The 57671-nt window shown below is 45.9% G+C and carries 54 protein-coding genes, 1 tRNA gene, 1 other RNA gene and 1 riboswitch (2 of these 57 only partly in view); of the genes, 18 read left to right on the forward strand and 38 right to left on the reverse strand.

What is annotated here, in order from left to right:
• From MHI14_RS20535 to MHI14_RS20565, 7 genes are all read right to left on the reverse strand, one after another.
• A protein-coding gene (locus tag MHI14_RS20535) for a helix-turn-helix domain-containing protein (protein WP_341131119.1) crosses the window boundary here: on the reverse strand, nt 1-928 show its 5' portion. It extends 659 nt beyond the left edge of the window; only the first 928 of its 1587 coding nucleotides appear in the window; it begins with the start codon at nt 926-928; its stop codon lies off the left edge, out of view.
• Nucleotides 925-2706, reverse strand: a complete 1782-nt coding sequence (locus MHI14_RS20540; protein ID WP_341131120.1) for a cache domain-containing sensor histidine kinase — start codon at nt 2704-2706, stop codon at nt 925-927. The genes MHI14_RS20535 and MHI14_RS20540 overlap by 4 nt, the downstream gene beginning before the upstream one ends.
• A gap of 30 nt (nt 2707-2736) precedes the next feature.
• Nucleotides 2737-3591 (reverse strand): carbohydrate ABC transporter permease, encoded by an 855-nt coding sequence (locus tag MHI14_RS20545; protein WP_341131733.1) that lies wholly within the window; start codon nt 3589-3591, stop codon nt 2737-2739.
• Between the two features lie 36 nt (nt 3592-3627).
• A complete protein-coding gene (locus tag MHI14_RS20550; protein ID WP_341131121.1) occupies nt 3628-4509 on the reverse strand; it encodes a carbohydrate ABC transporter permease in 882 nt (293 codons plus the stop codon).
• Nucleotides 4510-4610: 101 nt separating this feature from the next.
• Complete coding sequence (locus MHI14_RS20555) at nt 4611-5924, reverse strand: extracellular solute-binding protein (protein ID WP_341131122.1); 1314 nt, start codon at nt 5922-5924, stop codon at nt 4611-4613.
• 256 nt (nt 5925-6180) lie between these two features.
• The gene (locus MHI14_RS20560) at nt 6181-8274 is read right to left on the reverse strand and encodes an acyltransferase family protein (protein ID WP_341131123.1); all 2094 of its coding nucleotides are present in this window, start codon (nt 8272-8274) and stop codon (nt 6181-6183) included.
• A gap of 574 nt (nt 8275-8848) precedes the next feature.
• Nucleotides 8849-9409 carry a flavin reductase family protein gene (locus tag MHI14_RS20565; protein WP_341131124.1) on the reverse strand — a complete coding sequence of 187 codons (561 nt, stop codon included), beginning with the start codon at nt 9407-9409 and terminating at the stop codon, nt 8849-8851.
• Nucleotides 9410-9639: 230 nt separating this feature from the next.
• On the opposite strand from MHI14_RS20565, the gene catA reads away from it, so the two are divergent.
• Nucleotides 9640-10287, forward strand: coding sequence for a type A chloramphenicol O-acetyltransferase (gene catA, locus MHI14_RS20570; RefSeq protein ID WP_341131125.1), 648 nt, complete (start codon nt 9640-9642; stop codon nt 10285-10287).
• Nucleotides 10288-10369: 82 nt separating this feature from the next.
• Here catA and MHI14_RS20575 read toward each other — a convergent pair whose 3' ends face one another.
• Entirely contained in the window at nt 10370-13009 is a 2640-nt protein-coding gene (locus MHI14_RS20575; protein WP_341131126.1) for an adenosylcobalamin-dependent ribonucleoside-diphosphate reductase, read from the reverse strand.
• Between the two features lie 497 nt (nt 13010-13506).
• Between MHI14_RS20575 and MHI14_RS20580 the strand changes: the two genes are divergently transcribed.
• From MHI14_RS20580 to MHI14_RS20590, 3 genes are all read left to right on the forward strand, one after another.
• Entirely contained in the window at nt 13507-15270 is a 1764-nt protein-coding gene (locus MHI14_RS20580; RefSeq protein ID WP_105598137.1) for a DEAD/DEAH box helicase, read from the forward strand.
• 3 nt (nt 15271-15273) lie between these two features.
• Nucleotides 15274-16467, forward strand: a complete 1194-nt coding sequence (locus tag MHI14_RS20585; RefSeq protein WP_091032154.1) for a YqhG family protein — start codon at nt 15274-15276, stop codon at nt 16465-16467.
• Nucleotides 16468-16677: 210 nt separating this feature from the next.
• Nucleotides 16678-17628, forward strand: coding sequence for a hypothetical protein (locus MHI14_RS20590; RefSeq protein ID WP_341131127.1), 951 nt, complete (start codon nt 16678-16680; stop codon nt 17626-17628).
• A gap of 125 nt (nt 17629-17753) precedes the next feature.
• On the opposite strand, the gene MHI14_RS20595 is transcribed toward MHI14_RS20590, so the two are convergent.
• Nucleotides 17754-17972, reverse strand: coding sequence for a YqzE family protein (locus MHI14_RS20595; protein WP_091032160.1), 219 nt, complete (start codon nt 17970-17972; stop codon nt 17754-17756).
• Between the two features lie 194 nt (nt 17973-18166).
• On the opposite strand from MHI14_RS20595, the gene MHI14_RS20600 reads away from it, so the two are divergent.
• The gene (locus tag MHI14_RS20600) at nt 18167-18910 is read left to right on the forward strand and encodes an N-acetylmuramoyl-L-alanine amidase family protein (protein WP_341131128.1); all 744 of its coding nucleotides are present in this window, start codon (nt 18167-18169) and stop codon (nt 18908-18910) included.
• Here MHI14_RS20600 and MHI14_RS20605 read toward each other — a convergent pair.
• A complete protein-coding gene (locus MHI14_RS20605) occupies nt 18885-19679 on the reverse strand; it encodes a divergent polysaccharide deacetylase family protein (protein ID WP_133385927.1) in 795 nt (264 codons plus the stop codon). The two genes, MHI14_RS20600 and MHI14_RS20605, sit on opposite strands and share 26 nt — an antisense overlap.
• Nucleotides 19680-20134: 455 nt before the next feature.
• Here MHI14_RS20605 and MHI14_RS20610 point away from each other — a divergent pair, with 455 nt between their 5' ends.
• Entirely contained in the window at nt 20135-21829 is a 1695-nt protein-coding gene (locus MHI14_RS20610) for a carbohydrate-binding protein (RefSeq protein ID WP_283945613.1), read from the forward strand.
• A 146-nt stretch (nt 21830-21975) separates the two neighbouring features.
• On the opposite strand, the gene MHI14_RS20615 is transcribed toward MHI14_RS20610, so the two are convergent.
• Nucleotides 21976-22060 (reverse strand) — tRNA-Leu (locus tag MHI14_RS20615).
• A 138-nt stretch (nt 22061-22198) separates the two neighbouring features.
• Complete coding sequence (gene pelA, locus MHI14_RS20620) at nt 22199-23152, reverse strand: pectate lyase (protein ID WP_200868499.1); 954 nt, start codon at nt 23150-23152, stop codon at nt 22199-22201.
• A 428-nt stretch (nt 23153-23580) separates the two neighbouring features.
• Nucleotides 23581-23712, forward strand: a riboswitch (cyclic di-AMP (ydaO/yuaA leader).
• Between the two features lie 5 nt (nt 23713-23717).
• Between pelA and MHI14_RS20625 the strand changes: the two genes are divergently transcribed.
• Nucleotides 23718-24182 carry a C40 family peptidase gene (locus MHI14_RS20625; RefSeq protein WP_091032168.1) on the forward strand — a complete coding sequence of 155 codons (465 nt, stop codon included), beginning with the start codon at nt 23718-23720 and terminating at the stop codon, nt 24180-24182.
• A 72-nt stretch (nt 24183-24254) separates the two neighbouring features.
• Here MHI14_RS20625 and MHI14_RS20630 read toward each other — a convergent pair whose 3' ends face one another.
• The 4 genes from MHI14_RS20630 to MHI14_RS20645 all read right to left on the reverse strand — a co-directional run bounded on the left by MHI14_RS20630 (nt 24255) and on the right by MHI14_RS20645 (nt 26072).
• Nucleotides 24255-24584, reverse strand: a complete 330-nt coding sequence (locus MHI14_RS20630; RefSeq protein WP_017689352.1) for a carboxymuconolactone decarboxylase family protein — start codon at nt 24582-24584, stop codon at nt 24255-24257.
• Between the two features lie 141 nt (nt 24585-24725).
• Nucleotides 24726-24944, reverse strand: coding sequence for a hypothetical protein (locus MHI14_RS20635; RefSeq protein WP_091017488.1), 219 nt, complete (start codon nt 24942-24944; stop codon nt 24726-24728).
• Between the two features lie 119 nt (nt 24945-25063).
• Complete coding sequence (locus tag MHI14_RS20640) at nt 25064-25393, reverse strand: hypothetical protein (RefSeq protein WP_036609615.1); 330 nt, start codon at nt 25391-25393, stop codon at nt 25064-25066.
• A gap of 97 nt (nt 25394-25490) precedes the next feature.
• The gene (locus MHI14_RS20645; protein WP_036609617.1) at nt 25491-26072 is read right to left on the reverse strand and encodes a xanthine phosphoribosyltransferase; all 582 of its coding nucleotides are present in this window, start codon (nt 26070-26072) and stop codon (nt 25491-25493) included.
• 204 nt (nt 26073-26276) lie between these two features.
• Here MHI14_RS20645 and MHI14_RS20650 point away from each other — a divergent pair, with 204 nt between their 5' ends.
• Entirely contained in the window at nt 26277-27332 is a 1056-nt protein-coding gene (locus MHI14_RS20650; protein WP_091032171.1) for a YkvI family membrane protein, read from the forward strand.
• Nucleotides 27333-27467: 135 nt separating this feature from the next.
• On the opposite strand, the gene MHI14_RS20655 is transcribed toward MHI14_RS20650, so the two are convergent.
• The 6 genes from MHI14_RS20655 to MHI14_RS20680 all read right to left on the reverse strand — a co-directional run bounded on the left by MHI14_RS20655 (nt 27468) and on the right by MHI14_RS20680 (nt 34173).
• Nucleotides 27468-28598, reverse strand: coding sequence for a glycosyltransferase family 4 protein (locus tag MHI14_RS20655; RefSeq protein ID WP_074094467.1), 1131 nt, complete (start codon nt 28596-28598; stop codon nt 27468-27470).
• A 261-nt stretch (nt 28599-28859) separates the two neighbouring features.
• The gene (locus MHI14_RS20660) at nt 28860-29408 is read right to left on the reverse strand and encodes a GNAT family N-acetyltransferase (protein ID WP_133384247.1); all 549 of its coding nucleotides are present in this window, start codon (nt 29406-29408) and stop codon (nt 28860-28862) included.
• 106 nt (nt 29409-29514) lie between these two features.
• A complete protein-coding gene (locus tag MHI14_RS20665) occupies nt 29515-30555 on the reverse strand; it encodes a hypothetical protein (protein WP_341131129.1) in 1041 nt (346 codons plus the stop codon).
• Between the two features lie 97 nt (nt 30556-30652).
• Nucleotides 30653-31456 (reverse strand): Cof-type HAD-IIB family hydrolase, encoded by an 804-nt coding sequence (locus tag MHI14_RS20670; protein WP_341131734.1) that lies wholly within the window; start codon nt 31454-31456, stop codon nt 30653-30655.
• Between the two features lie 267 nt (nt 31457-31723).
• Nucleotides 31724-32470, reverse strand: a complete 747-nt coding sequence (locus MHI14_RS20675) for a pseudouridine synthase (protein ID WP_341131735.1) — start codon at nt 32468-32470, stop codon at nt 31724-31726.
• A gap of 5 nt (nt 32471-32475) precedes the next feature.
• A complete protein-coding gene (locus tag MHI14_RS20680; RefSeq protein WP_341131130.1) occupies nt 32476-34173 on the reverse strand; it encodes an RsmB/NOP family class I SAM-dependent RNA methyltransferase in 1698 nt (565 codons plus the stop codon).
• A 221-nt stretch (nt 34174-34394) separates the two neighbouring features.
• On the opposite strand from MHI14_RS20680, the gene MHI14_RS20685 reads away from it, so the two are divergent.
• Nucleotides 34395-34943, forward strand: coding sequence for a thioredoxin family protein (locus tag MHI14_RS20685; RefSeq protein ID WP_036609632.1), 549 nt, complete (start codon nt 34395-34397; stop codon nt 34941-34943).
• A 218-nt stretch (nt 34944-35161) separates the two neighbouring features.
• Here the strand turns inward: MHI14_RS20685 and MHI14_RS20690 are convergent, their stop codons facing one another.
• From MHI14_RS20690 to MHI14_RS20700, 3 genes are all read right to left on the reverse strand, one after another.
• Entirely contained in the window at nt 35162-35644 is a 483-nt protein-coding gene (locus MHI14_RS20690; RefSeq protein WP_341131131.1) for a DUF309 domain-containing protein, read from the reverse strand.
• Nucleotides 35631-36446 carry a GTP pyrophosphokinase gene (locus MHI14_RS20695; protein ID WP_091032183.1) on the reverse strand — a complete coding sequence of 272 codons (816 nt, stop codon included), beginning with the start codon at nt 36444-36446 and terminating at the stop codon, nt 35631-35633. The genes MHI14_RS20690 and MHI14_RS20695 overlap by 14 nt, the downstream gene beginning before the upstream one ends.
• Before the next feature lie 134 nt (nt 36447-36580).
• Complete coding sequence (locus MHI14_RS20700) at nt 36581-37678, reverse strand: quinone-dependent dihydroorotate dehydrogenase (protein WP_133384241.1); 1098 nt, start codon at nt 37676-37678, stop codon at nt 36581-36583.
• A gap of 254 nt (nt 37679-37932) precedes the next feature.
• Here MHI14_RS20700 and MHI14_RS20705 point away from each other — a divergent pair, with 254 nt between their 5' ends.
• Nucleotides 37933-38070, forward strand: a complete 138-nt coding sequence (locus tag MHI14_RS20705; protein WP_017689367.1) for a hypothetical protein — start codon at nt 37933-37935, stop codon at nt 38068-38070.
• A gap of 42 nt (nt 38071-38112) precedes the next feature.
• Here MHI14_RS20705 and MHI14_RS20710 read toward each other — a convergent pair whose 3' ends face one another.
• The 3 genes from MHI14_RS20710 to MHI14_RS20720 all read right to left on the reverse strand — a co-directional run bounded on the left by MHI14_RS20710 (nt 38113) and on the right by MHI14_RS20720 (nt 41434).
• Nucleotides 38113-39555, reverse strand: coding sequence for a L,D-transpeptidase family protein (locus tag MHI14_RS20710; RefSeq protein ID WP_341131132.1), 1443 nt, complete (start codon nt 39553-39555; stop codon nt 38113-38115).
• 217 nt (nt 39556-39772) lie between these two features.
• Nucleotides 39773-40015, reverse strand: coding sequence for a ferredoxin (locus MHI14_RS20715; RefSeq protein ID WP_091032191.1), 243 nt, complete (start codon nt 40013-40015; stop codon nt 39773-39775).
• A 117-nt stretch (nt 40016-40132) separates the two neighbouring features.
• Nucleotides 40133-41434, reverse strand: a complete 1302-nt coding sequence (locus tag MHI14_RS20720; protein WP_091032194.1) for a DNA polymerase IV — start codon at nt 41432-41434, stop codon at nt 40133-40135.
• 530 nt (nt 41435-41964) lie between these two features.
• On the opposite strand from MHI14_RS20720, the gene cimA reads away from it, so the two are divergent.
• The gene (cimA, locus tag MHI14_RS20725; RefSeq protein ID WP_100529309.1) at nt 41965-43584 is read left to right on the forward strand and encodes a citramalate synthase; all 1620 of its coding nucleotides are present in this window, start codon (nt 41965-41967) and stop codon (nt 43582-43584) included.
• A gap of 120 nt (nt 43585-43704) precedes the next feature.
• On the opposite strand, the gene MHI14_RS20730 is transcribed toward cimA, so the two are convergent.
• Nucleotides 43705-44256 (reverse strand): TlpA family protein disulfide reductase, encoded by a 552-nt coding sequence (locus MHI14_RS20730; protein WP_091032198.1) that lies wholly within the window; start codon nt 44254-44256, stop codon nt 43705-43707.
• Nucleotides 44257-44483: 227 nt separating this feature from the next.
• Here MHI14_RS20730 and MHI14_RS20735 point away from each other — a divergent pair, with 227 nt between their 5' ends.
• Nucleotides 44484-44975: a M67 family metallopeptidase gene (locus tag MHI14_RS20735; RefSeq protein WP_091032201.1), complete on the forward strand. Its 492-nt coding sequence runs from the start codon at nt 44484-44486 to the stop codon at nt 44973-44975.
• Here MHI14_RS20735 and MHI14_RS20740 read toward each other — a convergent pair.
• The 3 genes from MHI14_RS20740 to MHI14_RS20750 are packed head-to-tail and all read right to left on the reverse strand — an operon-like array spanning nt 44961 to nt 48222.
• Nucleotides 44961-45698 (reverse strand): exonuclease domain-containing protein, encoded by a 738-nt coding sequence (locus tag MHI14_RS20740; RefSeq protein WP_091032202.1) that lies wholly within the window; start codon nt 45696-45698, stop codon nt 44961-44963. The genes MHI14_RS20735 and MHI14_RS20740 overlap by 15 nt on opposite strands.
• Nucleotides 45695-46780 (reverse strand): DUF294 nucleotidyltransferase-like domain-containing protein, encoded by a 1086-nt coding sequence (locus MHI14_RS20745; protein WP_445670375.1) that lies wholly within the window; start codon nt 46778-46780, stop codon nt 45695-45697. The genes MHI14_RS20740 and MHI14_RS20745 overlap by 4 nt, the downstream gene beginning before the upstream one ends.
• Nucleotides 46781-46821: 41 nt before the next feature.
• Nucleotides 46822-48222, reverse strand: a complete 1401-nt coding sequence (locus MHI14_RS20750; RefSeq protein ID WP_036609643.1) for an ammonium transporter — start codon at nt 48220-48222, stop codon at nt 46822-46824.
• 352 nt (nt 48223-48574) lie between these two features.
• On the opposite strand from MHI14_RS20750, the gene MHI14_RS20755 reads away from it, so the two are divergent.
• Together MHI14_RS20755 and MHI14_RS20760 are read left to right on the forward strand one after the other, a co-directional pair.
• Nucleotides 48575-49003, forward strand: coding sequence for a MerR family transcriptional regulator (locus MHI14_RS20755; RefSeq protein WP_017689377.1), 429 nt, complete (start codon nt 48575-48577; stop codon nt 49001-49003).
• Nucleotides 49004-49031: 28 nt separating this feature from the next.
• A complete protein-coding gene (locus tag MHI14_RS20760) occupies nt 49032-49712 on the forward strand; it encodes a zinc metallopeptidase (protein WP_036609646.1) in 681 nt (226 codons plus the stop codon).
• A 44-nt stretch (nt 49713-49756) separates the two neighbouring features.
• Here the strand turns inward: MHI14_RS20760 and MHI14_RS20765 are convergent, their stop codons facing one another.
• Together MHI14_RS20765 and MHI14_RS20770 are read right to left on the reverse strand one after the other, a co-directional pair.
• Complete coding sequence (locus MHI14_RS20765; protein ID WP_062833647.1) at nt 49757-50668, reverse strand: LysR family transcriptional regulator; 912 nt, start codon at nt 50666-50668, stop codon at nt 49757-49759.
• 69 nt (nt 50669-50737) lie between these two features.
• Nucleotides 50738-51364, reverse strand: coding sequence for a rhomboid family intramembrane serine protease (locus tag MHI14_RS20770; protein WP_036609651.1), 627 nt, complete (start codon nt 51362-51364; stop codon nt 50738-50740).
• A 148-nt stretch (nt 51365-51512) separates the two neighbouring features.
• On the opposite strand from MHI14_RS20770, the gene tpx reads away from it, so the two are divergent.
• The gene (tpx, locus tag MHI14_RS20775; RefSeq protein WP_036609653.1) at nt 51513-52031 is read left to right on the forward strand and encodes a thiol peroxidase; all 519 of its coding nucleotides are present in this window, start codon (nt 51513-51515) and stop codon (nt 52029-52031) included.
• A 72-nt stretch (nt 52032-52103) separates the two neighbouring features.
• Here the strand turns inward: tpx and MHI14_RS20780 are convergent, their stop codons facing one another.
• From MHI14_RS20780 to MHI14_RS20795, 4 genes are all read right to left on the reverse strand, one after another.
• Nucleotides 52104-52496 (reverse strand): DUF1499 domain-containing protein, encoded by a 393-nt coding sequence (locus MHI14_RS20780; protein ID WP_017689382.1) that lies wholly within the window; start codon nt 52494-52496, stop codon nt 52104-52106.
• Between the two features lie 181 nt (nt 52497-52677).
• Nucleotides 52678-52869, reverse strand: a non-coding RNA gene (gene ssrS, locus MHI14_RS20785) — 6S RNA.
• Nucleotides 52870-52920: 51 nt separating this feature from the next.
• The gene (locus MHI14_RS20790) at nt 52921-53733 is read right to left on the reverse strand and encodes a YesL family protein (RefSeq protein ID WP_017689383.1); all 813 of its coding nucleotides are present in this window, start codon (nt 53731-53733) and stop codon (nt 52921-52923) included.
• A gap of 217 nt (nt 53734-53950) precedes the next feature.
• Entirely contained in the window at nt 53951-55546 is a 1596-nt protein-coding gene (locus tag MHI14_RS20795) for a DEAD/DEAH box helicase (protein WP_091017518.1), read from the reverse strand.
• 304 nt (nt 55547-55850) lie between these two features.
• Between MHI14_RS20795 and MHI14_RS20800 the strand changes: the two genes are divergently transcribed.
• The 3 genes from MHI14_RS20800 to MHI14_RS20810 form a co-directional block, all read left to right on the forward strand.
• Nucleotides 55851-56672: a YitT family protein gene (locus MHI14_RS20800; protein ID WP_036609659.1), complete on the forward strand. Its 822-nt coding sequence runs from the start codon at nt 55851-55853 to the stop codon at nt 56670-56672.
• A gap of 174 nt (nt 56673-56846) precedes the next feature.
• Nucleotides 56847-57035 (forward strand): hypothetical protein, encoded by a 189-nt coding sequence (locus MHI14_RS20805; RefSeq protein ID WP_029880762.1) that lies wholly within the window; start codon nt 56847-56849, stop codon nt 57033-57035.
• A gap of 163 nt (nt 57036-57198) precedes the next feature.
• Nucleotides 57199-57671, forward strand: partial view of a putative glycoside hydrolase gene (locus tag MHI14_RS20810; RefSeq protein ID WP_133384236.1) — the start only. Its footprint extends 709 nt past the window's final position; the window shows 473 of its 1182 coding nt (coding positions 1-473); the start codon lies at nt 57199-57201; the stop codon falls past the right edge of the window.

Below are 57671 nucleotides of genomic sequence, written 5' to 3' on the forward strand. Positions count from 1 at the left end.
CGTGCGTAAGTACAGTTTTACCACCTTGGCGATCCTGAACATGCTCATAATGCCATACTTTATAATCCACCAAACCCCGATATCGGAATGCAGCTGACGCAGTACTGTAGCTTTCGTGCAGATCTGCATATCCACGCACAGGCAGACCTACCGCTGCGCGCAGGGTGCACTTCAGTAATTGCTCCACCCGACGTAATGCACTCTCCAGCCTGAACGTAGTTTCATGTTCCACAGGCGGCCATGAAACTACACAAATAATTTGCTGTTTCTCTACATGAGCAATGGCACCAGGTAACATATCCTCCAGGGTATTCTGCACCGCAAATCGTAATAGCGCATCCGAGGATCGATCCCAACCCTCTGCTCGAAGAATAATGACTTGTCTGAGAATCTGTTCATCATCAAGGCCACCAACCCCTGCCTCTTTTCCAACATCAGATCGCAAGAATGAAGGAAAATGGCCCGAAGCGGTGTCACCATCAATGATCCACCCGGCAAATAACCGCTCTCGATTCTCCCGCATAAGCTGTCCCTCTCTGGACTTCTCTGCCCAACGTTCCGAGATTCGCTGTTTGGCCTGTAATACGGTTTTGATGATCTCTTCCGGCTTACTTGTTTTGAGCAGATAATCTGTAACACCTTGGCGAATCGCCTGTTGGGCATAAGAAAAGTCATCGTATCCGGACAAAATAATGACCTCCAGCTCAGGTAACAATCGCAGGCCCTCTTCAGCCAGTTCGAGTCCCGATCTGCCTGTCATCCGAATATCGGTCATCAGGATATGTGGACGTTCCTCAGCCAAACGTGTTAACGCCTCCTCTGCCGAGGCAGCAGGTTGAAGAAGTTCAATTCCGAGTTCATGCCAAGCGATAACGCTGGCAAGCCCTGTACGGATAATCACTTCATCATCAACAATTAATAGTCTCATGACGAACCCTCCAAGATTGGAATGGAAAACGAAATCCGGGTACCTCCCCCAACCCTGCTGTCTACTTCAAGCTGTGCATCCGCTCCATAATGGAGCAGCAGTCTCTCATTCACATTGCAGAGCCCATAACCGCCTTGGTTTAGCTGTTTTTCCGGCTGTTTTCCCTTCCATTCCCTAATGCTTATCCTTAATTGTTCCAGCCTGTCCGGCTCCATGCCGACACCATCATCCAGCACCAGCACATTCATCTGTTCATTATCCGGGTCCTTGCGAATCATTATGGTGATGGTGCCCACGCCTGTTTTGGGCTGAATGCCATGAATCATGGCATTCTCAACGAGCGGTTGCAGCAACAGCTTCAGCATCATTCGCTTCTCAAGCGCTGGATCTACGATATAATGCAACACGAATTGATCAGGGAAACGAATTGACTGCACACGCACATAATGGCGAATATGAGCAATCTCTTGTTCCACAGGGCAGTAATCCTGACCATTATTCAAGCTGATACGTAGAAAATCACTCAGGCCCTCAACCATATCCGCGATCCGCTTCTCTTCAGACATCAAGGCAATCCAATGAATTGAAGAGAGCGTGTTATAGAGAAAGTGCGGGTTAATCTGCGCCTGAAGCACTCGAAGATCCGCTTCTTTTTTACGAGCTTCACCCCGAATAACCTCTTCCTTCAATAACTGAATATGTGCACCGAGCAGATTGTAACTCTCCCCAAGCCTACCGATCTCGTCATCACTTTCAGACCGAAACAAAGGAAGCGGGCGTTCCGGATCAATTCGGGACAGATGTCGGGTAAGTACACGAAGCGGCCTCGTCACACGACGAACCGTAAACCAGACCAAGCCAGCACTGATCGCAGCAGACATCGCAACGGCGCAACCGGTCAGAATAAGAATGTACCGATTCTCGGACTTGTACTGGTCATAAGGAACCGTTCCAACCAACGTCCAACCGGTCAGTTCTTCCGGATAATAGAGCAATGTCCGTTTATCGTCACCACTGCCATATGTGGTTGTTCCGCTACCGCCATCCTGAATTAACGTTGTAATCCCTGGTTCGACCTGCTCCAGCTTAAGTCCAAGCCGGGATTTGTCCATTGAAGACAGAATCTCTCCAGAACTGCCGATGAGTTCCAGTCTGCCTTGCCCTCTGCCTAACCCCAGAGCAGCCCATCCCTTGGATATGGCCTTCTCATCCAGGCTGATCGCCAGCCAGCCGATGGGTCGATAATCATGGATACTGCGGATTGGCCGAACCAATGTGATCACATTTTGTATACCCGCGTAATTCTGCGCCGGGTATACCCCCGTCCATTGTTTGACTGCTTCACCGCTTGGAACAGAGGGATACGACAGGTTGGATTCATTGGATTCATACCAGGTAGCGGTTGACAATGTGGCATCAAAACGTCCCGGATATATGGCGATGTTGGCGATATATTTCTTGGAAGCAGCCAGATTGGTCATCCTGCCCAGGATATCCACCCGGTCCAGCTCATGATCTTCATTGTGGCTAAGATACTGCTGAATGTCCCGTTCTCCAATCAGGAAAATGGAGAGATTCTCGGCATCCTGCAACATATAACGAAGATTTGCTTCCACCTGTTTAAGCGTATCCATGCCGGACAGCTTTGTTTTTTGCTCTGTGATGCGGGAAGAGATCAGAAAGGCGAACAGGCCCAAGGCCAGCAATGGCACAATCATTGAAGCCGTCACGACGACCGATAGCTTCCTTTGTAACGAAGATGTGAGCCAGCGTGCCAAACGTTTCTCCTCCTCTGGATGCGCTTTCGCTTATCCTTTGACAGCTCCTGCTGTCATACCTTTCATAACTTGTTCCTGGAATACGAGATACAAGATAATGGTTGGAATGACCGACAGTGTCATGGCAGCTAGCGTTAAGCCGTAATCGGTTTGATACCCATCCGCAAAGTTCGCAATGGCCAGCGGTAACGTTTTCAATCCGGTTTTGTTGATGAATACAAGCGCAAATGAAAAGTCATTCCACGCATGCAAGAAACTTAGGATCGTAACCGTAGACAACGCAGGTACGGACATCGGTAACATGATCCGGGTAAACAGCCCCCAAAGTCCTGTTCCATCAATAAAAGCTGCCTCTTCAATATCACGTGGAACACTTGTCAGATAAGCAGTAAGCACAAAAATTGCCGTAGGCAAAGCAAAAGCCGTATAAGGTAATATTAAGGCCCAGTACGTATTTAGCAAAGACATCTGTTTCATTAAAATAAATAAGGGGACAAGTGTACTATGGATCGGAATGAGCATACCAACAACAAAGAAGGTCATGATTAACCCTTTCCAGCGAAACTGGAAACGAGCCAGGATAAATGAAGCCAGCGCTGCAATAAACAGCGTTAGAATAAGTGACCCCACCGATACGATTAGTGAATTGCCAAAAGCGGTCCCCAGCCTGGAGCTTTCCCATGCATTGCTGAAATTGGCAACATTCCAGTTTTCCGGCAGTCCGAAGGGCCTGCTATAGAAATCTTCATTTGTTTTGAATGCACTAATCACGAGCCAGTAGAACGGATACAATGTTAAAATACCATAGACCGTTAGCAGCGTCCAAACAATTCCGCTACGTAGGCGGCGAACCGGATGGCCCGAGCTGCTTCGTGGTGATGGCATGGATACAGGTGTCACGCGCATGATAACTCCTCCTCTCTATTGATTCTCTTTTCGTTTGCGACTGGTTAACCACTGGCTTGTTCCGATCAGCAGCAGGGAGATCAGTACGATGGTTGTTGAGATCGCACTACCAAAACCATATCGGTATGTTGTAAAGGTGGAATTGTACATATACGTTGCAAGCAGTTCCGTCGCATGTGCCGGACCACCCTTGGTCATGATGTAGACCAGATCGAATGATTTCAGACTACCCGAAATACATAGAATGATCGCTACCTGAACCGTACCCCAGATCATGGGCAGAGAGACGGATACCAGCTTCCGGATTCCTGAAGCCCCGTCTATTTTGGCAGCATCATGAATCTCGCCGGGAATATTCTGCAACGCCGAGATGAAGATAATTAGATACAACCCGACAAAGCTCCAGAGCAGCGGCGGTACCAATGAGAAAATGGCAATCTTGTCATCGGAAAGCCATTGCAGCTTCCAACTTTCAAGCCCCAGTGCGTCCAGCAGAAAGTTTAATATCCCGATCTGCGGATGATAGATATACTGCCAGATCATACCGATAACTACAGTGGATAACACCATCGGCAGAAATACGGCTGAGCGCAGAAACCGCTGTAATGGATTGCTTTTGTGTAAGATGACCGCCAGCATAAGCGCTAACGGAATTTGTCCAAATACCGACGCCCACACAAAAATAACGTTATTTTTCAGCGCCCGCCAAAATACAGGATCATGCCAGATCTCCACGTAATTATCCACACCAATATATTTGGATGCGCCGATGCCGGACCAGTTGAAGAAACCGTAGTATGCCGACCACACGACCGGTACAAATACAAACAATGCATAAATGATGACTGCCGGGGCCAACCCCAGCATAATAAAACGCCGACTGCGCAGTGCGTTCATCTGTTCACTTCCCTTCGATAAATTCCTTTACCAACTTGCAACTGACTATCCCATTCATACTTAAAACCCCTCCCCTGCCGGGAAGGGGTTTTAACGAATGCTTACTGACTAACTGCATTGGCTTGAGCCGCCTGAATTCTAGCCGCAATGTCTTCGGCCTTGCCACCCATAAGCAACTCTTGCAATGCATTATTAATAACCTCAACCGTTGCCGACCCCAGCTTGGAATCGTATACTGGCGTGATCTTCACTTCCTGCATCAGATCATATAATTCTACGAACAATGGATGTGCTTTGGTTTTGTCCAGATCAATCTTGTAACTCACCAATGTGCTGCTATCCAATGTGGCCTTCTGACCATCAGGTCCTGCCAGCGCGTAGAACAGCTCCATCGCTGCCTCTTTTTGTGCACCGCTCAGCTTTTTACTTACACCCAACCCGGTTCCTACTACACCGGATGTTGTTCTTGGTTCACCCTGACCTCCGTCCACTGGAGGAAGAATCGTAATATGTGTGTTGTTCAGCACCTCTTCAGGTGCATTGTTCACCAGATTTGCCAAGGCCCATCCGCCGTTCATGACCATCGCTGCCTTACCTTGGAAATAAAGCTGCATCATCTGTGTCTCATCGATACTGTTGAATCCATCTTGGAATGCTTTGGTGTTGCCAAGCTCCTGCATCTTGTTCAAGGCTTCAATAAATTGTGGATCGGTAAAGCTTGCACCCTCTTGTGCTGCCGCTTTCAGGAACCAGTCTGTGCCGGTAATCCGATCAGCCAGTGTACTGAATATCGTTGATTGAGCTACCCAGTTGGCTTTGTTGCCAAGTGCCATGGGAATGACTTTATTTTGATTAAAAGTAGCAATCGCTTGTTCCAGTTCCGCCCAGGTCTCAGGCACTTTTACGTTGTACTGTTTGAACAAAGCTTCATTGTAATAAATGAAGGAACTCGGCGCCAGATTCATGGGCACGGAGTAGATATTCCCGTCTACGGTGTATCCGTCCAATGCATTGGGGATAAAGTTATCTTTCCACTCTGGCTTTGCGTCCAGCTCTGTATTAATGGGTTGTAACAGATCCCCTTTTACAAATTCCTTAGTCATGGCATCCGGCCACATCACGAACAGGTCTGGCATCTCGTTGGCAGCTGCCACCGTACGAAGCCGAGTTTTGAGACCATCTGTTGGCAGGCCTTCATCCACAACTTCAATATCTGGATGCGCCGCGCGAAAATCTTCAATTATTTTGCGCATCGCAACCGCCTTTGCATCCTGTCCGGTCCAGTTGTGCCAGAGAGTGACGGTTACTTTGTCATTGCCGCTGCCTCCTTCTGAAGTGTCCCCGCCAGCACAACCAGCCAGAATAATGGAGAACAATGTTATTGCCAGGAAACCCGAAAGCCATTTTTTCAACATCTCTATAATCCCCCTCGGCGATTTGAATACACTTATTGTAAATGTTAACGCTATCATACCGTAAGGTGACGATCCACGGATGCAGGGGTGAAAAATATCGGTTTCCCTGTTTGGAATTCACTTTGCTGACTAATTGTTCCTAACATATAAAAAGAGCCCTCACAATGAGAGCTCTTTCTTGTTGCAGCCGTCGGTAGCTTCACCCCAGGCTATATATAATGAATAAGTGCTAAATCGTATTAAATATGATTGCGTATTATTGGATACTGTTTTTCACCAGTTCTGCAAAAGCTTCGGATCCTTGCGTAGTGAGATGTACGCCGTCTTTTTCAAAATATTCGTCATGTCCCTCACTTGCACTGTTCCAGTCAATCAACGAGACATTGCTGTATTTGGATGCTGCCTCATTCAAAGCCCTGTTCACCGTTCGTTCCCACGGACGAGGTACGCGCACAGTAACCAGATATACCCGATCCTCATCCTTGAGATAATCAAGCACAGCATTCAAGTTTTTGGAGTTAAAGGAACCATTCGTCCCGAGCTCCAGCACCACTTTGCTGCCCATTTGGTTGTTTTGTTTCAGACCTTCCAATACATCACCTGCCTGCCACATCTGACGACCGACATGTCCGTCCACATACACTCCCGATATACTTTGCTCCAGATACGGTTTTGCATCCAATATCACCGAATCTCCAATGACGGTATAATGAACCTTGCCATCCTGGGCAGGAGGAGCCGTTTCTTCATTGTCCTGAGATGAATCAGGTGTATCATCCTTATGATCCGTATTATCGGATTGATTCGCTCCAGCGTCATCTGGTGTATCATTCTCGTTAGTCACGGAGTCATCGGCCGGCTTATCTTCAGACTGATCGTCCTTGCCGGGATTCACTGAATTGTCTTGGTCGTCAGGTTTCGAGTCTGGAGCAGACTCTCCTGTTGGCTTCTCGTTTTTCCCCGGATCATCTTTCGTTCCTGCTTCCGGTTTATGTGTATGAGCATCGTTCTTTTGGCCAGAGCCTGACGTTCCTGTAATAGCTGGCAACACATCCTGTCCCTGTTCCTCCGCCACGGAATTCTCTCCATTCAATGTGTTGGACATCGATACCGAATGGGAGTCGGAGTTCGCTGCATGTGAGACCATCATCTGGGATACCGTATAGGACAACAGTAGAATCGTCATCAACAGACCTGCCCGCTTCCACCATACGTTACGTATACTGATCGATGACCGCCCTCTTCCCCATAATCGGGACCAAGAATCACGGAATCCGTTGTACCGAATCGGATTTTCAATATATTTAAGAGACAATGAAGCCAGTACAACCGTTGCAGCAACCTGTAAAATGATTCGTACAGGATGTGCTCCTCCCGTATCCACCGCGGGATTGGTTAACATAATGACAGGATAATGCCACAGATATAATCCGTAGGATCGCTCTCCGATCCAGCGTAGTGGCTTCGCTCCAATGATACGTCCTAGGAAAGACGATGGGTGAGCCAACACCGCTACCAGCAACGTTGTTGCAATAGCCTGAAGCACCATGCCCCCTTGATACAGAAACGGATCATATTCACTGCTATTCAGCATCATGTAGATTAATAAAGCAAGCGCAGCAAGTCCCGACACATCGAGCACAAGCCGATTCATGCCAGGCAGAGAGCTCGACAGCTTACGACTAGGCCATACTACGGCAAGAGCAGCACCAGCAAGCAGTGCGAATGCCCGCGTGTCTGTTCCATAATATACACGGCTCGGGTCCAAATCCGGATTATACATGATGGCCATTGCACCAGCAGACAATTCAGCTGCAACAACAATGAAGACGACCAGCCATCCCTTTCTTTTGAACACTACGATTGCTGCGATCAGTAGAAGAGGCCATATCAGATAAAATTGCTCTTCCACAGCCAGCGACCAGAAATGTCCAAACGGTGATGGAGGGCCAAAACTTTCGAAATAGGAAACGTTGTGAAAGATATACCACCAATTGCTTATGTATAATACACCCGAAACGATATCACCACGAAGCGCAGCAAGCCGGGATGGATCTGTACAGGCCAACCAGATCATCACCACAGCTGTCATGGTCAGCATGCCTGGAAGCAAACGCCTTACCCGTCTTACCCAGAAATCACCGAGTGAAATGCGTCCATGTTCCTGCCACTGTGACACGAGAATATCGGTAATTAAATATCCCGAGAGAACAAAGAATATACCTACACCGAGCAGTCCGCCCGGAATAAAATCCAAATTCAGATGATACGCGATTACCGCAAGTACAGCGATGGCTCGCAAGCCGTCAAGTCCGTTCATATGTCTCTTACGATTTAACGATTGTGACATGCATGCCCCTCCTTGTTACTGTGAGTCAACAACATCGGTGTTGGGGGCATAAAGGAACTCCTGATCGTTCTGGTTGTCATTAACATACGTATTGCACCTTCCATCTTTCATTTACAACATAAGAACAGCTTCTGTTCGAAGCACTATCCGATGATGCTACATTCTGTGTGAATTCTATCATCTTAAAGAAGACGAGTTGCCTGTCCATTAAGTTTAATTATTAAAATATTCTTTATATTCATTCGTGAGTTCACGTTTAGCATTATACGCCCGAAATAAGCCTCATACTTTACAGCAATAGTTACAAACGATTAAACCGATGTAACCTTTCCTGCCAGCTCATATAGCTGTAAAATCATACTCTAATTTTGTCGTTAAATATAGTACTTTTCATCGAGTGGCTAAAATTACCTGTCCCGCTTGCGCAAACCAGCATACCCACGCACACATCGATTGAAACAATTGAATTCATAACAAAAGGCTGCCGACTTGCTCAGCAGCCAATATCCATTATAAACCTATGTCAGACCGGATTGAAAGTTTTGCTCATAATTGCTTCTTCTTGCCTAGGACCCTAGAGGTGGAACGGGTGAATCTTTTCTTCTGTCCTCGCATCCATGATCCGGTATGCTGAACGCCCTGTGTACATCGGGATTTGCAACTTCTCCAGATCAACCATTCCATTCTCCAGAAAGTACTTCTGATCCTGATATCGCTGCAACACTTCGCCTGCAATCCATTCATGGTCACCATATGTCGTAATGTCCATAACCTTGCATTCATAAGCAAAATAAGCGTCTTTTAAAATGGGTACACTTACCTTGATTCCTTCCTCATATGGAATGCCGAATCTTGAGAATTTATCCGTATCTCTTCCACTGAACGTTCCTGCAGCTTGAATCCACTCCGATCGATGACCTGGCAGGAAATGAACACCGAATACGCCGCTCTTCTCGATGAGTTCATAGGAGTATGTTTCCTTACGAAGGGAGATGCCATATACGCCTGGTGATGATCCGATGTATGTATGCCATCCGGACGCCATCACATTCTGGACTCCCTCATGACGTGAAGTCACCACCGCTACCATTCCAGGATAAGAATAAAATATGGGTTCTTCTATCGGCTGACGCATCTAATCCCCTCTCTTCTTCGTTATAAAGACAATTTTAATTATAAAGTAAAGAAGCAGGTTGAAAAAGCGTTTTGCAGAGGATTTCGCTATAAGCGACACATTCAGTATCATGTTATACTGAGATGGTCAATTTCTAAAATACGATACTGGGAATGTGATAGGATATGGTCAAATCAGTCAAATATACCTCCTAAATGAAGGCATTATTCAAATTTAGGAGGTTATAACTTATGTTTAATTCAATCGTGTTAGATCAGTGGGATCGAAAGCCATACTTTGACCACTACTTGAATCAGGTCAGATGTACCTACAGCATAACTGCTAATCTGGATATCACGCTATTGATTGCTAAACTCAAGCTTATTGGATTGAAGTTCTATCCCGCTCTTATTCACATGATCTCTACGGTCGTCAATGCACACAGGGAATTTCGAACCTGTTTTGATGCCGAGGGGAAATTGGGCTACTGGGACGAAATGTCTCCGAGTTATACGATTTTTCATGAGGACGACAAGAGTTTCTCAACGATCTGGACAGCATTCCATGAAGATTTCGGGACGTTCCACAATCGTTATCTGGAAGATATGAAGAATTACAAAGATCACAAACAATTTGTTGCCAAACCCAATGAACCACCGAATACATTTCCCGTTTCCAGTATTCCCTGGGTGAACTTTACGGGATTTAATCTGAATATTTTCAATGAGGGAACCTACTTGTTACCTATTTTCACGATGGGGAAATATGTTCAACAGAACGATAAAGTATATCTTCCCTTATCCGTTCAGTTACATCATGCCGTGTGCGACGGCTACCATGCTGGCGTTTTATTTAATGAATTGCAATCTCTTGCAGATCGATGCCAGGATTGGTGTTAATTAGCTAAATGACAAAAAGGCATTTCTGACTTCATGATGGAGTCAGGAATGCCTTTCTTTTTCTCTTTTTTTCAAGAGATATTTAATTGCATTTACTGTACCCACAGCTGCTGCATGTTTTGCATCCTTCCACATTCATCAGGGATGCCGAGCCGCATGAAGGACATAAATCTCTCGATTCGTTAAAGGTTTTCTGATCCTCCACTTTTGGATACGTGCTCTCCACTTGATTCTGTTCTATTAATGCTTCAGGTTCGTTCCCCTGCACATCGCTTTGTACATGACTTTCCAATGCTTTGGCAACTGCATCAGCAATCGATTCCACCCGGTTGGCCCCGAAGCCAATCGCACCCGAACCACCGATTCCCTTGAGATGTTTGATCAACAGTTCAACCTTGTGCCCATGATCTCCGTATCGCAGGAACAGAGAGCACACTCGACCGAGTGCCTCAGCCATGGCAAACACGTCCGATCCCGCTTTGCCCACGTTCAGGAAGATCTCACCCGGCGTTCCCTCCAGATCATTGATCGTAATGTAAGCCATGCCAAATGGCGTATTGATTTTGTATGTCGCACCGCGCAGTACTTGAGGACGGCTTCTGTATTGTTTATCCAGCACTGTAGAAGAGGAAGGGGTTTGCTCGGAAGAATGCGTACTAACACCGTCCTGGCTATTGGAAGTCCCATCACTTGCCTGCACTTCAGCATTATTCGGGTTTTCTATGGCAGATACGACTGTCTTCTCTTCAGCTTCCGCCGTGTTCTGATCTTCAGCCTTGGTCTCTTCCTTCTTCGACGTGGACAACACCTGCACATCCCTGCTGCCGTCGCGGTATATCGTTACTCCTTTACAGCCAAGGTCGAAGGCCAGTTCGTATAGCTCTGCCGTATCCTCCACTGTAAAATCAGCCGGACAGTTGGCCGTCTTCGAGATGGAGCTATCCACCCATTGCTGAATCGCGGCCTGCACCCGGATATGATTCTCAGCCGACAAATCCATCGCCGTCACATAATAGTCGGGTAAAGCTTCACCCGGATGTTCATCCAGCCAATCTTGTGCAATCGGTACGAACTGTTCATCATAACCTAGACGGCTTTGACGGAAATACTTGAAGGCGAAATACGGCTCAATACCTGTTGATGTGCCCACCATCGTACCTGTACTGCCCGTTGGCGCCTGTGTGATCAGTGTGACATTTCGAATGCCCTGTTTACGAATCGCCTCTCCCACTTCAGGGTATGTCGCAACCATGTTTTTCATAAATCCACTCTGTAAGTACGGTTCAGCTTCAAATGCTGGGAAAGCACCCTTCTCTGCTGCAATCTCTGCCGATGCCAGGTAGGCCTCCTTTGCCATGAATCCATACAGTTTATCCAGAAATTCAAGGGATTCAGGACTGCCATATCGTATACGCAGCTTAATCATCAGCTCTGCCAATCCCATCGTGCCAAGCCCAACCCGGCGTTCACGCTGCTGATTCAGTCTATTTTCCTCAAAATGATATGGTGTTGCATCGATGACATTGTCCAAAAATCTAGCCGAGATACGAGTGGTTTCCGCCAGTTCATCCCATGCCACATCATGATTTGTTTCATCGTAGAATTTGGACAAATTGATTGCTGACAGATTACATACACCCCAGGCAGGCAGACCCTGTTCCGCGCAAGGATTAGTACAGATGATCGGATTGAAATACCAGCTGTTGGACATCTGGTTATAGTACTCCATGAATACCACACCAGGCTCTGCCGATTTCCAGGCTGATTCAATAATGGTATGCCAGATTTCGCGAGCCTTCAGCGTACGATAGTGCACCACCGAATGACCTGCGGCTTTCCATTGCTGCATATCCCCGTTCCACTCGGTGTCGTAGTCCGGATCGTTCGTATCAGGGAAAACCAAGTCCCAATCTCCGTCCTGCTTGACAGCCTCCATAAATGCGTTGCTCACACATACAGACAGATTTGCATTGGTCACCTGCCCCATCGTTTGTTTCACGGTAATAAAATCAAGCACATCCGGATGCCAGTCATTCATCATCAGCATGAGCGCACCCCGGCGGCTTCCGCCCTGTTCAATCAGTCCAGTCGTATAACTGAACAATCCGCCCCACGATACGGAACCGCTGGATGATCCGTTGACACCTTTGACCACCGCCCGACGAGGACGCAAAGAGGACAAATTAATGCCTACGCCTCCCCCACGTGCCATAATCTCCGTCATCTCGGTCAAGGTTCTCATGATGCCACCCCGACTGTCTTGCGGAGATGGAATGACATAACAATTGAAGAGGGTCAACTCATCGCTTGCCCCCGCACCCGCAGCAATTCGGCCTCCGGGTACTAACTTCCAATCCTCCAACACGGAGCGGAACTTGGACTCCCACGTTGCCCGCTGATCGGCTGTGGATTCGACAGAAGCCATCGCTTTGGCAAGACGGTCCCACATCTCTTCCGGTGTTTTTTCTATGTTGAGTGTCAATTTCTCCACACTTGTCTCGATCATCTCTCCACTTCGAGTCCTTACTTGTACAAGCTGGCCCTGACGTTCTATGATTTCGCCCACTTCCTTGGTTGGGAACTTGGGATCATCCTTCGTTAATACCAATACCACATCTCCGACCTTGGCATGATTCGAATCAGCGTCCTTCCAGGCGTATCGGTCCAGAAATATTTTTTCGCTAAGTCCTTCTAATTGATGCGATCGTTGGTTTGATTTCATCGCTACATTCAACCTCCCCGAATAACGCTACATTTTCACTATAAGAGTAAATTATGATAAAACACCACATATAGTGATATAAATTCAGTATAATACACCATATATTGATTTTCCATATGACTTTTATCACAGTCCATCTTCATAGACTCCCTATACTCGGACAAGCTTCTTGTAAATAAACTGTAGTTCACATTGGTTCAACTAAACTTTTTACACAAGAACGGAGAGGACAGAAAAAACCTGAAAAAGCGAAGCGTTCGCCTAAAAGCTTTCTGAAAGAAAGCTGCATCGAAAGCATACGCTATCCCCGGATTTCCCCTCCAGAAAAGGGAATCAAAGAAATCTGGGGATAACAGCGATTGGAAGGTTGTTCTGTCATCGTAGTGTTCGTGCAAATAAACTGTAGTTCAACTTGTATAGTTATGAACTGACTCTCATTCGTCCATACTATTACCTACGAATAAAACGTCATCACGTATGGCAGGGGAGGAAGCACAATGAACCGGAAAAACCCGCACCACATGAATCAACCAGTAGCCGAACTGCCCGTTCCGTTGGAATTTGATCGAAGCTGGATTAATCAATTGGAATCACGACTGGATAAAGGAGGTCCTTGGGGGGATTATCGACTCTTCCAACTGGGCATTCAAGCCGAAGAGACCAACCTGATTCCCAATTTTGACGAGATCCAGTGTTTGAAACATCTACAAGGCCTTACTCCACTTCCTCACCAGATGGACACTGCACGCAGAGTATTATTTGAAATGTCAGGCCGGGCCATTCTCGCCGATGAGGTGGGTCTTGGCAAAACCATTGAAGCCGGTCTCATTCTGAAAGAATATATGGTTCGAGGTCTCGTATCCAAGGTACTCATTCTCGTGCCAGCATCTCTTGTGCTGCAATGGGTACGGGAGTTGAATTCGAAATTTGGCATCCCTGCGATTGCCCAGAAAAAGGCCTATTCCTGGCAGAATGAAGTGGTTGTTGCTTCCATGGATACAGCCAAACGGGACCCGCATAAAGATATGCTGCTGAATACTGATTACGACATGATTATTATTGACGAGGCACATAAGCTCAAAAACAAGAAAACAACCAACTATCAATTCATGCTGAAATTGCGCAAAAAGTATTGTCTGCTGCTCACAGCTACACCTGTGCAGAACGATATGAGTGAATTGTTCAATCTGATCAACCTGCTGAAGCCCGGTCAACTGGGTCGTCAGGGTGACTTTGCGGCCAACTTTGTTGTAGACAAACGGGTACCAAAAAATCAGGAACAGCTTAAGAACGAGTTATCCAAAGTCATGATTCGTAACCGTCGCGGCGAAGGCCCCGTTCAATTTACCAAACGGAACGTCTCCAACGTGAATCTGCAATTATCGCCTGAAGAACAAGCGCTTTATGATGGTGTGACTTCCTTTGTTAAAGACCAGTACCAGGAAGCTGGCGGCAATCTGAGCAGCATGCTCTCCCTTGTTACATTGCAGCGTGAAGTGTGCAGCAGTCGGGATGCTGTATTCGTGACGCTGGTTAATCTGTCGAAGAAACTTCCGCTGGACTCTCCCCTTCGGGACAAGATTTGGGAACTCGTTGCCCATATTAAAGCGATCAAGGAAAATACCAAAGCCGAGAAAACAATGGAACTGATTCGGAACATGAATGAAAAAGTCATTATCTTCACCGAATACCGGGCCACGCAGGAGTATCTGCTAAACTATTTCCGCAACAACGGGCTTACGGCGGTACCCTATCGGGGTGGCATGAATCGAGGCAAAAAAGACTGGATGATGGATCTCTTCCGTGGGCGTGTGCAGGCCATGATTGCAACCGAAGCAGGTGGTGAAGGCATCAATTTGCAATTTTGCCATCATATGATCAACTTTGATCTGCCTTGGAACCCTATGCGGGTAGAGCAGCGGATCGGTCGGGTACACCGGCTGGGACAGCAAAATGACGTGAACATTTTCAACCTATCCACGACTGGAACGATTGAGGAACATATTCTGAATCTGCTGCATGAGAAGATCAATATGTTTGAGATGGTGATCGGCGGGCTGGATGTCATTCTGGAACGGCTGGAGAAGAAGGAATCTATTGAGAAAAGTTTGTACAAAATCATGTTGGAATCACAAACTGATGAAGATATTCGCCGTAAAATGGACTCACTTGGACAATCGCTGAACTCCATTCAACGCGAGGTTGCCGATGAAGGCCCTGCCGTATCCGGGTTGTTAGATCTTCGCAAAGGAGGTAGCTAACTCATGACGATGTCTCCCCATGAAGTGCAGGCTTATGTTCTCACCTATCTGGAAGCACTTGATTGTCAGATTATGGAGCGTTCCCCTGCCCATGTTACAGTCAAACTCTCGCCTGAGGCGGACAAAGCGTTGACCAATCGTCCCTATTATTGGGGGTTCGTGGAACGAACCGGAGCACCCGCTGAGACGATGTCCTTTACATTTATATTTGATCCTGACAGTTATCAGCAGGCCATTGAAGCAGCAGAAGCCAAAGTTGCGCAAGCATCACCTCCTGTTGTAACTAACCCTGATGGAACGAATCGCGTAGCCAACGGCAGTCCTCAAGTCGAGCCACCAAAAGAAACTATTCTAGGCCGTTACTTCGGTATTACGCCATCGCTGCCACAGCTGGGGCCAGGACGAATATTACGTGAAGAAGTGGTGTACGGCAGTCGCAGACTGCAGCAGATTTTCGGCGCTGCCCGTGAAGGCGGTGCCTTCGTAAACCTGTTCGAACAGGCTGCCAAACGGCAATTGCGCGCTACAGCGCCAGCCGTATATGAGCCTTGGCTTGGTGTGTGTTTCAAGGTGGAATTCGCCTGTGATTTGAAACGGGAGGAATTGCATTTTCTCGGCATCTCCCTTCGCTCGGGTGAAATTATAGAAAAATTCGGCACCAAGCTGAACCGACGTGATCTCAGTCCGAGACTTGCGGAGAACATGCATGTACAGACAGCTAAAGTTTCGTTACTTGATGCCGGAGCTGCTTTGGAATCTCATTTGACAAACCGCTTGCTGGAACTCGATTATAGCTGGGCAGAGAAAGCCCAAGAGCGGCTTGATCTGGAGCTGGACGTGTTGGACACCTACTATGAAGCGGTACTCCGAGAAGATACGCCTGAGGTAGAATCACCAGGTAACATAACCTCAGACACGGAGAATGTCCAATCTGACCGCACGCCACCTGCACCACTGAAAAAAGTTCTGGATATAACTAACGCTAAACCCATTGGAGCAGATGTAGAACTGGCGGCAGAAGCCACAGTACCGATCGACTCCGAGACAGATGCCGAAGAAGAGAAAGCAAAACAGGCGGTAATAGATCGTGAAGCTATGAAACTGCAGTATGAGACACGCCGGACCGAGATGATCTGGCAATATGAACCCAAAGTAAAAGTGACTGCCATTAGCAGCGGCATGTTTCACTTAAGATAGACGAAGACACTACTTTTCCTGCAAATGCTGGCAAAAGTAGTGTTTATTCATGATTGGCTGCCCGACAGGTTGCGGCAACCTTTGCATAGCCTGTCCCCTAGAATGAAACTAGGACCCGCTCAGGTAACGGATAAATGAAAAGTAGGTGTAAATTTGAAACGATTCTTTCATACATGTTGGAACAACGCTCGGAAAACAACCTGTATAACCTTGGGCTTGCTCAGTTGTCTTGCCCTATTCTCTTTCTGGTCGATAGCCAATGCAGAGGAACAAAAAACGTCTTCACTATCCCCCGTATCATCAACAGAATATAGTCCCGAACATCATGTCATTCAGAATGAAAAGCTAGCTCCCGCTGCTGTACAACGGTTTGCAGAGCAACAAGCTGTTACACTTGGTACATCTAACGCCGAAGCAAATTGGAAGAACGCCGATCTGGACTTCTACCCTCTGGGGCCGGGTACACATAGCTGGCTCGTGCAAGCTGAGTTTGAAGGCAAACCTATCGGATATATGATTATTACAGTCACAGAGCAGGGTCAGTTGATGCTTAGTGAATATGGTCATGGAAAACAGTCACCATATAACAATGAACTTCTTGGACAAGCTTTGGATCGACAACATGTGAACCTTGAGGCATTACTTGCTGGTGGAGGAGAGCTTCATCTTGGTTATGCTCTTCCCCTGCTTGCTTATTGGAAAGTGGAACAACCTAACCATCCTGCACTTTATATTGATGCTACGAACGGAGATGTACTACCGTCAGAGTTCCTGAACCTGCTGGAGGCTGATTCCAAACAGACCTCTGCCAGCATAACTGATTTGTCCACAATACCAGCTTTATCAGTTGATCCACTTCATCTCCGACCCGTCTTCAATCCGGCTGACAATCTGTTGTGGATTACCGCCACGCCTGTTGCTGCCGACCGGGCACAAGATGTGATACAACACGGAGAGAATCAAGAGATTGTTTTCTCAGCGGGTGATCGTAACGTCGTATACGGCGGTCCTCTACCCGTTAGCGGTTATCAGCTATGGCATACAGATCAGGAAGCAGAGTCCATTCTATATGTAGCGCTAGGTGGTAAATCATCCATTCAACGCTTTGTCCCTTTGAGCACATTGCAGCAAGGTGGCCATTTTTACATCGTAAATCCTTGATCATCAGCAAATTCTTAAGATACAGTACAGTCAGATAACCTGTTAAACAACAAATAAGACGCCTCCCCATTTTATTAAGGGATTGCGTCTTTTGGTTTTACATTAGTGAAATAGGTAAGCGATAGTCACCCTTTACCCGAAGAACTTCGTTTATGAGACTGTGTATCGAATTCTTTTTCCTTTTTCCCCACCCACAGGGATACAGCGAAAGGGATCATACCAAACCACTTCATCGCCCACGGCTCTTTCCTTTTGGTGCGACCTTTCCGCTCTTCCTTCGGCGTATCGATATAATGAACAACACGCTGCGTAATGTATTTTACCAATTCATCACTTTTGGCCATAATTCTGCCTCCTTCGCTCCTGCACATTCGCGGAGCTTACGATAGTTCTATTGTGTGCAGGATGTGTACTGGTTAAACATTTTTTTATTGAAAGAAGTATGAAAACCCTCAGAATGCACAGTCTAATGCCAAAGGTATCCATCGAGTCGTTAATCTGCATTCGATACCTATTTCATGAAGGAGTGTGTATTCCCATGTATAAGCTGCTGACCGCTTCGTTAGCCTTGCTAATCAGCTTCCATTGCCTTCCCATGCTGCCCCATGTCGCTTATGGAAAAGCAGCCCCGTCCCAGAACAGTCCATCCATGCTGCCGGTGACCGATGGAGATGCTTATCGCTCAAGTCATCATGCCTTTGCAGCACCCGTTATCCTGCTCGATGTAGGCCATGGCGGTATTGACGGTGGTACCTCAGCCCAAGGTGTGCTGGAAAAAGATATCAATCTGGCCATTAGCCAAAAGGTCTATCTCCTGCTTCGCAGCAAAGGTTATGCCGTTATCATCAATCGACTTGGTGATTATGCACTTAGTGATGAGAACCGCTGGCTGAACAGCCGCTCCCGTCATACCAGAGATCTTGCCCAACGTAAAAGCCTTAGCGAAGAAGTAAGTACTGATATCGTGGTCAGCATTCATGCGAACTGGAGTCCCCGATCTAATGCACATGGCCCGGTGGTACTGCACCAGAAGGAAGGCAGGAGTTATTTGCTGGCCCAATCCATTCAGGATGCCATGAACAAGTTGTACGGAACGGAGCACGGGGTCGTATGGGGCAAGCCCTTTTATATATTGAATTACGTGAAGCAACCTGCCGTCATCGTTGAAACCGGATTTTTGAGCAATGCAGCAGACCGAGCCAGAATGAATGACCCCGCTGAGCAAAAACGAATCGCCCAGTCCATTGCCAATGGCATTATTTATTATCTGTCGGTAGTGTAGGAGCAGAATGCCATTGCCACACCTCTCGAACCAGATCACCGATTCCTACAAATTGAACCTGATTTTGCAGACGAGAGACGGATTCACGAATTACTGCGGATGTGTTCATCCCCGAATGACCGACATGACCAATGACAACACAGATATTCTTGTCGATCGCACGCTGAGCAGCCAGATCCAGTTGCTTGCGAATGTGTGGCTTGGAGTTTTGATCATCCAGAAAAATGTCATTGCCTACAGGTGGCATATTTTTGGATACGGCCAGTTCCCCCACCACGGAGCGAAAGTTCGTACGGCTGTCTACAAAGAAGAGGCCCCGCTCCTTGCATACATCGAGCACAATTGACATGATGCGTTTGTCCGAAGTAATTTTGGAACCCATATGATTGTTCATGCCAATTGCGTGGGGCACATCATCAATCGCTTTCTCCACACGTGAGCGGACTTCTTCATCTGTTAGATTGGATGTGATTGCACCCGGGCCCAGCCATTCAGGTCGTCCTTTCTTGGGTTCCATGGGCATGTGCACAATCACATCCATCCCCTTTTCATGTGCAGCTATCGCATCTTTCTTCGTTGTGGGCAAAAAAGGCATGACCGCTACCGTTAGTTTAACTGGCATCGCCAGGATCTCTGCCGTACCCTTCATGTCATTACCAACATCATCGATGATAATGGCTAACCGTTTGTGATTCGATGTGGACTCTGAAGCTGCCGCTGTTGGCCCTCCTACGGATATGCCTGCGTAAATCACAATCAAAAATGCCATAATACCTGCAATTAATCGATAATTCTTTCTCTGTTCCTTCATCAAGATTCCCTCCCCGTAACTTCTGTGATCTCATTGTTTGATAATGAAGGGAGGAATATGTAAGCCAAAGCCTTCCTTAATAACAACATCCCCAGCCATTGGAGACCTCTATCTCAAGCGAAGATCCCCATTATTCCAGTTTTTTCCTATAAATTCAGACAATAACTGTCATTGTACAGTTGGAAAATAGAGATTAATTAGAAAAAATACTGTAATTTGTCAGGTTTTCAGTTTAGGAATTATTTAGTAGAATCAACAAATGAAAGAGCTTATATGCTACATTTCTTTCCTATGATTTATGGAAGGAGGTTTTGAAAGGGTTTACATAAAATAAATGCAAGACAATCCGCTATTCTTGTTTGTTATTCCTGGTCGCGGTTTATCTATGTAACCATTTACCATTATCGAGGAGGATGAAAGTAGTGAAATTCAAACTAAAAAAGACGATTAATGTTCTTTTGGCCTGTTTAACAGCCCTGCCTTTGATGTTAACCCCGACAAATGTGTCAGCAGCCAGCGATGCCAACATTAATTTGTCCTCGGAAAAACAACTGATTAAGGGCTTTGGGGGCATTAACCTTCCTGCCTGGATTGGTGATCTGACTCCCGCTCAACGTGAAACTGCTTTTGGTAATGACCAGAATCAGTTAGGCTTTTCAATTCTCAGGATCTACGTCGATCCGGATTCTAATAACTGGTATCGTGAAGTTGCCACAGCCAAACGGGCTATTGAAAAAGGGGCTATCGTATTTGCATCCCCATGGAATCCTCCAAGCAGCATGGTTGAAACGTTCAACCGCAATGGGGACACCAATGCCAAACGTCTGAAATACGACAAATATGCCGCATATGCGCAACATCTGAACGACTTTGTAACCTACATGAAAAATAACGGCGTAGATCTGTATGCCATTTCTGTGCAAAATGAACCGGATTATGCTCATGACTGGACCTGGTGGACTCCACAAGAGATCCTTCGATTCATGAAAGAAAATGCCGGGTCCATTCAAGGTACCAGAGTCATGGCGCCTGAATCCTTCCAGTATTTAAAGAATATATCCGACCCAATCCTGAATGATCCGCAGGCACTTGCCAACATGGACATACTGGGAGCACATACGTATGGAACCCAGATTTCGAATTTTGCCTACCCTCTCTTTAAGCAAAAAGGAGCCGGTAAAGAACTGTGGATGACTGAGGTGTACGTTCCGAATAGTGACAACAACTCAGCAGACCGCTGGCCTGAAGCACTGGACGTTTCCTATCACATGCACAATGCCATGGTAGAAGGTGATTTCCAGGCCTATGTGTGGTGGTACATCCGCAGACAGTATGGTCCGATGAAAGAGGACGGTACCATAAGCAAACGCGGATATAATATGGCTCATTTCTCCAAATTCGTGCGTCCAGGCTACCTGCGAGTCGACGCAACGAAAAATCCGGATACGAACACCTTTGTCTCAGCCTACAAAGGTGATAACAAAGTCGTCGTCGTGGCGATTAACCGTGGAACTTCAGCCACAAGCCAAAAATTCGTTCTGCAGAATGGTAATGCCTCCACTGTGTCCTCATGGATTACGGACAGCAGTCGAAACCTGGCAAGCGGAACCCCGCTTACCGTATCCAATGGAGCCTTCACGGCACAGCTCCCGCCTCAGAGCGTAACAACATTTGTTGCCAACATTACTGGCGGAAATAGCGGCGGGAATACAGGCAGTGGCACTACGTATGAAGCTGAGACCGGAACGTCACTTACGGAAGCTGCCATTGAAACAATCTACCCCGGTTACACTGGCTCCGGGTATGTTAACTTTAATGCGATGACTGGTTCAGCCATTCAATGGAACGGCATTAATAACGCTACAACAGGTACCAAAAACGTAAAGTTTCGTTATGCGCTGGAAAGTGGAACACGGAACCTCGACATTTTTGTGAACGGAACCAAAGTCATCAGCAACGAACCCTTTCCGGCTACGGGAAGCTGGTCCACTTGGGTTGAAAAAACAATACAGGTCCCCATGAACACGGGGACCAATACATTGAAAGTGGTTACCACCGGATCGGAAGGACCGAATATTGACAGCATTAATGTTACCGCAGCGCAATAAAAGTTCCATATGGCTGATGGAAGACCATTTGCTGTAAGAGCAGCTAAGCACTAACCTCTTGGATACTCAAGTCTAAAGTTAGTGTTATATCAAAAAATGCAAAAAAAGACTCCTTAAGCATTAGCTTAAGGAGTCTTTTTGTTAGATGCGGTCGAGAGGACTCGAACCTCCACGGGGGGTTAGCCCACACGGACCTGAACCGTGCGCGTCTGCCAATTCCGCCACGACCGCATATTGTATCTCCGTCATCAATATTGGCGACAAGAAATAATATATCATGTGGAATCTATCATGTCAACACTGAAAATAATAACAATAAAGCCCGAACCAGACATCCATGTCGATTCGGGCTTTACCTTTAACTACAAATTACAGCTTGGAAGGCCAGTTGCCATACCAGGCATAACCGCCTCTTCTTTCTTTATCAATATCACTTAATTTGTATTTAACTACCCCGTCACGACCAATAAAGATTGGTTTATCCGTTCCGATCTCATAGAAGCGTGCCCAAATTGGTGCAGCTTTGGAATCTGCGATAATTTTACTGTCTCCATTAGCTCTTTCATACTTGTAACCCGTAATTTTCACCTTGTTAAACCAAGCCTCAGCTCCTTTAATGGATGCGGTAATTTTAGCGTTAGCAGGTCTGGTTTTTAGAAATTTAACAATCGTTACACTCTCTCCAGCTGTCAGCGATGGCACTTCGTAGATTCTTGCGCTCGCTGGTTTAAGGGAACTGGAATCATGTTGTTGTCCCCATGCTGTCAGCTTACCACCTGAAACGACTTGTGTATTCAGAATCGCCTCCACACCTTTGGCAACTGAATTTTTACTGCGGTTAGCAAGTGTGCTGTCGATAAATGAAAAATCACCTTTGCGGGCTGCTACTTCATCCAGCATGATCATTACATTAATCATGGCATCATCATTATAGGTAATGTGCTTGTGATATCCGGAGCTTTGGTAGACCTGTGGCCATCCTCCGTTTGAATACTGCATGTTGATCAAAAAGTTAATTCCTTTGATTGCAGCTGTGGAGTATCGCGGATCATTCGTCTTTTTAAATTCCTTCGCCAATCTTCTAATTTCTGAGTATGTAGCCTTGTTGTCTATCGTGGACTTCGCCCACTCTCCACTTGTCTGTTTATAATCTTTTCTCCAACCTCCATCTGGCAGCTGGTTCTTCAAAATATCAGAAATACTCGCTGTAGTACCCGATGCATCCGCAGCAGATACCGTCCCTACAGGGAGAACTGCCATTCCAACTGCTGAGAACACCATCGTACATGCCAGGACAAAAGTAATTATTTTCTTCGCTTTCAAATGTAACACTCTCCTATGTTCGTTTTTATAAATCTGCCACTTCTACTTTACCTATGATAAGCGTCCCCAAACCTCCTTTATTTGTATTTATCGCATAATAAAATCAATTTTAATCCAATATGTGGATTGGATAATCAGATAATATGCAAAAAATCGATTTTTGTCAATATATGCAACTTAATGAATATAATCTCTCTAATTCTACATAACGGAATAGTTCTTTTAACTCATGACAAACCTATTTATTTATCCAAATTCGTCTTAAACGAATCAATAATGACGTTTTTGTCATGAATGATACCCAAACTTAATCCCTTCTTTCATATAAAAACCTTAATTCCGCTAACATTGAGGTATTACGAAGGGTTTTAAATGGGTTTGACAATTACGCATTTATGCAATATAGTTTCAAATAGTTACAAAAACTTAATTATTCATTGCCGAGTTTCATGTTTGAAAACGGGGGAACCAATTTGGGTGAATTATTCTTATACATAGGAAATATAGGGAACCTTCTACCGAACCCTTAGCTAACTCCGTAGGCATCGAAGGGAGAACATTGATTTTGAAAAAACTGATTATCTCCATTTTTGGAGCAGCTGTATTATTTACATCCGGGGCAACAAGCACAGAGGCAAGCAGTATCAACTCCGTAGTGAACAACATGACAGGTATTCCTTACAAATGGGGTGGCACGACTGTAGCCGGCTTCGACTGTTCTGGTTTTATGAGATATCTTTTCAACAAATACAGCATTGAATTGCCACGTACTTCTCAGCAGCAAGCCAAAGCAGGTACTCCGGTAGCCAAAAGCAATGTTCGGACAGGTGATCTGGTGTTCTTTAATACAACAGGCAAAGGCATTTCACATACAGGTGTATATATCGGCGGCGGACAATTCGCTCATGCCTCCAGCAGTAAAGGTGTAAGCATCACGAAGTTATCGAATCCATACTTCAATGACCGCTATGTAACAGCACGTCGGGTAACTGGACAGTTTATGTATGATAAAATGTTAGGTAAAATGTAATTCACATACAAAAAGGCATCGGTTATTAACCGGATGCCTTTTTTGTACTTAAAATGTATGTTGCATTGCTTACTAATGCAGCGCCTTCTGCACTCGCATCGCACCCTGAGACAGGGCATGTCCTCCTCCAACAGCTCCGGCCACGGCTACGGTCTCCATAATCTCCTGATCTGTTGCACCCTTGGCACGTGCTTCTTCTACATGGTAGAAGGTACATACCTCATTGTTGGCGAATAATCCAATGCCAAGTGCAATTAGCTGTTTTGTCTTGGCATCAATCACGCCTGGTTGGAAGCATTCTCCCGTAAACTCATGATATGACTTCACCACACCTGGCAGTACATCGCTTAATGCTCCAATCTGATCCTTGTAGGCATGAACTTTATCATTCATCAATGTCATGGCTTGTAGCACACCCTCTCGGCTATAGTTACAGATCTTCCTCACTGTACCTATCTTCTCTCCCGAGTGAGTCAATTATGCCAAGAAATCATGGTAATTCCAAACATTTAACGCTCATGGCTCTGCCATAATTATAAGCTGTTACTCACTAAGTGGACTCTGGCGCGGCTCACTGAACAGCTGATATTTGTAACTGCGATCCAGCTTAACGACACGTCGATTCTGACGACGGATAAGTACCTGCTCGCCATCCCAGGCAACAACAATCCCGGTTACATCGTTAGATTCCAGCTCGTCCCGTACTACTCTTACTTTCTCACCTGACAGACGCAGGGCGTCCAGTTCTGTATCACTGATCATCTTCATGGCTCCTATATTCCAAATTTATTTACAAAAAGAGACCTAAATGAAATGTCATTTAGGTCTCACGTGACTGTATTGGACTGTCATGTCATTCGAAATTATGTCCCGACTGAAAGTTACCGCTGCGCGTGCTCTTTGCTGTCGTTCTTCTCGAACCAAAAATCAAGCACTTTGGCGGACATCACACGTTCTTCAAGGTACTCCACTTGATGCGGTGTAAATTGTTCTTTCCAAGAGAAGGACAACTCTTCGCACAAGCCTACAATCGTCAGTAATTCTGACCAGGCAACATAGCGTTTGTACCAGAAAAATTGAGGATGTTCAATCATATAGGGATAAAGGTCATCGAATTCCGTATGTTTACAATCCAGGGCACGTTCAAAATGAACTTTCGATTCCGCCAGCTTATCATTGAAAAATTGTTCTGTTGCCGGTTGGTTCCCCATGGTGTTGCCTCCTCTCCCTAACATAACCCCATTATAAATGAAATCGGCGGTCATGCAAAGGCATAGTTCAAAAAATAGGCCCTATTCCTTTAAAATGTCACATTTCGTTATCGTCAAATTGTACCGTACCATCGTTCAGGGAACGAATGCGTACCAAGGCTTCCACCGGAATACCCTGTTCACGAATCGTGCGTGCCCCTGCCTGAAAACTTTTCTCGACCACAACGCCGAATCCGACAAGTTCCGCACCGGAACGCTCGATAATTTTGATGACGCCACGAGCGGCATCGCCATTGGCAATGATATCATCAATGAACAAAATACGGTCATTCTCATGAATGAACTCGCGGGATACCATAATGTCAGTTACAATTCCTTTGGTAAAGGACGGTACACGTTCACAGTAAGCATCAGGATCAGCCAGAAGTGTTTTTTTGCGACGGGCGAATACAAGTGGCACCCCAAGTTCATAGGCTGCGGCAAACGCAACCGGAATCCCTGAGGATTCTACCGTGATTACCCGAGTTACTCCACTTTCACGAAAACGGGCAGCGAACTCACGTCCCATCTCCATCGTTAATGCAGGATCAATCTGGTGGTTCAACAGACCATCCAGCTTTAATACTTGATCCGAGATAACCACACCTTCTTGTAAAATTCGTTGTTTCAATAATTCCATGATTTGACCTCCCAAGCCTATCCTATGAGGTAAAAGTATCATATATCTATCTATAAGTTCAAGCGAAATTGCCTGGGCGCTTTCCTTGGGACGCAATTCAAGCCAAAGCTCATTATCGATTGTCATGACTTTCGTGGGTCAAGCATACCTTGTACCATGGTACCCGCATGTCCAAACTAAACAGGGGCCTGAGAGGGGAAACACATGAAACAGGCATTTCGGGTGCTGCAGATCGCATTTACATACATCGGAACGGTTGTCGGAGCCGGCTTCGCTACAGGGCAGGAAATTTTGCAGTTTTTTACCCAGTATGGCAAATGGGCCACCGTCACCATAGGCTTATCCACCATGCTCTTTGTCTGGTTAGGTACCAAAATGATGCTGATCGCTCATGATACCGGGTCCCGCTCTTATGAGGATCTGAACAAACATTTATTCGGCCACAAGGCAGGCAAATGGATCACCTGGGTAACCCTTCTCATTCTCATTGGTGTGAACAGTGTCATGCTTGCCGGAGCAGGTTCCGTTTTTGTCGAACATCTGGGTTTGCATTATCAGACAGGTCTGATCGTCACACTTGTAGGGACATATCTGCTTCTCGGTCGGGGCATTCAGGCCATCCTACAAATGAATAGCATCGTCGTGCCCATGATGCTCCTGTTATCTCTGCTCATGATCACCAGTACGATCCATCATCCAGGTGCTTCCCGATTCATCACACTGACGACAGACTCAAACCCTATTCAAGTGTGGCTGTCTCCACTGTTGTATACTTCATTCAATCTGGTGTTGGCTCAAGCTGTTCTTGTGCCAGTAGGTAACCAGATTCGTAGTCGGAATGTGCTGAAGTGGGGTGGAGTTTTGGGTGGAATTGGCGTTGGTTTCATGCTGATGGCAGCTCATTTTGCCATGTCAGCTCAGATGCCCGGCATCATCCAATTCGAAATCCCGATGGGTAGTATTGCCTTTCAACTTGGATGGGCAGTGCAATCTGTATATGTATCCCTTATTTTCATGGAAATATTCAGTACCTTTGTAGCCGATATCTATGGAATGACCTTGCAACTGAGACAACATATACGCGTTCACCCCCGTTTCATTACATTAACCATTATGCTGTTGTGTTACTCACTCAGTCAGTTTGGATTCAGTTCCCTGCTATCCATCCTTTACCCCATCTTTGGAAGTATGGCATTAATCTGGGCTGCCAAATTGGTACTGAACCGCTGGGGCGCCTTTCGTAGACGCAACAATATATAAATCTCACGGTCCATGTGCTTCATGAATATGAGCATCCGTTTGCCTCATAACCACAAGTCACCGCGGTTACTCTTTCCTTAAACATGACAAAAAGCCGCTGTTTATCACAGCGGCTCGCACTTTTTGCCCTACGTTTTAGGCTTTGCTAGGAAACTGCAGATACATCTTTTTCAACTCATTGACCGATCTGCCGAGCGAGTAATGTGTCTTGGCTTTTTCACACGCTGAACGGGCAAGTTCATAACGATAAGCCGGGTCCAGCATCACCTTTTCAAGCGCTTCAGCCAATGCAGAAGGATCTTCTGCCGGTACAAGCAACCCATTGCTACCGTTCTCAATCTGTTCCGGTATACCACCTACATCCGTACCCACAAGGGCAAGACAACTCAGCGCCGCTTCAGCGAAGACGGAACCAAATGCTTCTGCCCGTGAAGGAAGTACAAAAATATCAAAGAATGGCATGAATTCCTCAGGGTGCAGTGTGTAACCATAGAAGATGGTCTCATTATAGATCCCCAATCGTTGTGCCAATTCTTCCAGATCAGGACGAATCGGTCCATCTCCAATAATATGTAACACATAATCATGACCTCGGCCCTTCAGTTCCGCACAAGCTTTGAAAAGAATATCCAACCCTTTTGCCGGAACAAGCCGACATACCGTGACCAGTTGTGGTATCGCATTATCATGAGGAATCGGCTTAAACCGCTTCTCATCAAATCCATTGGGAATCACACCGATGACATCAGGTTCCTTCACGTAGGGAGCCAGATAACGACGGAACGAATCCGACACCGTCAAGAGGCGCTCTGCCTGATGTTCCAGCTCACCATATATCGCAAGCAGGAATCGATGCTCGGGTCCATCCGTTTCAATGCGTCCATTAAGGATTAATTCTCGTTCATAACTAGAGTGAATCGTCTGAATGAGGGGTGTATCCGGGAAAACCGTTTTCATCGCAAGTCCTGCAATTGGGTGGTGTGCATGGATCAGATCATAGGGCTTCTGAATACGCAGTTTGGTCCACCAAAGATAATCACGATAGGTTTGAATATATTTTTGGACAACAGGACTATCCTGATATTCCGTCCAGTCAAACGTTTCGAACTGAACTTCCTCTCTGCCCTTGTTGCGAATTCGCTTTGGCAACGAGAACAGATCCATTTCCCACCTCGGGGTTGTAAATCTCTCTTGCATATACGGAATCATAGAGGATACACCTCCGGGCTGCTCCGGAGGAAAGAAAAGCGCCTGCAGCAATTTCACCGTTAGTTTCCCCCTTTCTAACTTACGTACTACTCTACTATCCATTATGACATAGGGAAGCCGGAACATCTATATTACGTAAGATAGTGCAAACTTTTGGCTATTTAAACCGCTCAATCAAAGCTACACTGATCAAGCTTTTGTTCACCAACTCGTATATACAACATATTCATGAAACGTGCCCCTCAGAAGCAAAAGCTTTAATCCAGCTGTTAACCGCTCGCGTTTGTCGTCAACATAATCATTGGGTATTCAGAATTCTCAGCTCAGTAGCTCCACGGGCTTCTCATATGTACTGTAACCATCTGTCTCTCCCAAAAAAGTATACCCGTTCCGCGCGTAAAAGGCGTTCAACGTTGCGTTGCTCGCTCCGCAATCTAACCGAACCGTATGTTTGCCTTCAAAATGTATGCCACTGCTGGACCATTGCAAAATGGACCGTCCCAGACCGCTCTGAGCATATTTTCTTCGAATCGCCAGCCGATGCAGATAAATTGCACCATCCTCGGGATGAGCTTTTGAACCCCAAAGATGAATATCCCAAGGGCTTGGCTGAACCAAAAGGATGACCATCCCCGCTACGTCCGCTCCTTTTTTAAATACAAACACATCTCCACGCCGAATCGCCCCTGCCGTATCATGAGAATCTTCCCCTTTAAGCAGAGCGTTCCATTGGGAAGAACCTTGGCTCTGTAACCATTCGGCTGTCTCCACCAGCAGCGACATCACATCGTCCGTATCTTCCGGCTTCGCCTGAACCGCTTGAAAACCATCGTTAATATATTCGCTACTGATCCTGAATGAGTGCATCATTGTTCTCCTCCGCTTCCTGATCTCTTTTAAACTAATGGTACTATACCGGGAAATGGATTTTTCGTCAAAATGAGAACAAAAAAAGGTAAAAGGCGGTTGCCCTTTACCCATCTATTCTGGCTTCATCAATAATCTGATTTCGATACAACATCGTCAGGTGCAAGGTATCAAACTCCATTTCCTTGTCCAACTCCTGCATCAACACTTCGACTAGGCTCTTTCGCTGAATGCTGGTACCAGGAACCTCGTAATCAATGTATCCCGTCAGATCGGATTGAGAAGTGTCTATTGTTGCTGTTCCCACAGGCAATCCACCTCGTTCCTGAAGAAACAGCTCATATACCCGGAACTCCCGATCCTTACGCTTCAACATGACATAACATGTTTCTTCAGCAGCTTCCAGCTCATCCAGACCCGATTCATCGGTATCCTCAAACTCCTCGGAGAAATCGCGATGTACCCACTCTAGCGTCTCAAGTTCGTTGCCCTGATGCCACATGCGGATCGTAATCGTATCGATGATATCTTCATCCAGCTCTCTGACCAGCAACTCTGCCGCAGCTTCCAATTGATTCTCTTCCGGCTCGTCATACCAGTGTATTTCACCTTGTACATCAGCGCCATATTGTTTCAAGGAAGCTTCTGCAAGTTCCTGCCCTTCGACATCATTGAATATATACGTCGATATACTGCGTCCCGCGCTTACCATTTCCATCTCCAGAACCTGATCCCGATCTTCATATGTAAACGATTCGGCTTGTGAAACAGGGATTACCTTACTTCCACTGCTGTCTATATCGTCATAGCTGCCTTCGTCATGATTCATATCTTCAGACGGCCACATTGTCTCTGACTCAGGCTTATGCAGAACCGAATGTAATGAGCCACAACTAACCAGCACTTCATAATATGCAGCTTCCAACGCATCTGCAAGAGAGCGGACATAGGCATGCACTTTTTCCACGATACGTTCCTCTGTACCATCTGGCAGAGACTCCTGCTCGATCTGAAGACTACCTGATAAACGATCTCCTTCTCTGTACACAAGAAAAAGTGAGCCTGCATATTGACCATTAACCATCACGTCCTGTACTTCTCCACCTGATGTCCGCAGGTCTGCAACCAATTCCACATCATAATTCATCACGTGTCCTCCTCCATTCCTAACGTTATTCTCTTAGGATGCCCCTGAGGACGGTAGATTATGAGGGAAGCGTGCATTTTAAGTATAAGATGTAGGATTAGACGGATAACACATATTTTTGGATTGCGTGTGCCACACCCTGCTCGTTATTGGAGAGTGTAACCTCGTTTGCAGCAGCTTTCACCTCGTCCGGTGAGTTATCCATGGCAATGCCTTTGCCCGCAAAGGTCAGCATCGTAATATCATTGAAGTAATTACCAATCGCCATAATCTCAGAAGGCATGATTCCTTTCGATTCGGCAAGCCTTTTCAGTGCAGCACCTTTGGACGCTTCGGGATGCATCAGATCAATAAAAAAGTCACCACTCCGTGTCATATAATAAGGCAGATTCCAGGTAGACCATTCCTGAAGCACTGCATCCATCTGTTCAATCGGACCAAATGCAGTGAATTTCGCCAGCGGTTCTGTCATGTCAACCCACTTGGGTAACTTCAGTGGCTCTGCCATAAAATTGTAATACATCTCACGCACCTGCAAACCCAAACCTTCCGGTTGATCCACATACAGACCAAAAGCCGTATTGATGTCAAAATGTACTCCATTAGTTCGACAGTAGGAGATGATCGGCTCCAGTCCTTGTCCATCTAAGGCAAAATGATGAACCACCTCACGGGTATCCACTTGCGCCGTTACGGCACCATTATGTGTAATCACATATCCATCCAGTCCCATCTGCTCCATAAAAGGAATCGTGTTGGCAGGACCTCTACCTGAACACAGAACGATCTCTGCTCCCTGACGGGAAGCTTTGATCAAGGTCTCCTGAGTCCATTCGGTTAGTTCATGATGATCATTCAGCAGTGTTCCATCTACATCAAGTGCAATTAATTTATAAGTCATTCTGGCTTCATCCTCATCTGTTAGTAGTCGCACCCACCCAAACCCTCCCTTCCGAGGGAGGGCCCCAGAGGGCTCTGCCCTCTGGACTCCCGTCTTGCTCACCGGTGTTAGGTCGGGTCTTGCTATGTCACGGTTGGCGTAGGAACGCTTGTTGCCGGGCACACCGCTGGTTAGCGGCGCTCCCGCCCAAGCTTAACCGGGACCATTACGGGCAGGGCTTCGCTCTCTGCCCGGCTCCCTGCTTCACTTCGTGAAGGTCGGGAGCTTTTACTTCCGCAGAAGGCTTAACTCGTCTGCGGTTAGTTCACGATAACTTCCGATAGCAAGATCGGAAGCTAGTTCAAGCTCACCCATGGCTACGCGTTTCAGATAGATCACTCGCTTGCCTACCGCCTGAAACATACGTTTTACCTGGTGAAACTTCCCTTCGTGAATAATAAGCGAGATCGACGAGATCGTGCCTTCTTCCGTTTCTTCCTGACCAAGTATGGTCAGTTCAGCAGGCAGCGTCTCATACCCATCATCCAGCTGTACACCATCTTTGAAACGTTGTATATCCTCTTCATCCACGTTTCCCAGAACACGAGCTTCATAGGTTTTGGGCACATGCTTGCGTGGAGATAACAGATCATGAGCAAGTGGACCATCATTTGTGAGAATGAGCAGTCCTTCCGTATCCTTATCCAGTCGTCCAACAGGAAACGGATTGAAGACCCGATCCTCTTTACGGAGCAAGTCCAACACCGTCTTATCTCTGTTATCCTCGGTAGCAGACACGACACCCGGAGGTTTATGCAGCATCAGATAGATCATCTCCCGATACACAATCCGCTCCCCATCGGCTTCAATGACGTTGACCTTGGGATTCACCTGTACACCACTGTCTTTCACCGCTTTGCCGTCCACATGGATTCTGCCTTGTTTCACCATCTTTTTGAGTTCACTTCGTGTTCCCACACCCATATGGCTTAATATTTTGTCCAGACGCAGCGTTTGTTTGCCTTTTCCACTCATACCAATCATACCGATGTCCACCTCCAGCCTGCCGGATATTCATTCTTCAGCACACCATCCAGCCATTTTCCCCAGCCAGCGGCATAACCATCTACACATACAAGAACGTACCCTTTGGCAAACGTATCCGCCTTGAGCACCACTCGTTTTTCTTCAATATTTAACGTTTCACCCTTGAGGTACCTCACGGCTTCGCCATCAGCGGACGACAGATTTACGCTACGCAATGCTTCAGATGCATTCAGAGCACATGCAAGCGGGTGGGACGGAACAAATCGCCCATTCTTGATCGTGCCCATAAACCAGCCTGGACGAATGACTTTCAGTCCCTCCAACCGAGCTGCACCAACCGAGGATTGATACACACGATCTCCATAACATACCGTTTCTCCAGTTAACTCAATCTCCAATTGTTCTTTCATAAATGAAGTGTAGATCGCAACCGGATCAATACTTGCCGGATCAGTTCCGCGTCCCTGACCCCGTTCCGATTTACGTCCACCGTGATCTTTACCTTTTTTGCTCTGTCTACCCGAATTCTTGCCGCCACCAGCCTGTCTGTCATGGGACTCTCGGGATTCAATTCGCAATAAACGTTCCTTTTTGCGATCAGCCTTGGTCATAGCAATTGAAGAAGCAGCAATAGAGTGATCCTTGTTCCCCTCTACTTCAATCCTGGACACATCCACGACCTGTCCATACTCCATTGCTCCTTCTTTAACTACTCCAGGTTGATCTGTTTCTATTCCTTGCCCTGCACGATGCTGCAACACAGCGACATAATGTCCCTCGCCTTCCAAAAGGTGAGGCCACAATCTTGCGGTGCCACGCGTTTGCCCCAGTACAGCTTCCGTCTCATCCGCCTTCTCAGGCATCATCTGACGAACCCATTCCGGACGTCCTGGAGCAAATCCTGTCTCTTCAGGAATGTAACTTATTACGAAATCACTGTTTACATTCAGGAACTCCGCAATCATCGCTTCGTTCTCCTCCGGCGCAAAAGTACATGTCGAATATACGATGGTTCCTCCCGGGGCTAGCAATCGTGCCGCAGTTTCAAGAATATCGCGCTGCATGAGCACACATTTTTCCACCGAATGATGTTCCCACGATTTCACCATGTCTTCATCCTTGCGGAACATGCCTTCACCTGAACAAGGCGCATCAATTAATACTTTGTCAAAATAATGAGGAAATGCATTTGCGATCCGCTCGGGCGACTCATTCAAAACAACGGCGTTACGCACCCCGTACAATTCCACGTTCTTGGCCAGCGCTTTCGTGCGTTCAGCATGGATATCGTTCGTGACAAGTACACCCTTGCCTTGCAGCTTTGCAGCAATCTGTGTCGTTTTTCCTCCCGGAGCAGCACACAGATCAAGCACGCGGTCTCCAGGCTCCACCTGCAATAACTCAACTGGAGCCATTGCACTTGGTTCCTGTATATAATACAGACCTGCATGATAATAAGGGTGCAACCCCGGTTTAACACCATGAGGTACATAGAATCCTGTCTCACACCACGGAATAGGTCTTAGGTCAAACGGAGCGATCTCATCGAATTGTTCCATCGATATTTTTAACGTATTCACTCTCAGTCCCGCATGAGGAGACTGTTCATAAGATTTCATAAATTGTTCAAACTCATCACCCAGCAAACTTTTCATTCGCTCAGCAAATATCAAAGGTAACTTTACACCCATATTCCCACTCATCCTGTCTTGGTAAGATTGCAATATCGTTTTATTTTATCATATCCAAGCTTTGCTTTCCTATCATATCGTATCTATTCCACTACAGCGTGTAATGTAGTATAATGGCAAGTAGATTGATTCCTGAGCAAAAATTCGGGTGTTTATGCATATTATCCCAACCTTTATTTTTGCCCAAACTATATTTCGATATGATCGATGGGGGATGTCCAATGAAATCCAAGAAGAAAAAGAAAAGTGCTGCGATCCTTATATTCCTGGGTATTTTAATCATTATGATTGCAGCACTGGTTGTCGTAGACCAGCAATCCAAGAAACAGATGGATTCAGTGGAAAATGCTTATGGAATCGCTGCTTCCAAGCTTAATCCAGCTACACGGGAGCTACTTAGTGATCCCAACTATCAACAAATTATTGTACCCACTGATCTCAAAGCCAAAATCGATAACAAAGACAGCTTTTTTGTTTATTTCTTTGCTTCCGACTGCTCGCATTGCCGTGCAACAACACCTCAGTTGATGCCACTGGTTGACAGTGAAGGTATTGAGCTTCCGCAGTTCAATCTGCGTGAATTCGAAGCAGGATGGACCGATTACAATATCGAGTTCACGCCTACACTCGTCTATTATGAGGCTGGTGTCGAGAAAGACCGTATGGTTGGCGGACTGAAAGAGAATGGCAGTGACCAAGGCTACACACTGGATGATTACAAACAATTTTTCCAAAAATATAAAGGTAGTGCCGCTCCTTCAGCAAGCTAACTGATAGATCAGTTTCCACAAGTATCTACAATCAGGCACTTGTATCACCAGACACTGTTCTGTTGAAGGACAGGCTGTGCCACCTGCAATCATCTGGATATGACGCAACATTCAAAAACACCCCGATCTTTCCCTTTACAGGAATCGTCGGGGTGTTTCATATACATGGAACTTCATATCCATGGGATGCTCATTTGGATGTTAACGCTGATAACAGCTTAACTTTTACCCTGATCCATCGCCTTCATCTTCTCTTCGTATATTCGCCCTCTGGTAGGACTCCGGCGTTGCGGAATATTAGGTTTTAGCTCAAGCGATCTTCTAGATATCTCCTGTTCTAAGACCTCATCAACAATTCGTATGGACAAATCCCTGTAAGTCACAGACTGAACATCTGATAGGGACAGTTCCTTCACGATTTCCTGTACATCCCGTACCAAAGTCCCAAGGTCAATGCCCAGAATTGTAGCAGGATAAGATTCCAGAAGATCAAGCGAGCTCTGTAACATCATCGTTCCTCCGCGGAGATTGCCATTCCGGAAGTGGTATAAACCAACCGCAATTTGCAACAACCCTTTATAGAGAGAATCCCGGTTACGTTCAAGCCACAATTCTTCCAGCACCTCATGGCACTCGAAATAATCCTGATCCCGATTGAAGTAGATTAAGTAGTCAATGTACAGTGGCTCATAGATGCTCATCCGGGTTTTCGCCCTTTCTGGCGTTGTTCAGAAGTTTCTTCACGTCATCGAGCAAGTCTTTGAGCCCTTCCATATCATGCCGTTCCCAGTAATCGTTAAATCGCTTCTGTGCTTCAATCGCTTCGCTGACAAGGTGGTAGAAGTACAATTGATGAATGATATTCAATGTTCTTGACACGATATTGGAATCATCCTCAAATGCCTTCTGCGCCTCCAAAATCTGTAGACGAATTGCAGACATCTCATTATCCAGTACAAAAGCGGCCTCAGCTGTTTTTTTCAGCCTGGCTCGCATGTCATCCGGTAAGCTCTCCCGAAATTTGTAACTCAGAGAATGTTCAATGGTAGCCCAGAAATTCATGGCAAGTGTCCGGATCTGAATCTCGGCCAATACGATCTTTTGTCCCAGAGCCGTCTGAACGGGATACTCAATAATCATATGGAAGCTGCGATAACCGCTCTCTTTGAAATTCGTAATATAATCTTTCTCAATGAGTACCGTGAGATCCTTGCGGCCTCGAATGTATTCGGCAACCCGACGGATATCGTCTACGAATTGGCACATGATACGGATACCTGCAATATCCTCAATGCCTGTCTCCACGTCATCAAGCGACACATTCAGTCGTCTGGATTTCTCCAGAATACTGGATATTTTTTTGACACGACCGGTAACGAATTCAATCGGGGCATACTCTTCCCGTTTTTTCAGCTCCGCCCGCATTGTCTTAAACTTGACTTTTAATTCCTCTACCGCTTGTTCATAAGGAAGTAAAAATGTACCCCAGTCTCTACCGTCCATGCTTATGCCTCCTGTCTCTATAGCGTCCCCTGTTCTATTCCATTATACATGATGTTTGGTGGGGGGAAGAGTCCCGAACCATTTTACGCTCTTCCATGCTTCTATATTTTCAATCCGGGGATCCACATTCCTTCTTAACGATGCTCCGCACCAACCGCTTCAGAGATATGACGATAACCGTCCTTGCGCAGTAACTCACGCAGACCGGCATGAATGCGCCGATTCACCTCAGGTCCTTCGTAGATTAATGCTGTATATATTTCGACCAGACTTGCTCCGGCTTTAATTTTCTCGTAAGCATCCTCACTTGTGAAAATACCACCTGAACCGATGATCGGAAGTTTGCCTTCAGTCTGACGATAGATCTGGCGAATAATCTCCGTAGAACGCTCACGCAGAGGTTTACCGCTCAGACCGCCAGTCTCTTTTGCATGTTGGTGGGAAAGTCCTGTACGACTGATGGTTGTGTTCGTTGCAATAATGCCAGCAACACCGCTGTCTGCAATTGTGCGAACCATATATTCAAGTTCCTGATCATTTACATCCGGTGCGATCTTCACCAGAACGGATTTGGTCGCTCCGCCCGCTCGTGCATGTTGCACGTTCATCTCGTTCATAACCGCAGCGAGCAGTTCCTTCAATTCATTCCCATGTTGCAGATTACGCAAATCCGGTGTATTTGGTGAACTGATATTAACCACGAACAGATCAGCATAATCGTATAATGCCTGAATGCACTTCGAATAGTCCAGGTGAGCTTCCTCATTAGACGTTGCCTTATTCTTGCCGATGTTAACAGCCACTGGAATACGCCGATCCTGTAGACGTGAAAGTTCTCCTGCCATCGCTTCCGCACCCAGATTGTTGAAGCCCATCCGGTTCACCAAAGCCTCATCTGGAGGCAAACGGAACAGCCGTGGTTGATCGTTACCTGGTTGTGCAAGTGGCGTCACGGTTCCCACTTCCATGAATCCAAACCCGATGGAAGAAAAGCCCGTTACGGCCTGTCCGTTTTTGTCAAGACCCGCAGCCAGACCAACAGGTGTAGGGAAATGACACCCAAACATGTCAACAGCCAGATCAGACGTTTCACGAACGCCGTACATCACACGCAGTCCGGAAGGAACCGGACGGATGCTGCCCATGCCACTAAGGCCGCCAATAATCAGATGATGGGCCTGTTCAGGGTCCATTTTGAACAACAAAGGTTTAGCAAGACTTCTGTATAACAAATCACTCACTCCGTTCTGTTCCGGTACGCCAAAAAGCCGTTTTCCGTCTTTTCATATGTAAAAAAACACTCTACACACAAGTCTATCTGTTTCTTATTAAAAAGGAAAGTAGTTTGCGCATAGACAGCACAAATCGAATAATACAAAATGCTCACAAGAAATCCACCCGCCCACTGGAAATGACGAGTTGAATTCTTTACAATGAGAGCATGGTTACTCTACACCAGTTCTATTCCAATAAGGAGGAATAACTCATGGCTCCCAAACGTAAACCACCTGCATTACAGCAAAAGAAAGAAGAAGTGAATCGCAAAGCCATTGCATGGACTGCAGCCAGTGTAGGCGGCTTGATCATCATCATTGGTGCTCTTATCATTATTGCCAACATGTAGATGATTCAGGCTGAATCCATCTGATTCTACATATCAAACAGATCAATTCAGCCAGTGATACGTTTTGTTCGGATTATTCTGCTTTGGAACAAGCGTATGCTGATAACGCTGCTTTGCTTCTGGAACAAGCGTCAGATCTGGCAGTACATCTTCTCCAATACGTACCGGAGTGCCTTGCGGAGCAAGAGCGAATAACTCTTCTACATCTCCTGTACGCATTCTCACACATCCAAGGGACTCATCCAGTCCGATACTGTCTGGCTCGCTGGTCCCATGGATGGCATAATTTGTATTCGAGAGCTGCATACCTCTGCTTCCAAACTCACCGTTCGAGCGCCCATTCGGATTGACCACTTTATCTGTAATGACAAATGAACCCTCCGGTGTTCGATCACCGCCAAGTCCCACATCATACATACGAACAATGGTATCCCCACTGATTAATGCAAGTTTATGTTTATCCTTATCAATGACAATCTCCAGCGGTTCCTGCAAAAAAGGCTGACCTCCCAGCGTATCTGCAAAAGCGGCATTTTTGCCTTGAGACAAATTCGAAGATGTTGAACCGCTCTCTTTACCATTTGAATCGCTCTTTCCTTCCTGTGCCTTTCCTTGATGCAAAGCTAACAGCTTCGGAAACATCTCGGTCATCCCTGGCGCAGTCTCTCCCAGAATATTATTTGGAAATGGCTGGGCCATTTGCGTTACACTCTTGGGCCAAGCGTCATTTTTTTTGCGATAGGCAACGATTGCACTTGATAATGATGCAGCGGCTTCCTGCTTGGCGGTCCACGCCAAGGCCATCTTTTTGATTTTCGGCGTAACTTCAGGAGGTTCACAGTTACATTGCTTGGCATCATAACTCTGTGCAGTTAATTTACCACTTGTATTAGTTTGTACTACGTATTTCACAGGCATATTTCGTTTCCATAAAGACCAGTCATCCGAGGTTTGCATACCCAGTACAGCCGAAGTCTCTACTTTTGGGCCAGACCCGGACCAGGCAGCTGCGAGAGCAGCCTCGCCATGGTTGCCTCCACCAAATGCCGCAGCGGTGAACACATTACTTGGTGGAATGGATGCGGTCCTAGCCTGTTGATCCGCTCCTACTGGGTCAGGGATTTCATCCGTGGATTCCAGTGCTGCTGACAGTGCATCGGCCGCTTCACGACTGAAACCCGGAGCGTCCGCAGGTGGCAGACCTGCCAGCACAAGCAGCATGAACAACGTAAGCCACATTTTGCGTCTACGTTGTTTTTTCTCTTTTTGCTCAGACATCTCCACCAATTTCTCCTGATAGTCCACCCAGATGTCAGCAGGAGCTTTACTGCGTTCAAATGCTTCGTAAACCTCGCCCGCTTGCTGAAAACAATAATTGGCTTTGGCCTCCTGTCCTTCGCCCAAGTACTCCTTTCCAAGCAAGTACCAAGCCATTTTATTGTCTGGATGTTTCTTGACATATGTTCTTAGATGAGTATTTTGCATCCGATCCTCCACTATTCACCTTTTTCCGTATATCATTATATATCGGCATAACCAGGCGTTGAATCCATAGGACTTGAGTACCCGGTGGAAAAAAGGGTTTTCGACAATAATCGTCCTTGATTCACATGTCATAAGATCACAGTTAAATGAAGACAAAAAAGCACCTTCCCTTGTCGTTAAGACAAAAGAAAGTGCTCTGTGTTCATTCAAGAAATACTTAACCCTCTTTATTGAAAGGCTCATCCGCTACTTTGATTGAATCTGTAGGGCAGCCATCGCATGCATCCTGCATATCGTCAAACAAGTCGTCTGGAATAGCTTTGATACCATGGTTAGCATCGCCGTCAAAGATAACTTCTGCCAAACCTTCATCATCGTAATCGTAGATGTCAGGAGCCGTTGCTCCACAAGCGCCACATGCGATGCATGTGTCTTTTTCAACCCAAGTATATTTACTCATTTACATTCTCTCCTCCTAAAATTCGAAACGTACAGTGTTTTTATCTAGAAACATATTAATACAAAGTAAGGATAATTACAAATCATTTTGCAACCACAAGTCTCTATTATCCCCTATTTAATCAAGACTTTGCAAGTTATCTTTTTGCAGGGAAGTACCGCGCACTTTATGATTACGAAGCAGCACGGAAGGATCGTCTCCAAGCATACCTGCGGTCACAACAGCATTCTCACCAAATTTATCACGTAACTGATCCATAATCCGAATCAGATTGTCCTTCTTGGGCTTCTGCTCATATTCGAACAAGTCCATCTGTACAGCGGATTCCTCTCTTGGAATCAGGTTCTGAAGTGTCACACCGAGCATGCGTACAGGCTTGCCACTACCCCAATGCTTCTCAAATAGTTTACAGGCCTCACGGTAAATGACCGTTGCATCCTCCGTAGGAACTTCCATCAGACGTGATCGGGTGATTGTCTTCATATCCGGTGTGCGGATCGTAATCTGAATCCCCTGGCTGAACATTTCGTGCTTGCGCAACCTTCTGGCTACCTGATCACTTATATTGAGGAATACCCGATGAATCTCATTCATATCCGATACATCCGCCGGTAAAGTGGTTGTATGCCCAATGGATTTATTGGCTTCCCGTTCCGCGTGAACTGCGGAATGGTTAATGCCATTCGCAGAATTTTTGAGCCATGTTCCATTAACTCCGAATAGTTCGGTCAACATGTTCTCATCCGACTGGGCCAATTGACCAATCGTTTCAATGCCCAGTTTTTTCAGCTTTTCAGCCGTTTTTTTGCCAATGCCAAACATCTCGTTGCATGGTCTGTGCCAAAGAATCCGGGGTACGTCCCTCATGCGTAAAATGGAGATACCGTTCGGTTTTTTCAGATCCGAAGCCATTTTCGCCAATAATTTGTTGGGTGCAATGCCAATGGAACATGGCAGCCCCAATTCATCCTTGATTCTACGCTGAATGCTCTCCGCAATCTCCATTGGATTCCCGAATTGCCTTGAACCTGTAATATCAAGATAACATTCATCAATGGATGTAGCCTCAAGTTGAGGGGTATAACTATACGCAATCTGCATGAAAGCTCTTGAATATTGACGATATAAATGAAAATCAGGACGAATCACAATGAGATCAGGGCACTTTTTCATGGCTTGGTGGACAACCATACCTGTTGAGATGCCTCGATTACGAGCGGCATATGAGCAGGTTACAATTACACCCTTTCGCAGTTCACTGCTGCCCGCAACGGCCGTTGCTTTTCCTCTATATAAATCTGGTTCCTCGGCTTCATGTACAGAGCAGTAGAAAGCATTCATATCGACATGCAGAATCACCCGTCCAGCTGTAGGGTAGTATTGATCCACATTCGCTGGAGGATTGCCGTCTGAAGACATCATGAACCCCCGCCCTTTCTTGCACACTAATTAATGAAACGAATTTCTTTCTTCTATAGTATATCAAACCCGTTATGTTAATTCAGTCACGAACATTTATTTTCTGCGAGAACTGATCAGAGACCGAATAATTAACCAGCCTACACTCACAAAAAGGATCAATGTGATCAGCGCAATAACCGTATTTTCCCATACAAAACTCAAAATCAACCCTCCTTTTCTTCCATATATTCCAATTAAAACTCAATAATAAATTATAACATACATCCGGATTATGATTAACATCCTTCTTTTTGCTCTAAAATCCGTTAATTGTTACATGAAACTGCGATTTCTATGTAGCATTTGGCTATAATGGTGCTATAATAATTAATTATACAAATTGACGACTTTAGGACAAATCAGCGCACCCAATTTAACACAGTGTAGCGTTGCCGAATCGAAGGATTCGTCCACTAACGTACTTAACAGCTTTCCCAACTTACAATCCAATCTTTTAAAAGAGCGCTTTATCTCAAAGGAGGATCTTCATGTCAAAGGCCATTTCCATCTTCGATACGACTTTACGTGACGGCACACAAGGGGAGGGTGTCAGCTTATCGGCAGACGACAAACTCAAAATTGCCAAGAAGCTTGATGACCTGGGTGTCCATTATATTGAAGGCGGAATTCCCGGCAGCAATACCAAGGACATTGAGTTTTTCAAAAGAGTCAAGGAATTAAACCTGAACGCAAAGGTTGTTGCTTTTGGCAGTACCCGCCGTAAAGGCAGCGTTGCTAGTGAAGACGCCAACCTGAAGCGCATGATCGAATCTGGTGCTCAGGCTGCAACTTTGGTCGGTAAATCATGGGACTTCCATGTGCATACCGCTTTGCAGACTACATTGGAAGAAAACTTGTCCATGATCTATGATTCCATCGCCTATCTGAAACAAAATGGTATGGAAGTGATCTTTGATGCAGAACACTTCTTTGACGGATTCAAACATAACCCAGAGTATGCTCAAGCGGTCTTGACCAAGGCTCACGAAGCTGGAGCGGACTGGCTCGTCATGTGTGATACCAACGGCGGGACCATGCCAAACGAGGTACATGAGATCGTATCCACACTGCATAGAAGCCTGCCTCATGCACATCTCGGCATCCATACACATAATGATTGTGAACTGGCTGTAGCCAACACACTCAGCGCTGTACAAGCCGGAGCCCGTCAGGTTCAAGGAACAATGAACGGTTATGGAGAGCGTTGCGGTAACGCCAATCTCGCGTCCATCATCCCGAACCTGCAACTGAAACTTGGCTATGAATGTGTTACTGAGGATTCCATGAGACAACTTACAAACGTGGCTCGTTATGTTAGCGAAATTGCCAATGTAAATATGCCGATTAATCAGCCTTATGTCGGCAATGCTGCTTTTGCTCACAAAGGTGGAATTCACGTCTCTGCCATCCTGCGGGATTCCCGTACCTATGAACACATCGTGCCTGAACTGGTTGGTAACAAACAACGTGTGCTGGTCTCGGAACTTGCCGGACAAAGTAACATTGTATCCAAAGCTCAGGAACTGGGGCTTGAGTTCGATCCAAGCAGTGCCAATTCACGTCAGATTATTGAGAAAATTAAAGACCTGGAGCATCAGGGTTACCAGTTCGAAGGTGCAGATGCTTCGCTTGAATTGTTAATTCGTGAAGCGAACGGTGACATGAAAGAATTGTTCACTTTTGAATCATTCAAAATGCTTGTAGAGAAAACGGCGGGAAAATCTGTTGTTTCCGAAGCTTTTGTCAAAGTGAATATCGCTGGAACAAGCGCTTATACCGCTGCTGAGGGCAATGGTCCGGTTAACGCACTCGATAATGCGCTTCGGAAAGCGCTGGTGCAATACTTCCCTTCACTTGCCAATATGCATCTGTCAGACTACAAAGTGCGTGTACTGGATGAGAAAGATGCCACAGCCGCCAAAGTTCGTGTATTGATCGAATCCAAAAATACGGAAAATACATGGAACACAGTTGGTGTATCCGAGAACGTAATTGAAGCAAGTTGGGAAGCTCTTGTACACAGTTTCCGCTATGCTTTGCTTCAAGAAAAATTGCAGGATGAGCCGGGCACACTCCCTATTCCTGCTCATGGGATAAGTAATCATTAAAGTGTATGTTCAAAAAAGGCTTTTTTTGAACAGGCTCTTAAAGCTTATTTCCCGGAAAATAAAAAGGAAGCCTCTGCACCCATGATTCATGGATGCAAAGGCTTCTTTCTTTGCAGAAAATTAATTCGCAATTAACTTTTCAATCTTACGCTCCAACTCTTTTTCGGGCAGTATGCCCAGAACAATCTCCTGTATAACTCCTCTGGAGTCAATCAGAACATTCGTTGGAAAAGCCACCCCATTGTATTGAGCATACACAGTCCCCTTCTCATCCAAGGGAATAGGGAATGTCAGTTGGTACTCATCCACAAAAGCTTTGGCATCTTTGAGTTTATCGTATGACGTTACATTAACCCCATACATGTCAAGCTTATCCTTGTATTTCGCAGCCATTCTGTTCAGCTCTGGAGCTTCCTGCTTACACGGCTCACACCAGGATGCCCAGAAACTGACGAACGTGGCCTTATCTTTGGCACCGCCCACACTGTACGTCTTTCCATCCATTGCTGTCAGAGAAAAAGCAGGTGCCAGAAGACCCGCACGTGGTCCCGTCTCTGTAGGCATCGGTTCTTCCTGCTTAAAGACGGCTGCAATGCCGTCACCCGCATTCTGGGCCAGTGCAATACCAACCAGCAAGACAACACCAAGGAGTATGTATATGTTTCGTTTCATAACCAGCCACCCTTTTATATAATTAGCATATTGAAACTGAAACCGTAATTTCTGCACATGCTAAGTGTTTTACCACGCTCTATCACAGTTCACCAGAACATGATTGCCAAATGTTCTCTTTATTATTGTACCCTTTTCCTTTAAAATTTTACAATCCGGATTACAGAAAATAAAATGAAAAAGGACTCCTGCCTAAGCAGGAGCCAAAGAGAGAGGGGTGAATACAAATGGCAGCACTTCACGGGCAGCAAAACGTCTTCTACATCCCTTCTTCCGTAGAACAAGAGATGTCAAAGCACATGTTCCTTTCGCTGCCGCAAGAAGCCTGCGGGGTTATGCTGGGTGAAACCGCAGCGGGCGGTATACGAATCAGTCGGTTTCAGCCCATTCGTAACGTAGCACCTGACCCGCTGCACCATTTTACTCTGGACGATGCCGAATGGATTCGGTGCGTATTCTCCGAGCCCAAGCTCATTGGCATCTTCCATTCTCATCCGGAGACCAGGCCTGTTCCTTCCTTAGAGGACTTGCAAGCTCTTCCGGCCTTCGCCGGTTTGCTTCAGATGTACCTCATCGGCTCACCCGACCTAACAAGCGGGTTGCGATCTCATATGCATCTGAACGGTTATCTGATTGAACCCTCGAAAAAACCGCAAGATCCGGCACACCGCGTTGTGCCTTCATACAATCTGCTTCCCGTTCCGTTATGCGTGACTTAGCTGGGTATACAAATCACCCAAGGTCTCCACATTTTTACGCATCATGTCCTCCAAATAACAGGACCATAATTGTGCAGTCATTTTGGAATCTTCCAGTGCATGGTGACGCCCATAGATCGGAATGCCTCTGGATTCCAGCAATTCATCCAGACCATACCCCGGCCTGCTCGGTTCAAGCCAGCGGGCCAACATCATCGTATCGATTAAACGATGTGTCAGCCTTACCTTTGAAGTCCGCCACAGAGCCGCATTCAGAAAAGCTCGGTCATGCGCACTTGCGTGCGCAATCAGAACATTTCCACCTACAAAAGACATGAAATCATGCAGCCCTTCCAGCAAAGTTGGTGCGTCCAGCGTCATCTCCTGCGTAATACCTGTAAGTTCAGTAATATGTTCCGGAACCGCAGTCTTGGACTGCACCACCGTATAGAACTGTTCTCCTTCCAGTACCACACCACCATGTATACGGACCGCACCAAATGAGATAATCTCATCCCCATGCTGGGGCGAAAAACCCGTCGTTTCCAGATCAAATACAACTGCGTCCAGCTCATTTAGAGGCGTATGCAGAACCTCAGGTCTGCGCTGTTCTCTCATCATAGAGCGGATAAACGCCATGTGTTGCGCCGTAGGGGCTCCCATAATGGAAGCGATGGCGGAAGGAACCCCTCCCTGACGCAGCGAATTCCAGAATCCTGTATTGCCCCTTGCCGGCTCTCTCATGGACGTCTCCTTTCTGCAAAACGCAACTGTCTTTGCAAAGCACGATGCACTCGTCGTACCAACCCGAGCGTATCCCTGAGCTCATAATGAATCTGCTTTTGTTTCATCTGTTTCTCATCCAGGAACCCACTGCTATGTTGCAAATCCCCTTGGATGACAACCGGTGTACTTCGGCGAAACTTCAAAGCGGCTAAGAAGGCCCGCTGGCATGCATCCAGTAATGTAAATGGAACAGCTTCAAGTGAATTCAATCTCTCCATTCTTTTTAACGTCGATGACTCCTTGATCCCATGTTGCAAAGCCAAATAACGGGCACTGTTCACCAGCGGAATGTACAAACCATACTTAACATCAAATCCGCCTGCATGTTCACCAAATCGTTCTGTGACCACACGTCCAAGTACATTTAATGTAGCTTTATGTTTAACCGTATTGCGAAGAACTGCATCCGAAAGTTCAGGAACCAGTCTGAACTGTTCATAAAAACTCGTGATCCATTCCTCCGCCAGACTTTGCTCACCTGCAACAAAACGCATGTCTGAAGCAATAATGAGATTACGAACGGGCTCCCAATTCAGATCCGAGCTCCAATCTGCTAATTGATGCTTCCATGACGCCAGCGTTTTTCTCCAGAGTGGCTCAGAGCACATGACTTTGCCTTCGCATTTGGCGTAACCAAGCTCTTCCAACATATCCGTCATTCGCTGTCCGAGCTGAGCAAAATATTCCTCTTTACCTTCATGCGGAGTATCGCTAATGATCATGCCATTATCCTGATCACTCCATAACGTTGCTTCTTCCCTGCCGGAACTGCCAAATACGATAAAGGCATAGGGGACGGGAGGTTGGCCGAAGCCTTCCTCAACCATCCCCTGAATGCATAACTCTACTGCTTTCCGTGCAATCCGGTCATGCAGTTCATTTACCGTTTGGTACCACTCGATCGGCGACAAGGAAGCGGACAACAATTCCTGGAGCTCGTTCTGTAATATCACACGTGCCTGGCGCAGTTCTTGAGAAGACACCGCACCATCGATTCCCTGATAAGACCAGGAATAGTTTGTATACGAGATGGGTTCCATCATGTCCAGCCTCCTTGAAGCATGATTCAGCATCATTCACCTCAGGAGCTGAACGTACCACCATTGGATTTAGAATCTACATTTTTCATTTGTTCAGGGTATCCGTAAGTACCGTGCTCACTGATATCCAAACCCATTGTTTCTTCTTCTTCAGTAACACGGATGCCCATGATTGCTTTCATTCCGCCCAGAATAATGAAGGACATTACCAGTACGAAGGCAAAAGCACCTGCCAGACCGAGAAGCTGTACGCCCAATTGGTGGAATCCACCGCCATAGAACAGACCCGCTTGACCTACACCAGCATTCTCGGCAAGTTCAGGAGTAGCGAACAAGCCCGTGGAGATCGCACCCCACATACCCGCAATACCATGCACGGAGAAAGCGTAGATTGGATCGTCAATTCCTTTACGATCGAAGTACTGTGCTGTGAAGAATGTGATGATACCCGCCAGAGCACCGATAACCAGCGCTGCCCAAGGTTCAACGAATGCACATGCTCCTGTAATTGCAACGAGTGCCGCAAGCACACCGTTTAACATGCTAGGAATATCAGACTTACCAAGTACTGCCCATGAGATCAACAGCGCAGCAACACCACCGGCTGCAGCAGCTACGTTAGTAGTTAATGCAACATAACCGAAGAATCCATCCCCCATGGCAGATAATGTACTACCTGGGTTGAATCCGAACCAACCGATCCAGAGGATAATAACCCCGAGTACGGAATACACTTGGTTGTGACCTGGAATGATGTTAGGTTTGCCGTCTTTGTTATATTTACCAATACGTGGTTTCAACAAGATGGTCGCTACCAATGCTGCAGTCGCACCAGTCAAGTGAACAACCGTCGATCCTGCAAAGTCTTGCATACCCAGCTCAGCCAACCAGCCGCCGCCCCATACCCAGTGAGCAACAACCGGATACATGATAATGGTATAAAGAGTACCGAAAACAATATATACGCTCATCTTTGCACGTTCAGCCATACCACCGCAGGCAATGGCCAGAGATACCGCCGCAAAGGCGAGGTGGAATACGAATTTAATAGTCAGTGGAACATCGGAGAAAGCCAGTGATTCGAAGGAAGCAGCCATCTTGTCACCACTCAGGAAGAATCCTGTTGTTCCAAAGAAGCTGTTACCATTACCGAAACCAAGACCGAAACCCAAAGCCCAGAAGGCAATAACTGAAATTCCCAATGTCAGGATGGTCTTACCCGCAATGTGTCCTGCATTCTTCATTCGTGTTGAACCCGCTTCGAGTAAAGCAAATCCCCCTTGCATCAAGAACACCAGTACAACAGCCAGAAACGTAAAGGCTGAGTTCAAACCACTTTGAAGTTCAATGTTAGTCGGACCCTCCGCAGCCGCAAATGCGCTGACCGGAAAAGCGAACAAAGTAAGCATTACTAACATGGAAACCAACCATTTCTTTCTCATATACCCCACTCCCTCTTATGTTAAGTTTCTTCACATAACGTGAAACTCTTAATGTCATTATAAGCAGAAGAGAGGAAAGTTGACAAGAGTATTTTCATCAAAACTGAAAATTATTTCTGGGAATAAAGTCATACGTCTTTTTCTTGCACTTAAGTACATAATCACATTCTATGAGTACATAGATATAGAAATGCAGTATGCTGATTGCCAAAGCATAACGTTTGACTGTACGGTTAAAGATCATGTATCATACTTATTAGTAAGAAAAATTGGGCGTAGTCTAGAAATTCACAAGTGGAAACTACAATTCCCTACATTTGAACTTGCAAGCGAGGTGAATATCATTGGGGATATGAAACTTTTTCGGATTGGCGAACTTGCCAAGACCGCTGGTGTTAGTGAACGGACGATTGATTATTACACAAAGCTTGGACTAATCGCTCCCGAAGAACGTACACAAAAAAATTATCGTCTCTATAGTAATGAAACTTTAACGAGGCTTGAACGTATTGTACAGATGAAACAAGAGAAGTATAGTCTCGACGAGATTAAGCAATCTCTTGAGAAGTGGCGTCTGGTTAGTACAGAAGAACAAGTTGCCAGCAAACTGACAACGTTGGAGCTTCATGTACAACAACTTGAGCGAGAGGTTAACGAACTCAAACCGCTACTTGGAGAGATGAAACCTGTACAAGCACGTAAAATGATGGCAGGACTCCTCACCAAAAGTGCCGGTACAATGGAGGCACTAAAAATCTTGCTTGAGAACACCATGATGTAGCTTATTTTTAGAAAGCGGAGGAATGAATATGAGTTTTAATAACGGTATGTTCGTATTGATCATTATCGCCTTTTTGCTCTCTTTATGGGCGCAATTTCGCGTTAAAGGTACGTTTAGACGTTGGTCGGAGGTACCGAACCAGAACGGAATGACTGGTTACGATGCCGCTCGCCAGATGCTTGATGCTAACGGCCTGCACGATGTTCCAATTGAACCTGTACGCGGCACGCTCTCTGATCACTATGATCCGATCAATCGGGTTGTACGTTTATCAGAACCAGTATATTATGAAAACTCAATCTCAGCTGTTTCGGTAGCGTGTCACGAAGTTGGCCACGCCATTCAGCATAAAGAAAGTTATCCGATGCTGGCACTGCGTCACCGGATCTTCCCAATTGTGAACTTTGCATCCGGATTAGCTCCATTCCTGTTGATTGCAGGATTCATCTTCAATGCCATGAACCTTGTAGGTATCGGTATCATCTTCTTCTCCGTAACTGTAGCATTCCAACTCATCACTTTACCGGTTGAGTTCAATGCAAGTAATCGCGCTAGAGAGATTATGGTATCCGAAGGGTACATTCGTAATGAAGAAGAAAAAGGTGTTGCAAAAGTTCTGAATGCCGCAGCCTTGACTTATGTTGCTGCAGCGTTGATCTCACTGCTTGAGTTGATTCGTTACATCGGAATCTTCAACAGCCGCGATTAATCAGATACCTAATACAAGAAAAAACAAAAAACAATACCCCACCGTTAATCGGATGGGGTATTGTTTTGTTGTAAACCAAAATAATGAAGCAAAAATGAACGAAAGGACTGGGCAACCAGCGGCAGCTTGTCATCCGCACGGTGAATTAACCCAATGGTCCGTGTTACTTTGGGATGAGAGATGGCCACATGTGCCGGTTGCAACGGGTTCGTCTGGAATAACGCCATCTCAGGCAGCAGACTGACCCCCATGCCCGCAGCAACCAATCCGCGGATAGTGTCGGTCTCTTCCCCTTCAAAAGCAATCTTGGGTGTAAAACCAGCTTCCAGACAGGCATGCCACACAATAGGACGAAGAGAATAACCTTTGCTAAACAATACAAATTTATCATCCTTGAGCTGTTCAAGCGCAATTGTCTCTTCACCAGCTAACGGGTGATTGGGGGGAAGGATGGCATGTAATTCTTCCGTAAGTACAATATCACCATCTACTTGATCATGCTTCTCTGGAAAAGGAGAAATAAATGCCAAGTCTACCTCACCCGATAACACATCACGAATCAGTGTAGGGAACATCCCCTGCTTAAATCTGAATTTCACGTTGGGGTAGCGCTGACGGAAAGCAGCCACCACGGAAGGAATGAGATGAATCCCCAGGCTATGCGGAAATCCAATTCGAATCTCCCCATGCTCCGGGTCCAGAAACTCATGAACTTCCCCGACTGCCTTGTCCAAATCTTTCAAGATACCTTCAATTCGTTTGCAAAAAAGCTGCCCTACTGCAGTCAACTGCAGATTTCGTCCCTTTTGCATAAAAAGATCCACGCCCAGTTCTTCTTCCAGCTGATGAATCTGACGACTCACCGCCGACTGTGCCACATGCAACTCTTCAGCAGCCTGTGTTACATGTTCCTTCTGTGCCACTTTCAAAAAGTAATGCAACTGTCTTAATTCCACTCGCCTGATCGCTCCAATCTGTTATACCCTACTTATCCTTGATTGCATTCCATCTTGAGAACGTTCTGACTACCGCTTTAAGCTACGGGGTTTCCACAACCTGATCAACAGTCCGTAAATAAAGAATCCACCCAACAATCCTCCGAGGTGAGCCATCCAATTGATGCCCGACATGGCGAAGGAGAATATGATTCCGAACAAAAGCAACGTGTACATCGTTTTGCGCGAAGCCTCATCCATCATCGTTCGCTGGAACAGTGCTACATACAGGAATGCACCATAGACAGCATAGATCGCTCCTGAAGCCCCTACCGAGATGGTAATACTCCCAACGGAGTTGTACCACGCAACAGCAAGAATATTACCCAATACACCGCCACCCAGGTACAATACACCATACCTTACCGACCCGAGCAACCGCTCCATCGGTGGTGCAAATACGATTAACGCAAAGCTGTTAAACAATAAATGACTGAAGCCCGCATGCAGGAACATGGATGTAATGTAACGCCACCATTCATGTGCGAACAGTTCATGATTCGTGAGTGCCCCAAATTTCAGCAGCACCATATTGTTCGTTGATCCACCGTTCACCGTTAATACAATAAACATGACTACATTGGCAATTAAAAAAAGCGACGTCAAAGGGAAATACTTCAAATAACCTTTCCAGTTCTCATAGCGAATAAATATCATAAATTTCTTCTTTCACTCCACCCTGTTCAGATCGGACTTACATCTCTGATCCATCGTAATGGTACATGCCCGAATTGGACAATGCCTTTCATAAAAGATTATAATGGATTTTGGCACGGATCACCAATTTATAAGGAGGAACATTATTATGACACAAGAACGTACAGGCGCAGCCACATTTAAAGGCAACCCTATTACATTGATCGGACCCGAACTGAAAGTGGGCGATCAAGCACCTGATTTTACACTGAGCAAGAACCTGGTTGAGGATGCTTCCCTGAAAGACTTCGCAGGCAAAATCAAATTAATCAGCGTTGTTCCTTCCCTGGATACTGGCGTATGCGATGCGCAAACTCGTCGTTTCAACGTGGAAGCTGGAGAACTCGGAGACAATGTTGTTGTCTTGACAGTCAGCGTTGACCTTCCGTTCGCTCAGGCCCGTTGGTGTGGAGCAGCTGGTGTTGACCGCGTAGTTACATTGTCAGACTACAAAACACGTTCTTTCGGTGAAGACTACGGCGTTCTGATCAAAGAATTCCAACTCGACATGCGCTCCATTTTTGTTTTGGATGCCGAAGACCGGATTACATATGTGGAGTATTTGCCTGAAATGACAGACTCCCCTAACTTCGAACAAGCAATTGCTGCTGTAAAAGCTTTGCTGTAGAAGTTATCATACGTTCAGAACAAAAGCGAGGAAGGTTAACCTTCACTCGCTTTTTGTTATTTATCATCTATTTCAATCATTTGCTTTATACTTGCTTAGCTTTTTATCGAGTACAGAGAATAAATTCATAATCGTGCGATAATTGGAACCCAAGTCTCCAAGTGAACCACGTGAAGCTGAATACATATCCACCGCACTACGAACAGGACTTACCGAGATAATGGAAACTGTAATATCCATCGTCCGTCCAAAGGTAGTCCGCTTCTCCAGAATAACTTCTCCAACAGAAGGCACTTCATGCAGCACTTTATAACCCGGAATCTTTTTGAGTGTCGAAGAGACCTCTTCCCAGGCTCTGTCTTTGGATAAGTTATAATACCGTGTTTTTAATTTGGGATCCTTGGCTCGATCGCTGGTCCCCTCCATGCTGCGGATGATACCGACGAGCGTTCTCTTTAAGGTCAAGACCCTTCCTCCTTTGAATGTAACCGTTCCATTTATGTATCTTAGTGTAACATTGTTCAAGTAGTAACAAAAGGGCAAGCATCATATTTATCGTAAAACCAATCAAAAACATTCATTACAACTTAAAAACACCCTGAAATTCCTTCTGAAGAGGAAAAGTCAGGGTGCTGTACATAAGATTTAGGAACCCGCCTATGCCGTCCGGCTACATTGTCTTATGAACCTGCTTGGCAGGTGGGTGACCGCAAAAATGCTTTTTGAAGTCCCCATGTCGTATAGACAGGGCTTTTCAGCAACATTCTGTGTTGATCTCCCGAAGACATCATCATTGGTTCAAAACAACGAATAACCGAAACGTACATCGCAGGATGTACAATTATTATATCCCTAACTGTGTAAAAAGTAAATGGCGATCCATCATGTTTTATTTTTGCAATGTAATGTTTTTGTCGTCTGATGGCTCAGATGTTTCACCATTCTCTGCTGATTGTTCAGCCAGCGCGGCAGCTTCCTCTTCTTCCTTCTTCAGCTGCATCTTCTCCATCTGCTCCTGCATCTTGTTGAAGGTTGCGTAGAAGTTAAAGAAAGCGAACCAAGCAATGATGCTGATAATGAAGAAAACGAACAAGACCGGATAACGGAAACCGATGTAGAACAACAATCCGCTTCCCAGCAATGTGGAAAATACACGGAATGGTCTGATCAGCGTAAGCAATACCGCGTTTTTGATAATGAGTCCGATGGACATATGATAGTGTACAACCATCGAGAAAAAGTTAAAGAGTGATACAAATAACAAGAGAAGCAGTACTAACATGATGATTCCCACGAGCTGCATATTGCGGAACTGCGTCATGTACACTGTATAATCCAGATACATAATCGCGAACAGCAGTGTGTAAAAAATGCCCCCAATTAAACTTTGCTTGTAGTTTTCCTTGTAACCTACAAAGAAAGTACGGAAGATCGGTACATCCGTATCGCCCATATTCCATTTACGAACAACCGTAAACAGCGCCGAAGTCGCCGGGAACAGTGTAAGCGGTGCCACAATAGCTATAGCCCAGTTCATTTGCAATGATTCGTTTGCGAGGTTCTGCTGCATCACGAGCAGTTTCATAATCAAGAAAAACAAGAACGGAGACGAACAAATAGCCCACAACAGATTGGTTGCGGCCAGTCTCGTAATCCACTCTGTAAGCCGGTAGATCCCACCCATAGCTCCTTTAAATTCCAAACATTTCTCCTCCTCTGCAGCCTTGCTTATTACCTGAAGTCTAATATTAATATACCTTATTATAGATAGGAAAAGCCAGTACTTCCCGAAAAGAGATCGTCATTGTCCTTAACTAGCGCTTCTAGCCGCTTCTGGCAGTGAAATAAATGATGCAGTAATTTTGAAAATAAAAAAATGGAGCAGTTGCCCGCTCCATTTTTCAGATTATACGTTTATATTACTCGAAAGAAGAATCTTTCGCTGGACGACGTCCTTCGTTACTGCTTGGACGCGGTTTGCGGTCACGGTTGTAACCACCTTCTCTGCTTCCACCGCCAGTGCTGCTGCCGCTGTTACGATCACGGTTGTAACCGCCACGTCCGCCACCACTGCTGTTGCGATCGCGGTTGTAACCACCACCACTACCGCCGCTACCACTTGTGCGGTTACCGCTGTAACCTGATGGTTTACGTCCGCCAGAGCGAACATCCGGTTTACGACGTTTTGCACGGATTGGATCTTCAGGAGTCAGATCAACTTGAGCATCTTTCTTGTCACCTGTCAGGAGCTTCAGTGCAGCCGACAACAGTTGAACAGAATCATATTGCTCAAGCATTTGAATCGCAATACCTTTGTATTCGTTCAGTTCACCTGATTGTACGATTTCCAGCAAGCGCTCTGCTGTCAAACGTTGTTTACCTTCAACCGCTTCTGCCATTGTTGGCAGTGGTTTACGTGGAATACGGTGACGTGTTACACGCTCGATGAAGTGCAAGTGATCAATCTCACGCGGTGTAACGAAGGACCAAGCAGCACCCTCTTTACCCGCACGACCTGTACGACCGATACGGTGAACATAACTCTCCGGATCTTGCGGAAGGTCAAAGTTAACAACGTGAGTTACACCAGATACGTCGAGACCACGTGCAGCCACGTCTGTTGCAACGAGTACGTCAATGCTGCCGTCACGGAACTTACGCATTACCGCATCACGTTGATTCTGGGACAAGTCACCATGAAGACCGTCTGCAGAATATCCACGTTTTTGCAAAGCTTCAGCCAATTCGTCAACACGACGTTTTGTACGTCCGAATACGATCGCCAGTTCAGGAGATTCCATATCCAACAAACGGCTTAATGCTTCGAATTTTTGACGCTCAGGTACTTCGATATAGGATTGGTCAATCAATGGTGCACTAACATGTTTCGGAATCACAGAAATGTGTTCAGGATTGTTCAAGAATTGTTGTGCCAATTTTTGAATGTTAGGAGGCATTGTTGCTGAGAACAGCATGGTTTGACGCTCGTCTGGAACTTGTTTCAGGATGGATTGGATATCCTCCATGAAACCCATGTCGAGCATTTCATCTGCTTCATCCAGTACAACAGTTTGTACATCATCTAGTTTGATTGTTTTGCGGTTGATGTGGTCAAGGAGACGTCCAGGTGTACCAATGATGATCTGTGGTTTTCTTTTCAGTGCACGGATTTGACGCACGATATCTTGTCCGCCGTAGATTGGCAGGGAGCGAAGACCTTTGAAGCGAGTGAGTTTTTCGATCTCTTCAGCAACTTGAATGGCAAGTTCACGTGTAGGTGCCATAATAAGGGCGCGGATTTTCTCATCACTTTTTGTGATTTTGCTGATCAACGGAATACCGAATGCAGCTGTTTTACCCGTACCTGTTTGAGCTTGACCAATCAAATCTCTGCCTTCGAGTGCCAAAGGAATCGCTTTGGATTGGATCGGTGTTGCTTCTTCAAACCCGAGCTCAGTGATGGCTTGCAGCACCAGTGGTTCAAGATTGAAATCTGTAAAGTTTAAATTTGTCAAAATTATTCATGCTCCTTTTATATGGTGGACATGGTGGACAATCCACTTTGTTGTCTGTATTCTTAAGTAGCGTTAATATTTATAGGGTATCCCAACGGGACGAATTATTTTCATAACGAATATAATTCCATGAATGGGTCCCCAACATAAGACTAAAACTACATACATGTGTTTGAAACATTTCAAAATTTTATTGCTCCATTTAGGAAAAGTTTCCTACTCAAGAATATCCACAAATTATTATATCACAAAACAATTCAAGATTACCAGCAATCTGGTTTTAAATATAAATGAGGTGATTAAATTGCCCAAAATAATTTGGCACTCTTTAGTGATCATTTTGGGTGCTGCAGCTATTGCCTGCGGCTTTAACTGGTTTTTGGTCCCCCATCAGCTTTTAAGCGGCGGGGTGTCCGGTATTTCAATGCTTCTGGGTTATTTTACAACGTTGAATCTTAGTATAATGTATTTTGTTCTTAACATTCCCCTGCTCATTGCAGGTTGGTTTATTCTTGGACGACGCTTCATTACATTAAGTATTCTTTCGGTAGCAGCCACCTCCTGGTTCATTGCGCTTCTGCCTGTTTTTGCTGTGGCTACAGACCCTTTACTTAGCTCTGTATTTGGCGGTGTGCTTATTGGAATGGGCACTGGTGTTTCCTTCCGAGTCGGCGGCTCCACAGGAGGACTCGACATTGTTGGGTCCATTTTCACGCGTAAACGAGACTTTCCGATAGGTACAGTGATGGCCGGTATGAACGGTACGATCATTATGCTTGCAGGATACCTGAGTGACAATTGGAATACAGCCTTGGCCTCCATGGTATCCATCTACATCACAGGCAAAGTGCTTGATCTGATCCATATCAGTCACGTCAAAGTAACACTGTACATCATTACAAACGAAACCGAAGCCATGTTAAAAAAATTACTTGTTCGGCCTCGTGGAGTTACCAAAATTAAGACTCAGGGAGCATACACGGATATTGAAAAGGACATGCTCATGACCGTAACTACCCGCTACGAGTTGGTTGAAATTAAACGTATTATCAAGGATACAGATCCAAACGCTTTTGTTAACATTGTGGAAACGGTTGGTGTTATGGGTTCATTTCGCAGAAGTTGAGACACCTGTACGGTTAACAATTCACAACATTGTGGTATAATAACGGTGTACGGCTCCTAAATATGTTGTATAGCAGGTTCAACCCTTCAATTTCACAGGCCATATGCTTTCCCGAATCGCGCCGAATGACTTACCATTTTGGAATTCGAGTAGGAAAGGGTGATTATTGTGGATATGGAAACGGTAAAACTGTTTGAGATTGTCAACAGATGGTGCCCGGAAATGCTCCCTTTCTTGAAACCGAATGAACTCGACTCACTGATTGTCCTCCGGGATGGGCTGGGCATCCTGGAACAGGGAGACGCAATGGAAATCATTCAGTACAGTATTTGTGAGCATCAAAATGAGATTTACATTCAATAATTTTTTTCAGATTGATCACGCCGCTTCTTGCAGGGGATTTCCTCAGCAGGAAGCGGTTTTCATTTTTTCCATGTGTTTCATTACTTGATTAATATGGTTAAAAGCCCAGAGGCTTTAATGTATAATTCATACATGGAATGCACACATAAGGGAGTGGAAATGAATGAACATGTTTTGGGCTTTACTGGCTATGGCCTTTGGAAGCTTTGGTGGTGCCCCCGCAGTGGCAGACCAGGGAAACCCTCAATTCCAATCGTTAACCAACAGTTTTAACACCGCAATTATTCAATCTCAAAAAGATCAGGTTGTTATCGATGCCGATAACCCACCTGCCAAAATTGATCCTCAACCTGATGCACCTGTGGTCAAAGGTATTTATGTAACGGCCTACAGCGCAGGCGGCGCACGTATGAAAGAATTGCTGGAACTGACAGACAGCACAGAACTGAATGCCATGGTCATTGATATCAAAGACGATCTCGGATACATAACTTACCCCACAGAAAACAAAGCGCTTCAGAAAATGGGTAAATCCCAACCTTTTATTCGGGATATCGATGCCTTGATGAAACGATTGCAAAAACATGAGGTCTACCCGATTGCACGTGTCGTTGTATTCAAAGATACGATTCTTGC

Origin of the sequence: Paenibacillus sp. FSL K6-2393 (assembly GCF_038002545.1) — a bacterium.
GTDB lineage: Bacteria > Bacillota > Bacilli > Paenibacillales > Paenibacillaceae > Paenibacillus.

What these genes read in the sequence shown, in the direction of transcription:
- MHI14_RS20610 (WP_283945613.1), top strand. Translation starts at nt 20,135, where the DNA reads ATGAAAGTAGTGAAATTCAAACTAAAAAAGACGATTAATGTTCTTTTG.
- MHI14_RS20750 (WP_036609643.1), bottom strand. Translation starts at nt 48,222, where the DNA reads ATGAGAAAGAAATGGTTGGTTTCCATGTTAGTAATGCTTACTTTGTTC.
- MHI14_RS20670 (WP_341131734.1), bottom strand. Translation starts at nt 31,456, where the DNA reads ATGACTTATAAATTAATTGCACTTGATGTAGATGGAACACTGCTGAAT.
- MHI14_RS20695 (WP_091032183.1), bottom strand. Translation starts at nt 36,446, where the DNA reads ATGGACGGTAGAGACTGGGGTACATTTTTACTTCCTTATGAACAAGCG.
- MHI14_RS20715 (WP_091032191.1), bottom strand. Translation starts at nt 40,015, where the DNA reads ATGAGTAAATATACTTGGGTTGAAAAAGACACATGCATCGCATGTGGC.
- MHI14_RS20550 (WP_341131121.1), bottom strand. Translation starts at nt 4,509, where the DNA reads ATGAACGCACTGCGCAGTCGGCGTTTTATTATGCTGGGGTTGGCCCCG.
- MHI14_RS20745 (WP_445670375.1), bottom strand. Translation starts at nt 46,780, where the DNA reads ATGGAACCCATCTCGTATACAAACTATTCCTGGTCTTATCAGGGAATC.
- MHI14_RS20595 (WP_091032160.1), bottom strand. Translation starts at nt 17,972, where the DNA reads ATGGCCAAAAGTGATGAATTGGTAAAATACATTACGCAGCGTGTTGTT.
- MHI14_RS20680 (WP_341131130.1), bottom strand. Translation starts at nt 34,173, where the DNA reads ATGGGTGTAAAGTTACCTTTGATATTTGCTGAGCGAATGAAAAGTTTG.
- MHI14_RS20705 (WP_017689367.1), top strand. Translation starts at nt 37,933, where the DNA reads ATGGCTCCCAAACGTAAACCACCTGCATTACAGCAAAAGAAAGAAGAA.
- MHI14_RS20685 (WP_036609632.1), top strand. Translation starts at nt 34,395, where the DNA reads ATGAAATCCAAGAAGAAAAAGAAAAGTGCTGCGATCCTTATATTCCTG.
- MHI14_RS20770 (WP_036609651.1), bottom strand. Translation starts at nt 51,364, where the DNA reads ATGATATTTATTCGCTATGAGAACTGGAAAGGTTATTTGAAGTATTTC.
- MHI14_RS20565 (WP_341131124.1), bottom strand. Translation starts at nt 9,409, where the DNA reads ATGCGTCAGCCGATAGAAGAACCCATATTTTATTCTTATCCTGGAATG.
- MHI14_RS20645 (WP_036609617.1), bottom strand. Translation starts at nt 26,072, where the DNA reads ATGGAATTATTGAAACAACGAATTTTACAAGAAGGTGTGGTTATCTCG.
- catA (WP_341131125.1), top strand. Translation starts at nt 9,640, where the DNA reads ATGTTTAATTCAATCGTGTTAGATCAGTGGGATCGAAAGCCATACTTT.
- MHI14_RS20650 (WP_091032171.1), top strand. Translation starts at nt 26,277, where the DNA reads ATGAAACAGGCATTTCGGGTGCTGCAGATCGCATTTACATACATCGGA.
- MHI14_RS20675 (WP_341131735.1), bottom strand. Translation starts at nt 32,470, where the DNA reads ATGAGTGGAAAAGGCAAACAAACGCTGCGTCTGGACAAAATATTAAGC.
- MHI14_RS20720 (WP_091032194.1), bottom strand. Translation starts at nt 41,434, where the DNA reads ATGTCTTCAGACGGCAATCCTCCAGCGAATGTGGATCAATACTACCCT.
- tpx (WP_036609653.1), top strand. Translation starts at nt 51,513, where the DNA reads ATGACACAAGAACGTACAGGCGCAGCCACATTTAAAGGCAACCCTATT.
- MHI14_RS20640 (WP_036609615.1), bottom strand. Translation starts at nt 25,393, where the DNA reads ATGGGGAACCAACCGGCAACAGAACAATTTTTCAATGATAAGCTGGCG.
- MHI14_RS20755 (WP_017689377.1), top strand. Translation starts at nt 48,575, where the DNA reads ATGAAACTTTTTCGGATTGGCGAACTTGCCAAGACCGCTGGTGTTAGT.
- MHI14_RS20555 (WP_341131122.1), bottom strand. Translation starts at nt 5,924, where the DNA reads ATGTTGAAAAAATGGCTTTCGGGTTTCCTGGCAATAACATTGTTCTCC.
- MHI14_RS20560 (WP_341131123.1), bottom strand. Translation starts at nt 8,274, where the DNA reads ATGTCACAATCGTTAAATCGTAAGAGACATATGAACGGACTTGACGGC.
- MHI14_RS20760 (WP_036609646.1), top strand. Translation starts at nt 49,032, where the DNA reads ATGAGTTTTAATAACGGTATGTTCGTATTGATCATTATCGCCTTTTTG.
- MHI14_RS20665 (WP_341131129.1), bottom strand. Translation starts at nt 30,555, where the DNA reads ATGAATTATGATGTGGAATTGGTTGCAGACCTGCGGACATCAGGTGGA.
- MHI14_RS20690 (WP_341131131.1), bottom strand. Translation starts at nt 35,644, where the DNA reads ATGAGCATCTATGAGCCACTGTACATTGACTACTTAATCTACTTCAAT.
- MHI14_RS20805 (WP_029880762.1), top strand. Translation starts at nt 56,847, where the DNA reads ATGGAAACGGTAAAACTGTTTGAGATTGTCAACAGATGGTGCCCGGAA.
- MHI14_RS20730 (WP_091032198.1), bottom strand. Translation starts at nt 44,256, where the DNA reads ATGAAACGAAACATATACATACTCCTTGGTGTTGTCTTGCTGGTTGGT.
- MHI14_RS20545 (WP_341131733.1), bottom strand. Translation starts at nt 3,591, where the DNA reads ATGCCATCACCACGAAGCAGCTCGGGCCATCCGGTTCGCCGCCTACGT.
- MHI14_RS20660 (WP_133384247.1), bottom strand. Translation starts at nt 29,408, where the DNA reads ATGCACTCATTCAGGATCAGTAGCGAATATATTAACGATGGTTTTCAA.
- MHI14_RS20630 (WP_017689352.1), bottom strand. Translation starts at nt 24,584, where the DNA reads ATGACATTGATGAATGATAAAGTTCATGCCTACAAGGATCAGATTGGA.
- MHI14_RS20600 (WP_341131128.1), top strand. Translation starts at nt 18,167, where the DNA reads ATGTATAAGCTGCTGACCGCTTCGTTAGCCTTGCTAATCAGCTTCCAT.
- MHI14_RS20710 (WP_341131132.1), bottom strand. Translation starts at nt 39,555, where the DNA reads ATGCAAAATACTCATCTAAGAACATATGTCAAGAAACATCCAGACAAT.
- MHI14_RS20580 (WP_105598137.1), top strand. Translation starts at nt 13,507, where the DNA reads ATGAACCGGAAAAACCCGCACCACATGAATCAACCAGTAGCCGAACTG.
- MHI14_RS20635 (WP_091017488.1), bottom strand. Translation starts at nt 24,944, where the DNA reads ATGATCAGTGATACAGAACTGGACGCCCTGCGTCTGTCAGGTGAGAAA.
- MHI14_RS20575 (WP_341131126.1), bottom strand. Translation starts at nt 13,009, where the DNA reads ATGAAATCAAACCAACGATCGCATCAATTAGAAGGACTTAGCGAAAAA.
- cimA (WP_100529309.1), top strand. Translation starts at nt 41,965, where the DNA reads ATGTCAAAGGCCATTTCCATCTTCGATACGACTTTACGTGACGGCACA.
- MHI14_RS20735 (WP_091032201.1), top strand. Translation starts at nt 44,484, where the DNA reads ATGGCAGCACTTCACGGGCAGCAAAACGTCTTCTACATCCCTTCTTCC.
- MHI14_RS20585 (WP_091032154.1), top strand. Translation starts at nt 15,274, where the DNA reads ATGACGATGTCTCCCCATGAAGTGCAGGCTTATGTTCTCACCTATCTG.
- MHI14_RS20740 (WP_091032202.1), bottom strand. Translation starts at nt 45,698, where the DNA reads ATGAGAGAGCCGGCAAGGGGCAATACAGGATTCTGGAATTCGCTGCGT.
- MHI14_RS20605 (WP_133385927.1), bottom strand. Translation starts at nt 19,679, where the DNA reads ATGGCATTTTTGATTGTGATTTACGCAGGCATATCCGTAGGAGGGCCA.